Annotated in this window: 48 protein-coding genes and 2 tRNA genes (1 of these 50 cut by a window edge); 32 read left to right on the plus strand and 18 right to left on the minus strand. The window is 41.2% G+C overall.

Translation table 11 applies throughout. The features are described from left to right. The first annotated feature begins 25 nt into the window (after positions 1-25). From MURRU_RS08365 to MURRU_RS08390, 6 genes are all read left to right on the plus strand, one after another. Positions 26-1,834 (plus strand): serine hydrolase domain-containing protein, encoded by a 1,809-nt coding sequence (locus MURRU_RS08365; RefSeq protein WP_014033026.1) that lies wholly within the window; start codon positions 26-28, stop codon positions 1,832-1,834. Positions 1,835-1,989: 155 nt separating this feature from the next. After that, positions 1,990-3,018 (plus strand): C45 family autoproteolytic acyltransferase/hydolase, encoded by a 1,029-nt coding sequence (locus MURRU_RS08370; RefSeq protein WP_014033027.1) that lies wholly within the window; start codon positions 1,990-1,992, stop codon positions 3,016-3,018. Positions 3,019-3,023: 5 nt separating this feature from the next. Continuing rightward, the gene (locus MURRU_RS08375; RefSeq protein ID WP_014033028.1) at positions 3,024-3,953 is read left to right on the plus strand and encodes a polysaccharide deacetylase family protein; all 930 of its coding nucleotides are present in this window, start codon (positions 3,024-3,026) and stop codon (positions 3,951-3,953) included. A gap of 62 nt (positions 3,954-4,015) precedes the next feature. Continuing rightward, on the plus strand, positions 4,016-5,719 hold the full coding sequence (locus MURRU_RS08380; protein WP_014033029.1) for a serine hydrolase domain-containing protein: 1,704 nt from the start codon (positions 4,016-4,018) through the stop codon (positions 5,717-5,719). A 36-nt stretch (positions 5,720-5,755) separates the two neighbouring features. Then, positions 5,756-6,457 (plus strand): hypothetical protein, encoded by a 702-nt coding sequence (locus MURRU_RS08385; protein WP_014033030.1) that lies wholly within the window; start codon positions 5,756-5,758, stop codon positions 6,455-6,457. Between the two features lie 104 nt (positions 6,458-6,561). Next, positions 6,562-7,686 (plus strand): FG-GAP repeat domain-containing protein, encoded by a 1,125-nt coding sequence (locus MURRU_RS08390; protein ID WP_187289882.1) that lies wholly within the window; start codon positions 6,562-6,564, stop codon positions 7,684-7,686. Positions 7,687-8,063: 377 nt separating this feature from the next. Here MURRU_RS08390 and MURRU_RS08395 read toward each other — a convergent pair whose 3' ends face one another. From MURRU_RS08395 to MURRU_RS08420, 6 genes are all read right to left on the minus strand, one after another. Then, on the minus strand, positions 8,064-11,291 hold the full coding sequence (locus MURRU_RS08395; RefSeq protein WP_014033032.1) for a type ISP restriction/modification enzyme: 3,228 nt from the start codon (positions 11,289-11,291) through the stop codon (positions 8,064-8,066). Between the two features lie 313 nt (positions 11,292-11,604). After that, positions 11,605-11,678, minus strand: a tRNA-Asp gene (locus MURRU_RS08400). A 125-nt stretch (positions 11,679-11,803) separates the two neighbouring features. After that, a complete protein-coding gene (locus MURRU_RS08405) occupies positions 11,804-12,733 on the minus strand; it encodes a DUF58 domain-containing protein (protein WP_014033033.1) in 930 nt (309 codons plus the stop codon). A gap of 211 nt (positions 12,734-12,944) precedes the next feature. Next, positions 12,945-13,262, minus strand: a complete 318-nt coding sequence (gene trxA / locus MURRU_RS08410; protein WP_014033034.1) for a thioredoxin — start codon at positions 13,260-13,262, stop codon at positions 12,945-12,947. Between the two features lie 102 nt (positions 13,263-13,364). After that, positions 13,365-17,750 carry a DNA polymerase III subunit alpha gene (gene dnaE / locus MURRU_RS08415; RefSeq protein ID WP_014033035.1) on the minus strand — a complete coding sequence of 1,462 codons (4,386 nt, stop codon included), beginning with the start codon at positions 17,748-17,750 and terminating at the stop codon, positions 13,365-13,367. Between the two features lie 145 nt (positions 17,751-17,895). Then, positions 17,896-18,351, minus strand: a complete 456-nt coding sequence (locus MURRU_RS08420) for a ferritin-like domain-containing protein (protein ID WP_014033036.1) — start codon at positions 18,349-18,351, stop codon at positions 17,896-17,898. Positions 18,352-18,615: 264 nt separating this feature from the next. On the opposite strand from MURRU_RS08420, the gene MURRU_RS08425 reads away from it, so the two are divergent. Continuing rightward, positions 18,616-19,197 (plus strand): 30S ribosomal protein S16, encoded by a 582-nt coding sequence (locus MURRU_RS08425; RefSeq protein WP_014033037.1) that lies wholly within the window; start codon positions 18,616-18,618, stop codon positions 19,195-19,197. 12 nt (positions 19,198-19,209) lie between these two features. Next, positions 19,210-19,737 (plus strand): ribosome maturation factor RimM, encoded by a 528-nt coding sequence (rimM, locus tag MURRU_RS08430; RefSeq protein ID WP_014033038.1) that lies wholly within the window; start codon positions 19,210-19,212, stop codon positions 19,735-19,737. A gap of 145 nt (positions 19,738-19,882) precedes the next feature. On the opposite strand, the gene MURRU_RS08435 is transcribed toward rimM, so the two are convergent. Continuing rightward, a complete protein-coding gene (locus MURRU_RS08435) occupies positions 19,883-20,386 on the minus strand; it encodes a hypothetical protein (RefSeq protein ID WP_014033039.1) in 504 nt (167 codons plus the stop codon). Positions 20,387-20,576: 190 nt separating this feature from the next. Between MURRU_RS08435 and MURRU_RS08440 the strand changes: the two genes are divergently transcribed. Beyond that, the gene (locus tag MURRU_RS08440; protein ID WP_148261494.1) at positions 20,577-21,287 is read left to right on the plus strand and encodes a tRNA1(Val) (adenine(37)-N6)-methyltransferase; all 711 of its coding nucleotides are present in this window, start codon (positions 20,577-20,579) and stop codon (positions 21,285-21,287) included. A 155-nt stretch (positions 21,288-21,442) separates the two neighbouring features. Then, positions 21,443-22,621, plus strand: coding sequence for an acyl-CoA dehydrogenase family protein (locus MURRU_RS08445; RefSeq protein ID WP_014033041.1), 1,179 nt, complete (start codon positions 21,443-21,445; stop codon positions 22,619-22,621). 13 nt (positions 22,622-22,634) lie between these two features. On the opposite strand, the gene MURRU_RS08450 is transcribed toward MURRU_RS08445, so the two are convergent. Then, positions 22,635-24,935 (minus strand): FdhF/YdeP family oxidoreductase, encoded by a 2,301-nt coding sequence (locus tag MURRU_RS08450; protein WP_014033042.1) that lies wholly within the window; start codon positions 24,933-24,935, stop codon positions 22,635-22,637. Positions 24,936-25,078: 143 nt separating this feature from the next. Here MURRU_RS08450 and MURRU_RS08455 point away from each other — a divergent pair, with 143 nt between their 5' ends. Together MURRU_RS08455 and MURRU_RS08460 are read left to right on the plus strand one after the other, a co-directional pair. Then, positions 25,079-26,338 carry a Y-family DNA polymerase gene (locus MURRU_RS08455; RefSeq protein ID WP_014033043.1) on the plus strand — a complete coding sequence of 420 codons (1,260 nt, stop codon included), beginning with the start codon at positions 25,079-25,081 and terminating at the stop codon, positions 26,336-26,338. Further along, the gene (locus tag MURRU_RS08460; protein WP_014033044.1) at positions 26,335-26,784 is read left to right on the plus strand and encodes a LexA family protein; all 450 of its coding nucleotides are present in this window, start codon (positions 26,335-26,337) and stop codon (positions 26,782-26,784) included. Before MURRU_RS08455 ends, MURRU_RS08460 begins: the two co-directional genes overlap by 4 nt. Positions 26,785-27,580: 796 nt before the next feature. Here MURRU_RS08460 and hutG read toward each other — a convergent pair. The 4 genes from hutG to hutH are packed head-to-tail and all read right to left on the minus strand — an operon-like array spanning position 27,581 to position 33,377. Beyond that, positions 27,581-28,552, minus strand: a complete 972-nt coding sequence (hutG, locus tag MURRU_RS08465) for a formimidoylglutamase (RefSeq protein ID WP_014033045.1) — start codon at positions 28,550-28,552, stop codon at positions 27,581-27,583. Between the two features lie 4 nt (positions 28,553-28,556). Further along, entirely contained in the window at positions 28,557-30,560 is a 2,004-nt protein-coding gene (locus MURRU_RS08470) for a urocanate hydratase (protein WP_014033046.1), read from the minus strand. Between the two features lie 11 nt (positions 30,561-30,571). After that, complete coding sequence (gene hutI / locus MURRU_RS08475) at positions 30,572-31,798, minus strand: imidazolonepropionase (protein ID WP_014033047.1); 1,227 nt, start codon at positions 31,796-31,798, stop codon at positions 30,572-30,574. A gap of 1 nt (position 31,799) precedes the next feature. Beyond that, positions 31,800-33,377, minus strand: a complete 1,578-nt coding sequence (hutH, locus tag MURRU_RS08480) for a histidine ammonia-lyase (protein WP_014033048.1) — start codon at positions 33,375-33,377, stop codon at positions 31,800-31,802. A 74-nt stretch (positions 33,378-33,451) separates the two neighbouring features. On the opposite strand from hutH, the gene MURRU_RS08485 reads away from it, so the two are divergent. After that, the gene (locus tag MURRU_RS08485) at positions 33,452-34,339 is read left to right on the plus strand and encodes a LysR family transcriptional regulator (protein WP_014033049.1); all 888 of its coding nucleotides are present in this window, start codon (positions 33,452-33,454) and stop codon (positions 34,337-34,339) included. Between the two features lie 189 nt (positions 34,340-34,528). Beyond that, on the plus strand, positions 34,529-35,083 hold the full coding sequence (locus MURRU_RS08490) for a nitroreductase family protein (RefSeq protein ID WP_014033050.1): 555 nt from the start codon (positions 34,529-34,531) through the stop codon (positions 35,081-35,083). Here MURRU_RS08490 and MURRU_RS08495 read toward each other — a convergent pair. Next, positions 35,080-35,592, minus strand: coding sequence for a DUF456 domain-containing protein (locus tag MURRU_RS08495; protein ID WP_014033051.1), 513 nt, complete (start codon positions 35,590-35,592; stop codon positions 35,080-35,082). The two genes, MURRU_RS08490 and MURRU_RS08495, sit on opposite strands and share 4 nt — an antisense overlap. 114 nt (positions 35,593-35,706) lie before the next feature. On the opposite strand from MURRU_RS08495, the gene MURRU_RS08500 reads away from it, so the two are divergent. From MURRU_RS08500 to MURRU_RS08565, 14 genes are all read left to right on the plus strand, one after another. Next, positions 35,707-36,147: a hypothetical protein gene (locus MURRU_RS08500; RefSeq protein WP_014033052.1), complete on the plus strand. Its 441-nt coding sequence runs from the start codon at positions 35,707-35,709 to the stop codon at positions 36,145-36,147. Between the two features lie 174 nt (positions 36,148-36,321). Beyond that, a complete protein-coding gene (locus MURRU_RS08505) occupies positions 36,322-38,547 on the plus strand; it encodes a TonB-dependent receptor (protein WP_014033053.1) in 2,226 nt (741 codons plus the stop codon). 310 nt (positions 38,548-38,857) lie between these two features. Further along, positions 38,858-39,220, plus strand: a complete 363-nt coding sequence (locus MURRU_RS08510) for a BlaI/MecI/CopY family transcriptional regulator (protein WP_014033054.1) — start codon at positions 38,858-38,860, stop codon at positions 39,218-39,220. Then, complete coding sequence (locus MURRU_RS08515; protein WP_014033055.1) at positions 39,217-41,145, plus strand: M56 family metallopeptidase; 1,929 nt, start codon at positions 39,217-39,219, stop codon at positions 41,143-41,145. Before MURRU_RS08510 ends, MURRU_RS08515 begins: the two co-directional genes overlap by 4 nt. A 57-nt stretch (positions 41,146-41,202) precedes the next feature. After that, the gene (locus tag MURRU_RS08520) at positions 41,203-42,312 is read left to right on the plus strand and encodes a tetratricopeptide repeat protein (protein WP_187289883.1); all 1,110 of its coding nucleotides are present in this window, start codon (positions 41,203-41,205) and stop codon (positions 42,310-42,312) included. Positions 42,313-42,356: 44 nt separating this feature from the next. After that, positions 42,357-42,836 carry a hypothetical protein gene (locus tag MURRU_RS08525; RefSeq protein WP_014033057.1) on the plus strand — a complete coding sequence of 160 codons (480 nt, stop codon included), beginning with the start codon at positions 42,357-42,359 and terminating at the stop codon, positions 42,834-42,836. A 1-nt stretch (position 42,837) separates the two neighbouring features. Further along, positions 42,838-43,389, plus strand: coding sequence for a crossover junction endodeoxyribonuclease RuvC (gene ruvC, locus MURRU_RS08530; RefSeq protein WP_014033058.1), 552 nt, complete (start codon positions 42,838-42,840; stop codon positions 43,387-43,389). Between the two features lie 97 nt (positions 43,390-43,486). Then, entirely contained in the window at positions 43,487-44,635 is a 1,149-nt protein-coding gene (hemW, locus tag MURRU_RS08535) for a radical SAM family heme chaperone HemW (RefSeq protein WP_014033059.1), read from the plus strand. A gap of 83 nt (positions 44,636-44,718) precedes the next feature. Continuing rightward, positions 44,719-45,471, plus strand: coding sequence for a cyclase family protein (locus MURRU_RS08540; protein ID WP_014033060.1), 753 nt, complete (start codon positions 44,719-44,721; stop codon positions 45,469-45,471). Further along, entirely contained in the window at positions 45,472-45,831 is a 360-nt protein-coding gene (locus MURRU_RS08545; RefSeq protein ID WP_014033061.1) for a DUF4260 domain-containing protein, read from the plus strand. Then, entirely contained in the window at positions 45,824-46,447 is a 624-nt protein-coding gene (locus tag MURRU_RS08550) for a DUF4230 domain-containing protein (protein WP_014033062.1), read from the plus strand. The genes MURRU_RS08545 and MURRU_RS08550 overlap by 8 nt, the downstream gene beginning before the upstream one ends. Positions 46,448-46,449: 2 nt before the next feature. Beyond that, the gene (locus tag MURRU_RS08555) at positions 46,450-46,851 is read left to right on the plus strand and encodes a Dabb family protein (protein WP_014033063.1); all 402 of its coding nucleotides are present in this window, start codon (positions 46,450-46,452) and stop codon (positions 46,849-46,851) included. Further along, positions 46,848-47,207: an MmcQ/YjbR family DNA-binding protein gene (locus MURRU_RS08560; RefSeq protein ID WP_014033064.1), complete on the plus strand. Its 360-nt coding sequence runs from the start codon at positions 46,848-46,850 to the stop codon at positions 47,205-47,207. The genes MURRU_RS08555 and MURRU_RS08560 overlap by 4 nt, the downstream gene beginning before the upstream one ends. Before the next feature lie 7 nt (positions 47,208-47,214). Continuing rightward, a complete protein-coding gene (locus MURRU_RS08565) occupies positions 47,215-48,984 on the plus strand; it encodes a MutS-related protein (RefSeq protein WP_014033065.1) in 1,770 nt (589 codons plus the stop codon). Here MURRU_RS08565 and MURRU_RS08570 read toward each other — a convergent pair. From MURRU_RS08570 to MURRU_RS08580, 3 genes are all read right to left on the minus strand, one after another. Next, on the minus strand, positions 48,981-50,081 hold the full coding sequence (locus MURRU_RS08570) for a DUF4407 domain-containing protein (RefSeq protein WP_014033066.1): 1,101 nt from the start codon (positions 50,079-50,081) through the stop codon (positions 48,981-48,983). The genes MURRU_RS08565 and MURRU_RS08570 overlap by 4 nt on opposite strands. A 103-nt stretch (positions 50,082-50,184) precedes the next feature. Further along, the gene (locus tag MURRU_RS17360; RefSeq protein WP_014033067.1) at positions 50,185-52,227 is read right to left on the minus strand and encodes a M56 family metallopeptidase; all 2,043 of its coding nucleotides are present in this window, start codon (positions 52,225-52,227) and stop codon (positions 50,185-50,187) included. Between the two features lie 2 nt (positions 52,228-52,229). Beyond that, positions 52,230-52,595: a BlaI/MecI/CopY family transcriptional regulator gene (locus tag MURRU_RS08580; RefSeq protein WP_014033068.1), complete on the minus strand. Its 366-nt coding sequence runs from the start codon at positions 52,593-52,595 to the stop codon at positions 52,230-52,232. Between the two features lie 136 nt (positions 52,596-52,731). Between MURRU_RS08580 and MURRU_RS08585 the strand changes: the two genes are divergently transcribed. Then, complete coding sequence (locus tag MURRU_RS08585) at positions 52,732-53,310, plus strand: PhnA domain-containing protein (RefSeq protein WP_041801902.1); 579 nt, start codon at positions 52,732-52,734, stop codon at positions 53,308-53,310. On the opposite strand, the gene MURRU_RS08590 is transcribed toward MURRU_RS08585, so the two are convergent. After that, entirely contained in the window at positions 53,307-54,695 is a 1,389-nt protein-coding gene (locus MURRU_RS08590; protein ID WP_014033070.1) for a dipeptidase, read from the minus strand. The two genes, MURRU_RS08585 and MURRU_RS08590, sit on opposite strands and share 4 nt — an antisense overlap. Positions 54,696-54,867: 172 nt before the next feature. Here MURRU_RS08590 and MURRU_RS08595 point away from each other — a divergent pair. Further along, positions 54,868-54,949: transfer RNA gene (locus MURRU_RS08595), tRNA-Leu, on the plus strand. Positions 54,950-55,191: 242 nt separating this feature from the next. Here the strand turns inward: MURRU_RS08595 and MURRU_RS08600 are convergent. Beyond that, positions 55,192-56,346 (minus strand): hypothetical protein, encoded by a 1,155-nt coding sequence (locus MURRU_RS08600; protein WP_014033071.1) that lies wholly within the window; start codon positions 56,344-56,346, stop codon positions 55,192-55,194. 126 nt (positions 56,347-56,472) lie between these two features. On the opposite strand from MURRU_RS08600, the gene MURRU_RS08605 reads away from it, so the two are divergent. Continuing rightward, a complete protein-coding gene (locus tag MURRU_RS08605) occupies positions 56,473-57,474 on the plus strand; it encodes a helix-turn-helix transcriptional regulator (RefSeq protein WP_014033072.1) in 1,002 nt (333 codons plus the stop codon). A 62-nt stretch (positions 57,475-57,536) separates the two neighbouring features. After that, on the plus strand, positions 57,537-57,671 hold the 5' portion of the coding sequence (locus tag MURRU_RS08610; protein WP_187289884.1) for an N-6 DNA methylase. Its footprint extends 2,361 nt past the window's final position; the window shows 135 of its 2,496 coding nt (coding positions 1-135); the start codon lies at positions 57,537-57,539; its stop codon lies off the right edge, out of view.

Raw genomic sequence — 57,671 nt, forward strand, 5'->3', positions numbered from 1 at the left:
TACACGAACTTAAACAGCATAAAAAATGAAAAGAATTATTCAAATAGTTATTTATGTGGGAATTCTGTTCTTTGCAAGCTATAACTGTAATGCCCAAACACATCCTTTAGACAAGAAAATTGATACTATTCTTGAGAAATACCAAGTACCGGGTGCAGCGATCGCTTTGGTGAATAAAGATACTGTTGTTTATAGCGGCTATTTTGGAAAGTCAGATATTAAAACTGGAAAAAGTGTTAATGAGAGAACCCAGTTTACAATTGGTTCCATTTCCAAAACATTTTTAGCCTTGGGTACAATGAAAGCACAAGAACAAGGGAAATTGAACATTTCAAAACCTTTAAAAGAAGTCATTCCGTCATTTAATTTTACAAATGAATATAATGAGAATCAACCCTTAAAATTGATTCATCTCCTGGAACATACTTCGGGTTTTGACGAAGCCCATTTTGATATTTTTGCCCGGACAGATTCCAATACCCCATTGCATACTGTACTCGCGCAAAGTCAAAGCGCTTTAACCACACGGTGGGCACCGGGAAGCTATTACAGCTATAATACGCTTAATTATATTGCGGCTGCCTATATTTTGGAGGAGAGCGTAAAGGGTTCTTTTGAAACCTTTATGACTAAACATATTCTCAACCCTTTAAAAATGGATGTTGCTACGTATCATCCTGCCGAAAATACCCACAGGGCCAAAGGATATGCTTCTTCTTTGGAAGAGCCTTTTCCCAATTTGCCGCAATGGCCCGCCGGGAGCCTGACCACTAATTTAAAAGGGATGCAAAACTTTACCCAACTTTTTCTCAATGAAGGGACTTTTAAGGGAAATCGACTGGTTGAGGCCACATCGATTCAAGCTATGGAAACCCCGGAGTCCTCGCAACTCGCAAGAAATGGGGTTGATTTTGGTTACGGCAAAGGGTTGATGCAAGAGTTTGTAGGAAACGACATTTTTTATGGTCATAATGGGAGTTATGGCGGTTTTCTCTCAGAGTTTGGGTATTCAAAAAAACAGGACATTGGTTATATCATTCTTCTCAATGACAGAGACGCATCAAAAGCGATCAAAGAAATAAAGAAAGAATTACTGGCATCCTATAAAGTTAAGCCGGAGCCAGAGCCTGCAATAGCACCTCTAAATCTCGAAAAATTTGAAGGAGCCTATCAGCCCATAACGTTTAACGTAGAAGTGCTCTATCCATTTATGCGTTTAATCGATTTACAAATAATGAATGCTGAAGGAAGTCACCTGATACAAACAAGTATGATGGGAGGTGCTGTTCAATGGATGCCGGTAGCGGATGGAATATTCAAAAAAGACAACGAACCCCAAGCCACCACACTTTTTGTTGATGACAATGAAAGTACTATATGGTTGGGCGAAACTAGCTATCATAAAATTTCAAGAATGGGTGCTTACATTCAGTTCTATCTCGCTTTGCTGTGCGTTTTAATTGTAATTGTTTCGTTTTTCACCTTGGGGATTTTGTTGATACGAAAACTCATATTAAAAAGGACGATTACCAAAGGTATTCTTGTCAATTTTTCAGCAATACTTTTTTTGGTGATTGCTATTTCAGGCTTACTGTTTCTATATGATCCGGAAAAGCTCTATAGCTCGGGAGCGATAATATATTATTTGGGCAGCTGGCTATTCTTAATTGTTTCAGTATGGTCTTTTTACTACTTTATCAGCATCCTGTTAAAAAAAGCACGCTCGGGCAAGTTGATGCGTTTTCATACAGGAATTAGCAGTATCTCATGTATGATCATAGCATCGTATCTCCTGTATTGGGGGCTAATAGGTTTAAAGTTGTGGAACTATTAAAATAGTGTAACAAAAGCTAAATAAATCACTCCTTTTGATAAAAGGTGCCACACTATCCATTTCCTAAAACTATGCAATCTAAACTTCAACTGTTCTTTCTTTTATTTTGGTCAGAAGCCAAAAAAAGGGGAGCTTTAATTAAAACAGTATAGATTATGTACCACCCAAGACTTTATGGAGACTTCTATGATATGGGACTTAAATATGGAAGCCTTCTTTTGGATAAAGCTAATTTTACGTTACCAAAAATAAGTAAGGGAAAATATGACTTTGGATTAGAGTCGTATAAAGAGTTGCAAAATTTTTATCCAGAAGTAATTGAAGAAATAAAAGGCTTCGCTAAAGGAATAAAAGATAAGCCAGAACATGTAGGCGCTTTTTTATTAAGCCTAGGTGTATTCAATACTACAGGACAATGCAGTGTATTTGCATTTAAGAACAACAGTTCGGTTGTTTTTGGAAGAAATTATGACATGCTCTATGCGTTTAAAAAGTTTACAGAAAGTAACTTAATTGCCCCTAAAGACAAATATGCGTATATCGGTCAATCAGATGTCTTCATTGGTCGTTCCGATGGTATAAATGAAAAAGGATTAACCATTGCGATGTCCTTTGTAAATGGCAACAAAGTTCAACCAGGCATCAGTTTTCATTTTATGATAAGGAAAGTTTTGGAAGATTGTAATTCCACAAAACAAGCGATTGAATTAATTCAAAACACAAAGGTTTCTTCAGCAAATAACTTTTTAATTGCCGATAGAACAGGAGATATTGCAGTTGTAGAATCATGTCCACAAATGAGCCTAGTTAGAAAACCAAACACCAACGAAAACTTTATCAGCATAACCAACCAATTCCAATTAGCTGAAATGAAGAAATACGAAAAAGGAGGCGTTGCATGGAGCAAAAGTTTAGAACGTTACGAAGGTTTGGAAAAGCAATTAAGTAACATTACAAAAATAGACCTTACTAAAGCTAAAGAAATTTTATCCAATAAATGTGTGTGTTTGAATTTAAAGAAGCAGGGCTTTGGCACTATTTGGTCTGTTGTGTCCGACCTTAATGAATTAACGATCGAAAGAGCTGAGACCAAACCGAAAGTAACAAATTATAAAGCTGACACAAGGCTCAATTGGTGGTTGAGAAAGAGAGATGGTAAAATATTAAATACCCAAGAAAAATAGAGTAAATGAAAAAGCAGCTTTTTATAATAATATTGTCTTTTTGTCTGTATTTAGGCTCTGCCCAGCAAAAATCCATTTCCATAACCATTGACGATGTACCCAATACCACAAAGTACCAAAAGCACGGTTATCGCTCGCTGTTATTGAATTTGTTGGATTCCCTGGATGTTCCATTTACCATTTTCATCAACGAGGATAAGATTTTCAAAACAGATGCGGTAAACCGTAACAAAGCACTGTTGGAATCTTGGATCAAAAGAGATAGGGCACTGATCGGAAACCACACCTATAGTCATCCCAGATATTCAGATGTCGGCCTGAACAGTTTTATTCAGGATGTTGAAAAAGGGGAAATCTTGACCAAGCAGTATATAGCAAAGTATGGCAAAGACCTTGCATATTTTCGGTTTCCCTTTAACGATTTGGGCAAAGATTCCATCCAACATACACAAATTAGGGAGTATTTAAAATTAAAGAATTACATAATAGCCCCTTTCACCGTAGAAAGCTCCGATTGGATGTTCGATTTTGTTTACCAGCATTATTTGGACAATGGGGAAATTGAGAAAGCCAAGGCAATAGGGAAACAATATGTTGAAAAGACCTTGGCCATGGTCGGATTTTTTGATGAAATGGCAAGAAGTTTATACGGACGTCCCGTAAAACATATCTATTTGTGCCACGATAATGCCATTAATGCCGATTACTTGAGGGAAATTATTGCCCAACTCAAACAGGACGATTATAAAGTTGTGAGTTTTAAGGAATCGCTCACCGACCCAATTTATGATCAAGAGAACAGCTATTATAAAAAATGGGGCATCAGTTGGCTGTACCGATGGATGGATACACAGGGAGAACGTGTAAGATGGATGAAACAAGAACCTGATTTATCTGAAATACAGGGCACGTATCAACAAATACTTGAAAATTAACTCCTATTTGGATCATGGTGTGATTTTTACCAAAAGCTAAACTCGACTATCAAGCATTTATTATGACCAAAAAACTTTTTATAGTACCATTATTGGCAATACTGTTCTCTTTTTGCTCCCCAAAAAAGTCAAAATTTGAAACGGATGAACTCATCGGGGTATGGTCCGGATTATTATTTCAAACTGAATCAAAATACGATTCCTTGGTCCTGTCACCTGCAAATGACCCCATCGAAGCCCGTTTGTACTCGAAGGGCAAGGAAACCGTTCACCATATCATCAAAAAAGGAACAGATTTAAATTTCAAGGATTCCTCAGGTTTCCGTTTTGATGCTTTTCTGTCCCATAATGAAAAAACTTTGCATGGAGTGCTTACCCATGACCTATGGGCACAAAGCCTCGATTTTGAAAATTTGGGGAACCAATGGGTCACCAAAATCCATAAACCGGAAATGATTGACACTGATTATATTGTCTATTTGGAATTCCACCAAGATTCTACCGGTAAGGTGCAGGCCAATATCCAAAGCAATAAGGAAAATAGGGAGCTGCATTTTACAATCGATGAGGTTTTGATCGAAGGAAACCATATCGATTTCAAGATTACGAATGACCGTTTCGGGATTTCGGCCGTGTACGACCCAGAGAAAAAGAATATAGCCCTTACGTATGGCAATACAGGTGGAAGAAGAGAAATACAGTTGAAAAAGCTCAACGATGATGAATTGGAAGGCTATTTGCCAAAATCGCCCCATGAAAACTACGTATACAACATTCCAGAAGCCCCCGATTCCACTATGCAAACGGCTTCTTTGGAAGATGTAGGTATCGATAGGTCGCTTTTGGACCTTATGGACCCGAAGAACAACAAAAACCTGGAACACATCCATAGTATTCTGATCACCAAGGACGGAAAACTTGTACTTGAAGAATATTTTCACGGATATCACAGGGAATACATCCATGATGTTCGGTCCGCATTTAAATCCATGGCGTCCTTGGCGATGGGCAGGGCCATGATGAAAAACGATGAGCTAAACGTTGAAAATGCCATTTTGGACTACTATCCTGAATATAACATTGATGATGTCCAGAAGAAAAACATCACCGTTCATCACTCCTTGACCATGAGTACGGGCATACAGTTGGAGGATGAAGATAAGATGCAATGGGAGCACGATGACTGGGTGGGGCACAAACTCAACCTCCCCATGGCACATGAGCCCGGGGATGTTTACGAATACTCCTCTGGGGGCAGCAACCTATTGACCGGGGTCATTCAAAAATCGGTTGACACCTATCTTCCCCTTTTTATTTATGAGGAACTATTGTTGCCCATGGAAATCCATAAATTTCAAATGCTTACATCGCCACAGGGGAGGGGATATTTGGCCGGCTCATTTTATATGCGCCCCATTGACTTTGCCAAGTTTGGATTATTGGTGCTCAACAAGGGAAAATGGAACGGGGAACCGTTGATTTCGGAATCATGGATAGAGAAGTCCGTCACACCCCATATAAAAGGCAGTTGGCCCAAAAACGCTGATTATGGGTATTTGTGGAGGCTACTGGAACGTGAAATAGACGGAAAACAGATGAAAACCATTGAGGCTTGGGGCAATGGAGGCCAATTTCTCATCATAATTCCTGAAATTGAAATGACCATTACTATTACAGGGGGCAACTATAATTTATTCCCGGACATGGAAGACCGTCCTTTTTCAATTTTAAACGAATACATATTACCTGCTGTTCAATTAAAATAGGCGCTTACATCATCAAATCAAAAATGATATAAAAAAATGAAAAAACAGCTTCCAATAATCAACTTCACCTTTCTGATTGTTTTGACTTGCTTTTTCTTTTATGACAGACAGGTCAATAACATTGAAACATTCAAAGAAATTCAGGCAGAAAGACTCAGCATAATTGATTCAGAGGAAAACTTATACATTTCAATTAGCAACCCCGAAAAACAAGCATTGGCCACTACCCATGGTATTCCACACAACCCAGGTTCCAAAAGAGACTTGCCTGGAATCATATTTTTTAATCGTGTCGGAGATGAAGTCGGAGGTATCTATTATGATGGAACTGATGAAGAGAATTTTGCAGGCATCACTTTTGACCAGCAAAAAAATGACCAAATAATGGCCATTATGAAAGATGAGTACCTGGAAGGAGGCGAGTGGAAAAGGTGGTATGGCATGTTCTTTAGGGAACGGTCCGATTCAATTCGGGTGGAAAAATTGTACGAGCAATTTCTTGAACGGACAAAATCAATGACAAAACCAGAAAAAGATGCTGAATATTTGAAATTTAAAAAACACATGGACTCCGAAATCAATGTGTACAGAATGTTCCTAGGTCGTGAAGAAAACAAGAATACAGGTTTGTTTATTTATGATTCAAAAGGAAATGAACGGATTAAAATTTATGTAGATGAATTGGACAATACCCAGTTTGAGATTATTGACAAAAATGGAAATAATACAACCTACTAAAAAACTCTTCGGCAATGGCAATAATTTTAGTTCATCGGGTCGTGCTCAGAGAATTATTGAATTTTTGGAAGATGACTGGTTTTACGTGTAAAAAAAATAAGCTGATGAAGTTAAATAAAATACTTAAAAACATGTTATTGGCCGTTTTTGGGGCCATTTCAATGACCACATTTTCACAGAACGTGTCTTTCCAAAATGCAGACGGTTTCTTTTCCATAGGCACCCAATCCAACCGAACTGCATCCATAACCTTGGTCGATGTGGACAAAGATGGTGATCTGGACGCCCTTGTTGCCAATGGACGACATTGGGCGGAACAAAATTACATCTACTACAATGATGGAAAAGGCGGTTTTAAAATGGCACGGCCCATCGGTAATTTTCTGGACGCCTCATATGCCATCAAGTCGGCCGATTTCAACAATGACGGTTTCATGGATATTGCCGTTGCCAACGACAATATTCCAAACACCCTGTATTTCGGTACTGAAAACAATCGCTTCACGGAGCGAACGTCCTTTGGGACCATATCACCATCACGGAACCTTGAAATCGCCGATGTGGACAATGATGGGGATATGGATTTGGTCATATCGAACAGAAAGGCCAAAAACGAGATTTGCTTGAACGACGGTCAAGGTAACTTTACAACTGTTCTCCATTTTGGTGATGGGTCGGACCAAACCATCCAAACATTGGTGACCGACATCAACAATGATGGTCGCCAGGACCTGATAACCGCCGAGAGACAGGGCAAGAACAAAATCTACCTCGGTGATGAAAAGCTGTCATTCACCCAGGTTCTGGAATTTGGCAATGAAAATGTTGAAACGCGTTCCATAGGCATTGCCGACATGAACAAGGATGGCTTTCAGGACATAGTTACTGGAAATTTGGAGGCAAAAAACACCATTTATTTGGGCAATGAAAGGTTGAACTTTGACAAAACCCTTGAATTGGGAAGTGAACGTTCCACCTATTCCATACAAGTTGCCGATCTGGACCAAGATGGCCACATGGATATTGTTGAAGGGAATTCCGAGGGGAGGAATTATGTGTTTTTGGGTAAGGAAGATATGGATTTTCAAGAAATTGGTCTCAGGGAAGACCTCGAAGATGATACCTATCATATTGCCATTGGAGATTTGAACAATGATGGACTACCAGACATTGTGGAAGCAAATTCGGGAGCTTGGAATTTGTATTACAGAACCTTAAAAAGCAGATGAAGTAAACCCGTGAATGGAACCCCTGGAGTTTGGCCGATCAAACAATAGAACAAAAACCCCAGCAATCTTAAGTAAAGAAATTATAAGTCAGGGTATTTGCTGCGAATTGGTTGTCAGCATTTTAATTTGCACAATAGTCTGTTTTTTCTTGCCTTAAAATCAACTTTCTAAGGTCGAACTCACCTTATACTAAAAATAGTATCTGTTTAGATTGCCGCAACAACAAAAAAGCTCCGATTTCTCAGAGCTTTTTTCGGGGTCTGGACGGGAACAATCTTTTGAAGTTTCTAGGCACTTGTAGAAGTTGAACTTAAATTGTTACCAGTAAATCTTCAAATAAGGGTAGACTTAACTTGGTCTAAAGATATTAGAGACCATCAGCTATTTTCAAAATCTATCCTATCAATTTCTTTCATCAACCTATCGGTTTCAGAAAGCGCAACTATTATTTTTTGATAGTGTAAAATATCCTCAAAGGACAAAGCTCTCCCTTTTCGGTCTTTGAGCCATTTTTGAGCGGGTTGGTAACCACCAATATAAAATTCCCAAGCGACCAAAGGAACATTGTCGAAATATTGCTCATCATTGATGTAAACCTTGCCGTGGGTTTCCGTATCGGTTACATAACCTGGACTATTTTTGGTTATTTTTCTGGTAATCACATTATCACCGTCTTTGGGGTATTGCGTAATGTATTGTTCTACAACAGGGCTTTCCAATAAATGAAGCTGCCTTAACTCCCCTCCAAGTTTTACCAACTTCCAAAAGGTTGCTGTGTCTGTGGGGTAAGGTACCCGTGGAAAATCTATCTTTAAAAACTCTTTGTATTTCTCTCGGTAGGATGGGGAGTGCAATACCGCATAGATATAATCCAAAATGTCTATTGGGGCGAAAACTTGTTTGTAGGCATCCTGTAACTCCTCATTTTGGTTGGCAAAGCATAGATTGTTCTGTTCTCTTTCAGAGGTAAATTGTAAGCCTAATTTTTTTGATAGTTTTTCAACTATTTCTGAGTTAAGGTTTGGAGTTCTTTTTATTGTTTTCTCAATAGTTTGCTGGTCATTACTTTCTGGGTAGAGATAAAGAGGGAATACGTAGCTAACCTCTCCTGTTTGTAACGAGACAGAACACCTTTCGGTTGCTAATGTGCTTACAAATGTATGTTGAAAATCAAAAGATGTTTGCCTTTTGCAACATAACAAGCCTATATTTTCTTCCAATAGATGCCTGACTGTTTCAAAGCGTGGACGGAACATTACTCCCTTACTATTTTTAGATATTAATGTATATCTATTGTCAAATGGTCTATAAAGCGTATTTATAACATATGAGTTTTCGATGTCATTTTTAACTTCATTTGCTTTTGATAATTTGAGGTTATAGCTTTTTGCAATTTCATCAGAAGTCAGTCTTTTAATATCTTCTTTTAATGATATTAGATCTGACTTGTTGAACTTAATTATAAAACTATCTTTTGCCGTTTCAAATCCAGAATTGTTAAATGAAAAAAGATTATCTAGCTTAATACCCAAATTGTAACTTTTCGAACTTTTAAAATTTTTTGGAACAAAAAAGTAATATGGAGGACTGTAATCTACTTCTTCATATTTAACCGATGAAAACTCTTCATTTACTAATGTATGGTACTTTCTATTACGTTTACCATACAAGTCACAATGGAAAACTTTACCTAAACTATTTTTCTTTTTCCTCCCTGTTTTTACAAAAAGATTAATTGAAACACCCGCCATAATATCGAAGACATTTTGGTCAACCGAACCATCTGGGCTGGTTTCTAATTTACGAGAGTTTCCGTGCAAGTCTAAAATGTAAATCTTGTCGAAACTTTCTAGCAAATGTTTCCGCATTTGTCTATGTGTAATTCCATCTAAGAAGCTGTTATTTGAAATGTAAGCCAAAACACCACTTCCGTTTTTGTCGATATAATGTTGACCGTATCGAATAAATTTGATATAGTCATCATCTAAATTAATTTTTCGTTCATTCAAGTTCTTTTTGTAATCAGCAATTAGGTTTTGAATCCACTCTCCTTTATTGGTGCTACTAACAGCATAAGGTGGATTGCCGATAACACACATCACGGGTGTGTCCCTTTTTATATGATTAGCTTCGTTGGCTTCGGTGCTTAACCAATTAGAAAATAAAGTTCCCGTATCTGGGTGGTGTTCTTCCAAACTATTGGTCAAATACACCCGCAACCTCTGGTTGCCTTGTCCTTTATAACCCGTTTCACGAAGCAGTAAATCAAGTTTTAAATGTGCCATTGCGTAACTGGCCATTAGTATTTCAAAGCCATTTAGCCGTGGCAAAAGATGTTTTTCCACATAGTTGCCCCAAATGCCTTGTTGCCCCTCAAACTTTTTATAAATATGCTTTACAACCTCTGATAAGAATGTTCCCGTTCCCGTTGCTGGGTCTAATATTTGCACCTTGTGAACTTCCTGTTCCACTTGTTTGTAACCCGTGGAAGAACGTTTGTCAACAGTTTGCGTATTCAGTTTTATTTTGGTCTTGCTAGTATCGGCAAGTCCTTGTGGCAAACCAAACTCCTTTTTTAAAATATCATCCACGGCACGCACGATAAAGTTAACCACGGGTGCGGGGGTGTACCAAACTCCACGTGACTTCCTCAGTTTTGGGTCGTACTCGCTCAAAAAAGTTTCGTAGAAATGGATAATGGGGTCTTCCATTTTGGTGGATTTCCCATAATTCTTTAAAATCTCCTCGACATTGCTGTGCAAGAAAATGTCCACCAAACTATCCACTATCCAAACCAAATTATCGTCTAGGTCATACCCTGCAATAAATTGAAACAGTTTTCGCAAAAAGGGGTTGGACTTCGGGATGAGTTCTGCAGCTTCGTGCCTGCTGAATGTTTTAATGGTAGGGTCGTGCAATCGGGCAGCGAACAATCCGTAGGTAATTGTTTGAGCATAAATATCCGCAAACCCTTTTGTGCTTACATCGTGTATTAGATAGTCTTTAAAAGCGTCAAATTGTTGTTCTAAAGCGGTCTTGGGGTTTAAATTATCGTCCAAGTCTCGTTTCAACGTCTTTTCGATTACATCGGCCAGTAAACGGGCTTTTCCAGCCATCATTTTAGCCAATCTTTCGGGACTTTTTATGGTTTGCCCTACTTGAACGACAAAATCTTTTAATAAGTTCTCAAATGAAGCAAAGTTCTCAGGAAGTGGCATAATAGAACCATCCTCAATTGTACCAATGGCAATTTCAGTGACCAACTCTCCTTCTCGGTATAGCACAAAGCGTAGGTAATCCGTAAAAATCAGATTGTCCAAAGAGGCTTTATAACGGTCAAATTGTTCTTTGTGTCCCGATTTTTTCTTGCCTGTCAAATCATTGTCACCAATGTCCTTTGCTTCAATAAAACCAACGGGAACCTCATCTTTTGTTAAGATGTAATCGGGTGCTCCACAATCTTGTCGTTTTGGTTCGTTGGTAGCTTTTACTTCTGGAATAAGGCTTTCAATCAATTGTTGTAAATCACCTCGGAAAGTATGCTCTGTGGAATTGTCTAATTTATATCTATGGTTAAGGCTGGTTATATATTCTGATGTGGTCATTAAAATCCCAATGTTTGGTTAGAGTATGACCATAAATATACCCATAGCTTTTATAAACCATAGAAAAATTAAAAATTATCAGATAGGGAAGTAAGGAAATAAACCAAGGTCTAATTAATAACCATACAAAAAGAGGATTTTAAAATTATGGCTGAATGTATTGAATGTGGTAGTTATACAAAATATGTAGGTGGGCTTTGCTACAAATGTTATTAACGGCCATAAGAACAAATTTATTACACCCCTGATAACGCAGCTAAAACTAAAAAAGCCCTGTAAACAATTGTTTACAAGGCTTTTGCTTTAACTTAAGCGGTCTGGACGGGACTCGAACCCGCGACCCCCTGCGTGACAGGCAGGTATTCTAACCAACTGAACTACCAGACCAATGATTTTATCTTTGTAAGACTCCGACAACAGTCAGATTCAAATCTTGTTCATTGCTTTTTTAAAGCGAGTGCAAATATACACTCTCATTTCGGATTCGGCAAAACATTTTTTTAAAAAAGTGATCAAACAAATTTTTGCCGCTCGATCATAAAGGAATTCAGTACTTGGGAGAAATCAGACCTAATGTCGATCCCCACATATTTTATATTGTACTGGCCGCATTTTAGTTTCAGGTCATTTTGATATTGAGACACTTTCTCTGAATATGCCTTTTTTATGGAATCGGCATACAAATCTATTTGCTCGCCCGTTTCCACATCAACAAAACGTTTGGGGGCATTGTCAAAATCAAAGTTGAGTTCGTGTTCCTTGTCCAACAGGTGAAATAGCACCACCGAATGTTTGTTGTATTTAAGGTGCCGCAGCGCTTCAAAAAGTTTTTCCTCTTCGGTCTCTGTTTGGAACATGTCCGTAAACAGAAAAATTAAGCTTCGTCGGTGTATTTTCTCCGCAATTTGATGCAGAAAAGTGTATGTTTTGGTCTCTTTTGTATCTGTTTTGTTTGCCGCGACTTCGTTCAGTTTGGAATACAGCATTTGAAAATGGCGTTCACTGTTTTTTTCCGAAGCGTGGAAATCGTAGGTGTCCGAATAGATGCTCAAGCCAACGGCATCCCGTTGTTTCTTCAAAACCTGCATCAATGCCGCAATGGAAAGTACACCAAAACCAATTTTGTTGAGGTTGTCCAAGGAATACTCTTTCACTTCCGGATAGTACATCGAACTGGAGTTGTCCAAGATCATATGGCATCTAAGGTTGGTCTCGTCCTCAAAGCGTTTGGTATATAAGCGGTCTGTTCGTGCAAAGAGTTTCCAATCAATATGTCTGGTACTTTGCCCTGGGTTATAAATTTTATGTTCTGCAAACTCAGCGGAGAACCCGTGGAACGGACTTTTATGGATTCCACTGATAAACCCTTCCACAATTTGGTGGGCCAAAAGCTCTAAATTTTGGAAAAGGGTCGCTTTGCTAAGTTCCGATCGTACGTCCATATTTATTTGACCTGATTTCAAGTTAGTTTTAAAGATGTCAGGTCGAGCGCAGTCGAGACCTCATTCGAGACTAAAATATCCAAGACCTCTCGACTGCACTTGAGATGACAATAGCTGAAAATCGCCCTTTTATTATTTCTGCAGACAAGATAAAATAAAAAAGGTTTGGCATTTGCCAAACCTTTTTTAAAATCCTTTATCTAAATAGTTTTTACAGGACTGCATCAATCGCATCTGTATACGTTTTTTTAGGAGATACACCTACTTGACGGTTAACAACCTCACCATCTTTAAAAACCAAAACAGTTGGGATGTTACGTACACCATATTTGGCGGCAAACTGTTGGTTTGCATCAACATCTACCTTACCAACAACAGCTTTACCGTCGTATTCTTGTCCTACTTCTTCAATGATCGGGCCTACCATTCTACAAGGCCCGCACCATGCTGCCCAAAAATCTACTAGGACAGGTTTGTCGCTTTTTAAAACTACTTCGTCAAAAGTTGCATCTGTTATTTCTAGTGCCATCTTATTTATTTTAATATTATGCAAAGTTAGTCAAATAATGCCCATGTAACTTACATAGGGCGTATTCGTTTTAATTATTGCACCATTGACAATAATTATGGTCTAATTCAACTTGTAGTGAATTTCGTGGGCTTCCAGTTCAGAAAGCAACTCGCTGTTTATCTTAACCTTCTGTTTTCGGCTCGATAGTTTGAGCTTGATTTCCTCCTGCATCTCATAAATTACAAAACTTATCGGATGATCTCCTTTATGCAATGTTAGGGTATCCTTCAAGGTTTGGATCCGTTGCTCTTGCAAACGATCTATGTTCAGTTTGATGGTCAGTTTCTTTGCAAAAGCATCCATAACATCCTGAAGCTGTTTAAAATCGTTGAACTGAAGCCTTGGGTCTCCTTTTTTGCCCGTATCACGGTTTACCCAACCCTCTCGCACATAAGCTCTAACGTGAACAAAGGAATTGATCATTAAAAAATGACGGAACTTTAAATACTCCTCGCCAAAAATCCGCAATTCGTAGGATTCATTGTAATCTTCAAGGGTAAATAGCCCCCAACCTTTACCATTTTTGGAAACCCGATGCTGTACATCGGTAATTACCCCCGCAACCGTGAGTTCCCGGTTCACATGCTCTTCCAATCGGGAGAAATCGCTTACCGTGTTCTTGCAGAATGCCTTGATTTCCTTTTTGAAATCATCCAACGGGTGCCCCGAAATATAAATACCGACTACTTCTTTTTCGCGGCGTAGTTTTTCCATGGTTCCCCATTCTTCACAGGGAGGAACAATAGGTTCTGGAATTTGAACCTCACTCGCTTCACCAAAAAGACTCACTTGTGATGAATTTTGATTCTCTTGAAATTTGGAACCATATTTCACTGCCTTTTCCAAAAACGTGATGCCATCACCCTCGTCATGGAAATACTGCGCCCTGTGGGTGTCTCCGAAGGAGTCAAATCCTCCGGCTAGTGCCAAGTTTTCGAATGCTTTTTTATTGGCGGCCCGTAAATCGACCCGTTTGGCCAGGTCAAAAATGGATTTGTAGTGCCCGTCGTCTTTTCGGTTTTCCACAATCGTTTCCACTGCGGAACGTCCCACACCTTTAATGGCACCCATGCCAAATCGAACCGCATTGTCCTTGTTCACGGCAAATTTGTAATAGGATTCGTTGACGTCTGGCCCCAGAACTTCCAGCCCCATACGTTTACATTCCTCCATAAAGAAGGTTACCTGCTTAATGTCGTTCATGTTGTTGGACAACACAGCCGCCATATATTCGGCAGGATAGTGAGCCTTTAAATAGGCCGTTTGGTAGGCGATATAAGCATAACAGGTGGAGTGACTCTTGTTGAAGGCGTAAGACGCAAATGCTTCCCAGTCCTTCCAGATTTTTTCCAGCACATCACGTGGGTGACCATTTTTCTCCCCGCCGTCCAGAAATTGTGGTTTTAGCTTTTCTAGAAGGGCAAAAATCTTTTTACCCATAGCTTTCCGGAGTACGTCCGCATCACCTTTCGAGAACCCGGCCAGTTTTTGTGAGAGCAACATCACCTGCTCCTGGTACACGGTGATTCCGTAAGTTTCTTGCAGGTACTCTTCCATTTCGGGGAGGTCGTAGCTAATCTCCTCTTCACCGTGTTTACGTGCAATAAAACTTGGGATGTATTCCATGGGCCCGGGTCTGTACAGGGCGTTCATGGCAATAAGATCATCAAAAACCGTTGGTTTTAGGTTTTTCATGTGCTTTTGCATTCCCGGGGATTCATATTGAAATATCCCTACGGTGTCTCCTCGTTGAAAAAGCTCGTATGTTTTTTCATCATCCAGCGGAAAATCATCTGGAACCAAATCTATTCCCGTTCTGGCCTTCACGATTTTTACTGTATCCTTGATCAAGGTCAAGGTCTTCAATCCCAAGAAATCCATTTTTAACAGCCCGGCACTTTCTACTACGGAGTTGTCGAACTGGGTAACGTAAAGGTCAGAGTCCTTGGCAACAGATACAGGTACAAAATTGGTAATGTCATCCGGAGTAATGATGACCCCACAGGCGTGTATCCCCGTGTTTCGCAACGACCCTTCAAGAACACGGGCCATTTTAAGGGTTTGCCCTTCCAAATCATCGGTTTCGGCAATGTTTAGAAGTTCATGCACCTTTTCCAAGTCATCGGAACGGAACTTTTTCTTCAAATCGGCTTCGTCCACTCCAAAAATCTTATTGAGCTTGGACATGTTCGGTATCAACTTGGCGATACGGTCGGCATCGCCCAAGGGTAAATCCAATACACGGGCAGTATCCCTAATGGATGATTTAGCCGCCATGGTTCCATAAGTGATAATTTGCGCCACTTGGTTGGCACCGTATTTATTGATGACGTAGTCCATAACGCGGCTACGACCTTCGTCATCAAAATCGATATCGATATCGGGCATGGATACCCTGTCTGGATTTAGGAACCGCTCAAAAAGTAGGTCGTACTTCAGAGGGTCGATGTTGGTAATCGTCAAACAGTATGCCACTACCGAACCTGCCGCGGAACCCCTTCCTGGGCCCACGGAAACATCCATATTTCGAGCTTCGCGGATAAAGTCTTCCACAATCAAAAAGTATCCCGGATAGCCTGAGTTTTTGATAATTTCCAACTCAAAATCTATCCGCTCCCTGACTTCCTCCGTAAGTTCTCCGTACCGCTTTTCGGCTCCTTTGTAAGTGATATGCCTCAAGTAGGCATTCTCGCCGCGATTGCCTCCATCAACTTCATCTTCAGGGTCCTTAAACTCTTCTGGAATACTGAATTTTGGCAGCAAAATATCACTAGCGAGGTCAAAGGGCTCAATTTTGTCCACAATTTCCTTGATGTTCAGAATGGCTTCAGGCAAATCCTTGAAGAGTTCTTTCATTTCGTCCGAAGACTTAAAGTAATACTCTTGGTTGGGAAGGCCGTAGCGGTAACCTCTACCTCGCCCGATTGGGGTGGATTGTTTTTCCCCATCCTTTACGCACAGCAAAATATCGTGTGCCTCGGCATCCGTTTTATCGCAATAATAAGTGTTGTTGGTAGCGACCAGTTTTACATTGTGGTCTTTAGCCATTCGTACCAAAACCTGATTGACCCGGTCCTCATCTTCTTGCCCGTGGCGCATGATCTCAATGTAAAAATCGTCCCCGAATTGGTCTTTCCACCATAACAGAGCCTCTTCAGCCTGTTTTTCCCCAACATTCAAGATTTTGTTGGGTACCTCACCGTACAAGTTTCCCGTAAGGGCAATGATATCTTCCTTGTATTGCTCAACAACTTTTTTGTCGATTCTGGGCACGTAGTAAAAACCATCGGTGTAGGCAATCGAAGACATTTTGGCCAGATTGTGATACCCCTTTTTGTTTTTGGCCAAGAGCACAATTTGATGCCCGTAGTCCTTTACATTTTTATTGGTGTGGTCTTCGCAAACAAAAAACTCGCAACCAACAATGGGGGTGATTTCTTTTTCCGTAGGTTGCTCACCTTTGGCGATAAGCTCTTCATTTTTTGCCTTTACCGCTTTATTGTGCCCCATCACCTCTTTCACAAAGTGAAAGGCGCCCATCATATTGGCGTGGTCGGTAAGAGCTACGGCTGGCATACCGTGATTGGCAGTGGCCTTTACCAAATCTTTTATGTTGATGGTGGATTGAAGCACGGAGAATTGGGAGTGGTTGTGCAAGTGGACAAAAGGTTCTTCCTCCAAGGTCTCCACATTTTCTTGGATTTCCTCCTCAGAAACACCTCCCGTATCTTGTGTCCAAAGAGTATCGGCAATTTCTTTTGATGCCGCCTTTAGATTGATGTGTTTTAAACCGATTAACTCTATCTCCTTTGGATTGGCTTCGGAAAAACGTTCAAAATAGTCAGGTTGAACGTCTAGTTCTTGGTAGGAGTATTGTTTTTTACGAATCAATTCCAAAAAACAGCGGGTGGTCGCCTCAACATCTGCCGTAGCGTTATGCGCTTCAGCAAAGGGTTCCCCGAACAAAAATTCGTGGAGTTCGGTCAGGGTAGGCAATTTGAATTTACCCCCACGCCCCCCTGGAATTTTACAAAGTTCCGCGGTATGTTCGGTACAGGTGTCCAGTACGGGGAGTTCGATCATTGGGCTTTCCACACCTTCACGGTGGAACTCACACCCCATAATATTGATGTCGAAGCCCACATTTTGACCCACTACAAATTTAGTCTGCTTTAAAGCCTTATTGAAAGCCTCCAAAACTTCATTCAATGGTACGCCTTTTTCTTCGGCCAATGCCGTGGATATGCCGTGTATCTGTTCCGCTTCGTAGGGTACGTTAAACCCTTCGGGTTTTACCAAAAAATCTTGTTGCGCTATCAGGTTTCCGAGTTCATCGTGCAACTGCCATGCTATCTGAACGCATCTTGGCCAGTTATCGGTGTCGGTGATTGGGGCATCCCAACGTTTGGGTAAACCTGTGGTTTCCGTATCAAAAATCAAATACATAGGCTATCTGTCTCGGTCAAAAAAAAGAATAGATAAAAGTACGGAAGAAGATAGGTTTGATAAAAAAGAGTTGTGATGAGTTATCAACTAAAAAAGCCGGGAGAATATCCCAGCTTTTCTTGTTGTTATCTATTGACTTTTGGAATTACGATACTGCTGTTTCAAATATGTTTGCGGTCTCCAAGGTTTCCCTGATGGCGTTTCTATGCTTCATCAATAGGCTCTCTGTGGATGGTGGCAACACAAAATCCTTGTCATGCAATATATCGTTGTAAGTGGCGATAGCTTCTTTTTCGCCTCGATGCACTTCTTCAAGCATAGCTTCTTCATTGTTTGATGTAAACAGCGATTTAAAATCTATCCACGATCTGTGCAGTGTTCCTTTAGCGCTTCCTCCTTCATTTGGGGCTTGTCCAAAGGACATAATCTCTGCTTTTAGTTCCTGACCAAAATTGTACCGCTGTTTTGCGCTATTTAGGAAAAAATCTTTAATCGTTTTATTATCAACTTTTTCCGCTGCTTGCTTAAAACCCTTTTCCGCATCATAGGTTCTTTCCAAAAGTTCGTTTAATTTGTCCGACATTTCTACGGTGTACTTCATAATATCATCTTCATTTTGGGTTATTGGCCGTCGGCTCTCGACGACATCTGTATATTAAGCTATGGATATTTGGCACAATACCAAATTGTTGAGGTGGTTTATCATAGGTTTAACGTGATGAGCTTCAGTTGTTAAGGTCCATTAACTTTTTTTGTTTTAATAGCTGTGCAATAAACAAATAAATGTATATTTGCACCCGCTTAACAGATAAGCGATTTAAAAGAATTAATAATCAGGGTCGGGCACCCTACAAATTAATGTGATATGCCAGTTAAAATTAGACTTCAGAGACACGGTAAAAAAGGTAAACCATTCTATTGGGTAGTCGCTGCAGATGTAAGAGCGAAAAGAGATGGTAAATATTTGGAGAAATTGGGAACCTATAACCCAAATACCAATCCAGCTACAATCAATCTTGATATAGACGGTTCTGTAAAATGGTTGCAGAACGGTGCGCAGCCAACGGATACAGCTAGAGCTATTCTTTCTTATTCAGGCGTAATGATGAAGCACCACTTGGCAGGAGGTGTTCGTAAAGGAGCAATGACCGAAGAGCAAGCTGAAGAAAAGTTCAAAGCTTGGTTGGAAGAGAAAGAACAAAAAATCCAAGACAAGAAAGATGGTTTGAGCAAAGCTGAATCTGAAGCTAGAGCCAAAGCATTGGAAGCTGAAAAAGAAGTTAGCGCCAAGAGAGCTGCTGCTGCATTGCCAGAAGAGGAAGTAGCCGAAGAGGCGGCTGAGGAAACTGCTGAAGTTGCAACCGAGGAAGCTACTGCTGAAACTGAAGCACCAGCAGAAGAAGAGGCTCCTGCCGCCGAAGAAGAAGCTGACAAAAAAGAAGAATAGAAACGTAAGACGATGCGCAAGGAAGACTGCTTCTACCTGGGCAAAGTCGTTTCAAAATATAGTTTTAAGGGCGAGGTGTTGATTAAACTGGACACCGATGAGCCCGATATCTATGAAAACATGGAATCAGTACTTGTTTCATTGGGAAACAATCTGGTTCCATTTTTTATTGATAAATGCCGATTGCACAAATCCAACCTGCTACGCATCGATTTTGAAGAAGTAAAGGACGAACCTACTGCGGATAAGCTTATTGGTTCCGAATTATACCTTCCTCTGACCATGCTCCCTCCACTAACAGGCAACAAGTTTTATTTTCACGAGGTAATCGGTTTTACCCTAATGGATGAGGTTCACGGAGATATTGGTGTTGTGGAATCCATTAACGATAGTACTTCACAAGATTTATTTGAAGTTAAAAAAGGAGACAGGGAATTGTTGATTCCGGTTAGCGATGAAATAATCAAAAAGGTTGACCGTAAGGACAAGACAATTTTTGTGAAGACCCCCGAAGGTTTGGTGGATTTATATCTAGGTTAAAAATAAAAAGGAGGCAAATTAATGCCTCCCTATTGGCTCAATAAAACTAGACGAAACACTATTTTTTCCACTTGCCACCACCAAGGTAGAAACCTAGTGATATGCCTAAGTAGGAGTTTTTATTTTTCTAACTTGATGAATGTCATTAAAAATGAAAAGCAAATCCAATCAATCCTTGAAAAGCACTATCGGCCTTATCTTCATCTAAAGTCATATTGTATCGTATTGTTGGCTCAATACTTACATTGTTTGCGACAAACCAAGCATAACCCCCTTGAACACCAACCCAACTGGCACCATTTCCATTAGAACTTGCCCCAGTATAATCTAGTCCTAAAGGTATCTGGTTTATAATATAGTATTTAACTCCAACCTTATAATTAAATGTACCATCCATATCATCCCCGCCAGAATAACCTAAACCTACTTTTAAAGCTAAATTGTCGGCTACAAAGTAACCTCCCTCAGCTCCAACAGAATACAGGGTGAATCCATTAGTGGAGACTAGAGAAAATGCTGTGCTACCAGTAGTCCAAGAACCTGTATTGGCCTCGATAATCCAGCTACCTTGACTCAAGGAGTTTGAGTCATTTTGTGCATAAGTTGTTATTCCAACTAAAAGGAACATCGCAAAAACGATTTTTTTCATAATGAATAAAGTTTAGATAATTTGGTAATGATTTTATCAGGGACTTTCCCCGAAAATTGCTAGCGAAATAACCATATTCAGCTGAGTTATCACCCTGCGAATTAACGAATGGCCTGTATGAACTGACGGATACCTTATTTCAATTGATGGTTGTAAATTGTTTACAATGCTTTGCATTACCTTTGATTCAATGAAGCCGTTCAAATTCAAGGAATTTACCGTTTATCAAAATCAATGTGCCATGAAGGTGGGGACCGATGGGGTGCTGTTGGGTGCTTGGGCATCATTGGACAAGCTACCAGAATCAATTTTGGATATAGGCGCGGGAACTGGACTGATTGCCTTGCAAATGGCCCAACGCTCATCAGCAGAGGTTATTGATGCCATTGAGTTGGATGATGGTGCCTACGAACAATGTGTCACCAATTTTGAAGCATCACCATGGGGAGATAGATTGTTCTGTTACCATGCAGGTTTTGATGAGTTTGTTGATGAAATGGATGATAAGTACGACTTAATCGTTTCCAATCCACCATTCTATTCCGAAGATGTAGCTAGTGGGAACGAACCACGGGACAAGGCAAGGCAAAATATTTCATTGCCTTTTGGGGAATTAGTTGAGGGAGCAGCAAAACTTTTGACGGAGGATGGAATTTTTGCCGTCATTATTCCCTTTAAAGAAGAATCCAATTTTATAGCGCTTGCAAAGAACTCTGGGTTGTTCCCTGTGCGAATTACAAGGGTAAAGGGAAATCCCGAGACTGATTTTAAAAGATGCCTGATGGAATTTTGTTTTAATGAGGTCAAACCAAACATCAATAATTTGGTAATAGAGGTGGGCCGGCACCAATACACCAAAGAATACATTGAATTGACCCAAGCATTTTATTTAAAAATATAACAATGAACCAATGAAATGTTATATTTCGTCATTATATTTGATGGCACACCTTTAAGGGTGAACTGTTATTCCGCACGGCTGCTGAGCGCCCGCCTGCCGGACGGGCAGGAAGTCGAAGCAAGGTGCGGAATCAATTACAAATAAAATTATTCTGAATGAAACCCGATTTATTTGAAGCCCCAGATTACTATAATCTCGATGATTTGCTTTCCGAGGAACATAAACTCGTTCGTGATGCAGCCCGTCAATGGGTGAAGCGAGATATTTCACCCATTATTGAGGAATATGCCCAAAAGGCAGAATTCCCCAAACAGATTATCGGTGGATTGGCCGAAATCGGTGCTTTTGGACCCTACATTCCCGAAGAATATGGCGGGGCTGGCTTAGATCAGATCAGCTATGGATTGATCATGCAAGAAATTGAGCGGGGAGATAGCGGTGTACGTTCTACGGCTTCTGTGCAATCATCATTGGTGATGTATCCCATATTTGCTTACGGCTCCGAAGAACAGCGAAAAAAGTATCTGCCCAAGTTGGCGACCGGTGAGTGGATGGGTTGTTTTGGGCTTACCGAACCCAATCACGGATCCAATCCCGGTGGAATGGAAACCAAATTCAAAGATGCAGGCGATCATTATGTGTTGAACGGTGCCAAACTTTGGATTTCCAATTCGCCATTTGCCGACGTGGCCATAGTTTGGGCCAAAAATGAGGAAGGCAGGATTCACGGGCTTATCGTGGAACGTGGAATGGAAGGTTTTTCCACACCTGAGACCCATAACAAATGGTCGTTGCGTGCGTCTGCTACGGGCGAACTTATTTTTGATAATGTAAAAGTGCCCAAAGAAAACCTGTTGCCGGGTAAAAACGGACTTGGGGCACCACTCGGTTGTTTGGACTCCGCCCGTTACGGAATTGCTTGGGGTGCCATTGGTGCTGCCATGGATTGTTACGATACGGCACTCCGATATGCCAAGGAACGCGTTCAATTCGGGAAACCCATTGCCGCATACCAGCTTCAGCAAAAAAAATTGGCCGAAATGATCACCGAAATCACAAAGGCCCAGTTACTGGCTTTCCGTTTGGGACAGTTAAAAAATGAAGGGAAGGCCACTACGGCACAAATTTCCATGGCCAAACGGAACAATGTGGACATGGCCATAAAAATTGCCCGCGAAGCAAGACAGATATTGGGTGGGATGGGGATTACCGGCGAATACAGCATTATGCGCCACATGATGAACCTTGAAAGTGTGATCACTTACGAAGGTACCCACGATATCCACTTGTTGATTACCGGAGCAGATATTACCGGAATCCAGGCATTTAAATAATCAAGGTCAAGGGTCAAGAAACTTTCTCCACAGTTACCTTAATGGATTTACTAATGGGTGTCTGGCTTTTATCAGCAAAATGATTATGGGGAACCAACATATTGGTTTCTGGAAAATAAGCGGCCATGTTCCCTTTCGGGATTTCATAGGGCACAACTATAAATTTTTCCGCGGTGCGTTGAATTCCGTCATAATTACTATGCAGATGAACCACATCCAGTTTGGTCAGGTGTTTCTCCACCATATCTTCTTCATTCATAAAAACTACGCGGCGCTCGTTGTGGATGCCACGGTAACGATCGTTCAATCCATAAATGGTAGTGTTGAACTGGTCATGGGACCGTATGGTCATCAAAAGGAATTCATCAGGATTGAGGTTATGGTCGGGCAAAGAGGTAATGGATAACTGTGCCCTACCATTCGGCAACATTCTAAAATCACGTTCACGAACATTGTTCGGTAGGTAATATCCAAATCCTTTGGACTGTTCGTTTGTATTTTTAAACCCTTTTACAGTCTTATCGATAAGATTTCGGATAAGGCTGTAATCTTGTCCCAATGAAAACCAATCCATGGAATGATTGCCCCTAAAATAGGTGTGGGCCAAGAGCGCAATAATCTCCGGTTCGCTTTTGATATGTTCCGAAGCAGGTTTCAACAATCCTTTGCTTTGGCGTACCTTGCCCGTACTGCTTTCCATGGTCAAAAATTGAAGCGCTCCATTTTTCTCATCCTTTTCGGAACGCCCAAAAGTGGGGAGTAAAAGTGCGGTTTTGCCTGTGACCAAATGACTCCGGTTCAGTTTAGTGCTTATCTGAACCGTTAAATCACAATTTTGTAGGGCTTCTGCAGTAAATCTGGTATCCGATGCCGCCATCACAAAATTGCCGCCCAAACAAATAAAGACCTTTGCCTTTTTTTCGTGCATGGCCTTAATGGCTTCCACAGTATCATAACCCTGTTCGGTAGGTGGGTCAAAATTGAGGTGCTCCTGGATTTTCTGGTTCAATCCTTTGCTCACGTAGTGCATAATACCAACAGAACGATCCCCTTGTACATTGCTATGGCCCCGAACGGGACAAGTACCGGCAAAGGGTTTGCCCACGGCACCTTTGAGCAACAAAATGTTCACATATTCCTTGATACTCTCCACCGCATTTTTATGCTGGGTGATCCCCATGGCCCAGCAGACCACAATTTTGGAGTTTTCCGCCAACAATTCGACCACCTTGTCTATTTTTCGCATGTAGACCCCAGCTCGTTTCTGAAGGCTTTCCATATCGTAACGGTCTAAATCTTTTAATAGATCATCATAGCCGTCAACATACTCCACAATAAATTCATGGTCAAGAACATTGGAGTTCTTGGCATCGAGGGCAACCAATTTTTTTAAGATGAGTTTGGCCAATGGAATGTCCTCATTGATTTTTACAGCTAAGTGTACGTCGGCAATAGGCTGTCCGTTCCCCAGCATACCAGAAATGCTTTGGGGGTTTTTAAAATTGACCAGCCCCGTCTCAGCCAATGGGTTTATGCTGATAATCTTGCCACCATTCTTTTTGCACTTTTCCAGTGCCGATAACATTCTCGGATGATTGGTCCCTGGATTTTGGCCCACGACCAGAATAACTTCCGCCCCATATAAATCATCTAGTTTAACGGAACCTTTCCCAATACCCAATGTTTCGGAAAGCGCTACCCCCGATGATTCGTGGCACATATTGGAGCAATCCGGCAGATTGTTTGTGCCAAAAGCACGGGCAAACATACCGTAGAGATAAGCAGCTTCGTTGCTGGACCTGCCCGAAGTATAAAAAATGGCCTCATTGGGTTTTTTTAGCTTATGCAATTCCTCCGAGATTAGCTCAAAAGCATCTTGCCAAGTAATGGGTTCGTAGTGAACACTGTTTGGTTTAAGAACCATTGGTTCAATGATCCTACCTAATTTGTTCAGTTCAAAATCGCTTAGTCGGGATAGTTCTTCTACGGAATGTTTTGCAAAAAAATCACCTCCAATATGTTCCCTTGTGGCTTCATCTGCCAAGGCCTTTGCCCCGTTTTCGCAGTACTCCGCAATTTTAGATGGATGTTCGGGAACGGGCCATGCACAACTGGGGCAACGGAAACCGTCCTCTTGGTTCATTTCCAACAAGCTCCGCATGGAACGTAAAATGCCCATTTCCTTAAAAGTGTGCCGTAACGTTTCCCGTACCCCTAAAAGACCTGCTGAGGTTTGCATGGGCCCTTTTAGGCGCAGTCCCGTGAATTTGATATCCCCGGTGAGGGAAACATTGCGCTTTATCTCTTTTTCCATGCCCTAATATAGGAGTTTTGGGGTTGGATAATTATTTATCATCACTTTGACTGATCCTAATATCGAAAGGAATTACCTTTAATTTGAATTTGTATTACAACGTATTTCCTATGTAATTTAGCAAAAATCGAGTACTTTAAAGCATGTTTGCCCTTGTAGATTGCAATAACTTCTATGCCTCGTGTGAACGGGTTTTTCAGCCACAGTTCAACAATGTTCCTGTGGCCATTCTGTCCAATAATGATGGTTGTTTCATCTCGCGCAGCGATGAAGCAAAGACACTTGGGCTGCCCATGGGAGCCCCAGAATTTAAGTATAGGAAGTTTTGCGAGGACAACAAGATAAAGGTGTTTTCATCCAATTACCCCCTGTACGGAGATATGAGCACTAGGGTGATGAATATTCTTGGAACGTTCACCCCCGATATTGAAGTATATAGTATTGACGAGGCCTTTTTAAAGTTTGATGGTTTCCAGCACTACAATTTTGAATCTTACGGAAGGGAAATTCAAAGAAACGTCCAAAAATGTACAGGAATCCCCATCAGTATAGGAATTGCGCCGACAAAGGGTCTGGCCAAAGTAGCCAATAAAATTGCCAAAAAGCTGAAAACAAAAACAGGGGGTGTATATGTAATTCAATCCGAAGAAAGACGGGTAAAAGCATTAAAATGGACCAAGATTGAAAGTGTTTGGGGGGTAGGACGTGGAAACCTGAAACGACTTCAGGCCAGAAACATAAAAACGGCTTATGACTTCACCCAATTATCAGATGAATGGGTACGGAAACAAATGGCTATAATCGGTCTTAGACTGAAGAAGGACCTTCAAGGCATTCCAACATTGGACTTGGATGATGACACCCGCGATAAAAAGGCCATAGCCACCACAAGAAGTTTTGAAGGCACGTATTCCGATATGGAAAATATTAAAGAAAGAATATCCACTTTCGCAACCAGTTGTGCCGAAAAATTGCGGAGCCAAGGAAGTAGTTGCAACTATCTCGTTGTTCTTTTAAGAAGCGATAGGCATAAAAAGGATGAGCCCCAGGATAGAAGCAGTCTTATTATTACCATGCCCTATGCTACGGATTCTAGCCTAACCATAAGCAACTACGCAGTTAAGGCGGCGGTTGCCCTATTCAAACCTGGAATCAAATACAAAAGGGCAGGAGTGATCGTATCGGGGCTAGTGCCCACCAATGAAAGGCAATTGGATCTGTTCCTGTCCGAAAATCCCAAGCATCATAAGCTTATGCAGGTGATGGACAACATCAACAATAAATATAATGGGCACAAAATGAAGATTGCCAATCAAGACCTGAAAAGGACCTGGAAAATGCGACAAGAACACCTTTCCCCTAAATATACAACGAACATCAATGAAATCATTGTAGTAAAATGATCCCCAAGAAATCCCAGAATACCGATGCACTCACTTTTTTTGTTCCAGATAAAGAACAAAATGTGACCATTCCAATATCAAACAATACTGTTTCCGCAGGATTTCCTTCACCGGCCGATGACTTCAAACAAAAGCGCATTAGCCTGGATAATACATTGATCAAAAACAAAGAAGCCACATTCTATGCAAGGGTAAGTGGACAATCCATGATCGGAGCGGGACTGGATGATGGAGATCTATTGGTCATAGATAGAAGTTTGGAAGCGGAGCATGGCAAAATAGCCGTTTGTTTTTTGGATGGGGAATTCACCGTAAAACGGTTGAGCATCGAAAAGGACACTATTACATTGATGCCCGAGAATAAAAATTACAAACCCATTAAGGTTTCCAAGGACAGTGACCTATTGATTTGGGGAGTGGTCACCTATGTCATCAAGGCGGTGTAAGAGATAGATTTCTCAATCGTCACTATGTTCCTCATTTCGAAATGACAGGTTGCCCTTTTTTATTGATGATGTCATTTCGAACCGACCAGAGGGAGTGTGAGAAATCTTGAGTCTATCTGTCCTAAACTTGGGTCTCGACTGCGCTCGACCTGACACCAACTAGTTTTCAATTATTAGTGAAAATTCGTGTGATTCGTGTCAAACCATTAACCTTTCACCCTTTATTCTTTTCCATACAGATTCTTTACTCCGTTTAGAATGACAAATAGATTTCTCAATCGTCACTACGTTCCTCATTTCGAAATGACAGGTTGCCCTTTTTTATTGATGATGTCATTTCGAACCGAACCTCGATGGTTGTCGGGAGAGCGTGAGAAATCTTATAACGATAAATAAGCCTATTTTGATGGAACTTAACCTGATTTTTCTTGAAAAGACGGCAAGTTCAAAAAGCTTTGCTATCTTTGCAACGTTGTGTTGGATTCCAGTCGCGATGATTGGAATCAGGTTGAAGCATCAAACCGATGCTCGCCAATGAAAGGCTTTCCATTTGGAAGGCTTTTTTTGTTTGTGAGACCGATAGGTCGAACAAATTCCGCTGCAGAGCGGAATCTTCTTTTCTAAGAGTCTCGACTGCACTCGACTTGACATCCAGCCAGTGTTTTAATGATAAGGTGTTAGTGAAAATTAGTGCAATTTGTGTCAAACCTTTTATCCAGTTGACTCTACAATAGATTCTTCGCAAAGTTTGTCTTGAGCGTAGTCGAAAGGCTCAGGATGACAAATGCAAGTACCATCAACTTCCCGAAACAGCATGTGCCACATAGTGCACTAATGAAGCGGCCAATTTGGCCGTTTGCCCATCAATATCATATTTGGGGTTCATCTCGGCAATATCCAAGCTGATCAGTTTTCCCGAGCCAATAATGGTCTTCAAACATTCAAGGACAATGTGCGGGGTAAAACCCATGGGTGATGCTGCACTCACTCCTGGGGCATAGGCCGATGAAAACCCGTCCAAATCAATGGTGACATACACATAATCCACATTTTTAGCGAAGGCATTGATCCAAGTGGTAATTTCTTCCAACAGAGGAATTTGAAAAGTATCGTTCATTACATAGATGACATCCAAATCTCTGGCTCTTTGGAAAAGGTTTCTGTCATTGGCATCATTTCGAATGCCGAGGCAGAGGTAATTAAAATCAATGTCCTCTTTTTCACAGCCTTTGGCAATCTGATAAAACGGAGTGCCGGAATTACTTTGTTCTGTGTTTTTTCGAAGGTCAAAATGCGCATCAAAATTGATGATACCGATGGTTTGCCCTTCTTTTTTGGTATCCAAATAGGTTTTGATACCATTGTAGTGTCCGTAAGCCATATCGTGACCGCCACCCAATACTATGGGGAATTGTTTTTTCTCCAAAAGGACCTTGACCACTTCGGCAAGTGTTTTTTGCGAGGTTTCCATATCACCATCTGGGCAAGTAATTGAGCCTACATCGTGCAAAAGCACATTGCTTCCCAAGTGATTGGGCATTTTTCCAAAACTACTTTTTATTACATCAGGTCCAGTAACAGCTCCGACCCGTCCTTGATTTCGTCGAACACCTTCATCACAGGCGTAGCCCAACAGGGCAATGGATTTTTTTTGGGCCTTGGGAATTTCGTTCAAAGGGGTAAAGTGCACCTTTTCATGAAGGTACAACCATTTATTGGACACTCTTCCGGTCCAAAGGTTTTGATTTGGGATTTGGTAATGTTTCATAGTATTAAAATAGGTCGTCCAGAATATCCGGTTCCACCAGATGAGGTAAAGTTACTTTTAAATTTGGAGAGCGTTTCATTTCCCGTTCAATGGCGAACCTTGCTTCTTTGTTCCGAGCCCAACTTCTGCGGGAAATTCCATTGTTCACATCAAAAAACAACATTTTTTTCAATCGGTTGGATGCTTCTTCGGATCCATCCAATACCATACCAAAACCGCCATTGATGACTTCTCCCCAGCCAACGCCACCACCATTGTGAATGGAAACCCAAGTGGCGCCTCTAAAACTGTCGCCAATCACATTTTGGATGGCCATATCGGCGGTGAATTTGCTGCCGTCGTAAATATTGCTGGTCTCTCTAAAGGGAGAGTCCGTGCCGCTTACATCGTGATGGTCACGTCCCAACACCACGGGAGCGCTAATTTCTCCCTTGGCAATGGCGGTGTTGAAGGCATCGGCAATTTTGCTTCGCCCCTCAGCATCGGCGTACAAAATCCGGGCTTGTGAGCCTACCACCAATTTGTTCTGTTCCGCTTCCGAAATCCATTTAATGTTGTCCTGCATCTGTTGTTGGATTTCTTCAGGTGCTTCGGATTTTATCTTTTTCATCACCTCAAGGGCAATGGCGTCGGTTTTTTGAAGGTCTTTGGGGTCACCTGAGGTGCAGACCCATCGGAATGGACCAAAACCGTAGTCAAAACACATGGGACCCAAAATATCCTGCACGTAGGATGGATACCTGAAATCGATGTTGTTTTCGGCCATCACATCGCCGCCCGCGCGGGAAACTTCCAGCAAAAAGGCATTGCCGTAATCAAAAAAGTAGGTGCCTTTTGCCGTATGTTTATTAATAGCAGTGATTTGTCTTCGCAGCGATTCCTGCACTTTTTCCTTGAATGCTTCGGGATTTTCCACCATCATGGCATTGGATGCTTCAAAAGAAAGCCCCACGGGATAATACCCCCCTGCCCAAGGGTTGTGCAAAGAGGTTTGATCTGATCCCAAATGAATAAAAACATCTTCTTCAAAAAATCGTTCCCAAACATCAACCACATTGCCGATGTATGCCAAGGAAACCACTTCTTTGTTTTCCACTGCCTCTTTGGTGCGCACGACCAATAGATCTAAATCCACCAAAAGTTCATCCACCCAACCTTGATTGTGACGTTTTTTGGCAGCTTCGGGGTTGACTTCTGCACAAATGGTAATGCCCCCCGCAATGTTTCCTGCCTTTGGCTGTGCGCCACTCATGCCTCCCAATCCAGCGGTCAAGAAAATCTTGCCTTCGGGCGATTCATTTTTCTGTAATACTTTGCGAAAGGCATTCATGACCGTAATGGCCGTTCCGTGGACAATACCCTGGGGGCCAATGTACATATAGGAGCCAGCCGTCATCTGTCCGTATTGGGTGACGCCAAGTGCGTTATTTTTTTCCCAATCATCGGGTTTGGAGTAGTTGGGAATCATCATCCCATTGGTAACCACCACTCTTGGCGCTTCTTTGGATGATGGAAAAAGCCCCATTGGATGCCCAGAATACATATTGAGTGTCTGCTCCTCGGTCATTTCCGTCAAATATTTCATGGTGAGCAGGTATTGTGCCCAGTTTTGAAAAACCGCTCCGTTGCCTCCGTAGGTAATCAGTTCTTCGGGATGCTGTGCCACGGCTGGATCCAAATTGTTCTGGATCATGAGCATAATGGCCGCAGCCTGATGCGTTTTGGCAGGATATTCCGAAATAGGCCGCGCATACATTTCATAATCGGGCTTAAACCGATGCATGTAGATGCGACCATAGGTTTTGAGTTCTTCAGCAAATTCTTGTGCTAACGCTTTATGCCAAGCCTTCGGAAAATAACGTAGCGCATTTTGTACGGCCAGTTTTTTTTCTTCCTTGGAGAGAACGTCCTTCCGTTTTGGAGCTGGGTTACCATTTTTTGGGCAACTTTTTTTGGGAGGAAGTTGCTCGGGTATGCCTTGTAATATCTGTTGCTGAAATTCGGTCATGATTCAAACTTTTAGTGGATAGGAACTCCTTTTTTCCATACTTCATTGGGCTTCATTTGCCCTTGGTGATAGGTTATTTCTTGATAGTTGTCCGTAGGGAAAATAACAAAATCGGCCTGTACCCCTGCTTCCAATTTCCCACGGTCGGTTAAACGTAAGGCAGCTGCGGCTCTAGAGGTAATACCTGCCAAAACTTCGGTGTTGGACAGTTTTTCAAAGGTTCCCAAAATACTCGCTTGGGTCAACAGATCGCCCATGGGGGCAGACCCTGGGTTGTGGTCGCTGGCAATGGACAAAGCGCCACCAGCATCTAAAATTTTCCGTGCTGGGGTGTAGGCGCATCCCAAACCAATGGATGCACCGGGCAAAGCGGTCGCAATAGTGTTACTTTTTGCCAATAATTCTATTTCTTTTTCGGTGCTGGCTTCCAAATGGTCGGCACTTACCGCATCAAAATCCACGGCAACTTGACTGCCGCCTGTGGTAAATTGGTCGGCATGTACCGTGATATCAAATCCCATTGCTTTGGCTTTTTGGAAATAGGGTTTGATTTCTTCAGGAGAAAAAGCACTTTCCTCCACAAAGGCATCCACACGATGGGCCAAGTTTTCCTCTTTTATGATGGGAAACAATTCCTTGATAATCACATCGAGATATTCCTTGTCCTGATTCCAATCTTTGGGCTTCATGTGGGCTGCCAAACAAGTTGGAATCAATGACGCATTCGAAGTTTCATTGGCCTGTTTGATGGCGCGTAGCATTTTCAATTCTTCATCTACAGAAAGACCATAACCACTTTTCACCTCAATAGTGGTGACACCGTTTTTGAGATGTTTTTTACTTCTGGAAATAATGCCTTCAACCAATTGTTCTTGTGATGCTTTTCGGGTTTGGGTCACCGTGTCCCAGATACCACCGCCAGCTTTGGCGATTTCCAAATAGGTTTTTCCTGCATTTCTGTAAGCGTAGTCCCTGGCACGGGTGCCTCCAAAACAGATGTGGGTATGCGAGTCCACAAAACCGGGAAGGCAAATATTTTGCCCCTCGATATGATGGATGTCGACATCATCGGATTTTAAATCCTTAAAAACACCGACTTTGAGAATTTTTCCTTCGGAAACCAAAATACCCCCATTTTCAATGATGGGCAGTTGCTCATCTTTTAAGGCTCCTTTTAATGGAAGCCCCGTCATGGGAAGTAATTGGGTAAATGGTCCTATTAATAGTGGTTTGTTCATTTTAATATGTTTCAAATGCTTCAAGATGTGGGGTGTTCCATTTCAGTTGTTTCTCATCCATTACACGATCTACCAAATCGATGATGTCTCCGTTTTGGATGATGTCGATTCCTTTCTCGATATCGTCTGCAAAAACACGGTCGTTTTCTGCAAAAGCGACTTTGGTTCTGAGGAAAGTATGGATTTCATCCAACACAATGCCCGATTTTAATGGTTTTCTGTATTCGAATGCCTGCGCTGAGGTCAACAGTTCAATAGCGAGGATTTTCTCCACATTGTTAATAATGTTTAGTGCTTTTCTACCGCTGATGGAGCCCATGCTCACATGATCTTCCTGTCCCAAAGAGGTTGGGATGCTATCGGCACTAGCTGGAAAACACAGACTTTTGTTCTCACTTGCCAATGCTGCTGAGGTATATTGCAAGATCATATAGCCCGAATTGATGCCCGTATTGTTCATCAATAATTTGGGAACACCAGGACTGTTGCCTTCTAGGGCCAGATAGATGCGACGGTCGGAAATGTTGCCCAGTTCGGAGGCAGCAAGAGCGGCATAATCCAAGGCCATGGCCAAGGGTTGTCCATGGAAGTTGCCTCCGCTGATGGTGAGTTCATCATTTATGATGATGGGATTGTCCGTGACCGAGTTGAGTTCTATTTCCAAGAGTTCTTTCAGGTGGAGCCAAGCATTTCGGGATGCCCCGTGCACTTGCGGCATACAGCGAAGGGAGTAGGGATCCTGTACCCGTTCACAATCTATATGGTCTTCCAAAATCTCGGAACCTTGAAGTAATGTTCTAATTCTTCCCGCTACGTGTTGGTTGCCTTTGAATGGGCGCAATTCATGCAATTCTTCAAAAAAGGGTTTCATGGAACCTTGTAGGCCTTCGAGCATCATCGCCCCGATAATATCCGCATGTCGCAGGCAATGCTGTAATTTGTGAACGACCATTACCCCATGTGCGGCGATAAATTGGGTGCCGTTGATCAAGGCAAGCCCTTCTTTGGGGCCCAGTTCCAAAGGAGCTAACCCATTCTGATGAAAAAGTTCTTGTGTTGAAATGGTTTTTCCTTGGTATTCCACTTTGCCCAAACCTATTAAAGGCAGGAACAAATGCGAGAGTGGCGCTAAATCACCGGATGCGCCTACCGAACCTTGACTTGGGACAATGGGAATGGCATCGTTCTCCAAATGCCAGAGCATACGTTGCAAGGTAGCTTCAGCAATGCCAGAGTACCCTTTGGCCAAGGCGTGTATTTTAAGAATCAGCATAATTTTTGCCAATTCGTTGGAGATGGGTTCGCCCACACCCACGCTATGGCTCTGCAATATATTGGATTGAAGAATTTTGGTGTCTTCTTTGGATATCTTGGTGTTGCACAAGGGGCCAAAGCCCGTGTTGATGCCATAAACCGTATCGCCTTTTTCCACGATGCGTTGCACACGTTGGTAACTGACATTTACATTTTTTAGGCATTCATCGGAAAAAATACCCTTTATGGTGCCATGGGCCATACCCAAAGCTATGCTTGCGGTTAAATGGTCTTCGCCAAATTGAAATGTTCGGTCTAACGCCATGTTTTTTCTTTTGAATAAAATTACGAGTTAGGTTTAATAATTACCAATACTTATTTTTGTAACAATCAATAAGTATGAATTATCAAATAGAGCTTCGACATTTCATCTATTTTTTGGCCGTGGCCGAAGAACTCCATTATAGAAAAGCGGCAGAAAAACTATTTATTTCCCAACCTGGACTGAGTACACAGATCAAACAGATGGAAGAGATACTGGGCACCCAACTTTTTGTGAGAGACAAGAAAAAGGTGAGTTTGACCCCTGCAGGGGAATTTTTGAAAAAGGAGGTGGAATTTATTTTGAACCATTTGGAACAGACCAAAAAGCAGGTCAAACTTATCGGGGATGGACAATTAGGGGAGGTGCGTATCGGTTTTTTGGGCTCGGCCATGCAAAATGTGGTTCCTAATTTATTGTTGGGATTAAAAGAAAAATATCCAACCGTCCACACCACTTTGGAAGAACTCTCCAACCGTGCGCAGATCAATGCGATATTGGCCGACCGTTTGGATCTGGGCTTTGTACGATTGTCACGCGTGCCAAAAGGGCTGGATGTAAAGCCCGTTTTTGAGGATACCTTTTCCTTGGTATTGCCAGCAGCGCATCCTTTGGATGAAAAGAACTTTAAGAACATCAATCAAGTGGCGAACGAGGATTTTATTCTTTTTTCCCAAGATTATAGTCCCATGTATTACGATACGGTGCTCAGCATTTGCGAGGATAGTGGGTTTGTGCCCAATGTTTCACATAAATCGGTGCATGCCCAGACCATATTTAAGTTGGTGGAGAACAAATTGGGCATTGCCATTGTACCGACCACGCTTCAACATGGGTTTCAAATGAAGGTGAAGTTCATCGAAATGAAAAACATAAAACAACGTGCCGTATTGAGTATGGTCTGGAAAACAGACAATCGAAACCCTGCACTTCAAAAATGTATGGATTTGCTCATGAAATTATGACGGCAACTTTTTGGGGAGTACCTTTGGGATTGTCAATTCGATTTTTGGAGTGAAACGACGAAAATTTTATCGAGAATTTAAATAAAAGAAACTTTGTTCTCGAAACTTTTTCCAAAGGAAAAAACTCGAACTGACGTTTCTTTTGTTATCCGAATAAAAATAGAAGAAAATTCAACTTAATAGACGATTATGATTTTTGATTTGATCAAGGAAAGAAGAAGCATTTTCCCCCCGCAATATATAGATAAACCGATTCCCAAAGAAACCATTGAAAAGATTTTGGAAGCGGCAAATTGGGCCCCTACCCATAAGAAAACAGAACCTTGGCGCTTTAAGGTGTTGACGGGAGACAAGAAACAGGAGCTGGGCATTTTTCTTTCCAATAAATATGAAGAGGTTGACCCCAGGCCCAAGCAGATGAAAATCAAAAAACTGCAATTTAACCCATCAAATTCGGGTGCTGTAATCGCCATTTGCATGCAAAGGGACCCGAAAGAAAGTTTGCCAGAGTGGGAGGAAATTGCTTCTGTGGCCATGGCGGTTCAGAATATGTGGCTATGTTGCACCGAACTCGGTATCGGAAGTTATTGGTCTTCCCCTGGACTCATAAATTACATGGATGAATTCTTTGATTTGAAAGCGGGTGAGAAATGTCTGGGCTTTTTCTATCTGGGTTATTTTGATGGGGAGGTAATCCCATCCGCCAGAACCCCTATTTCCGAAAAAGTGGAATGGCTGGATTAACTAAAGGTAAACAGGTCACCCGCATATTTGATGGAAATGTACACGTAGAAGATGGCATATACAACGGTGACCAACAATTTCATAAAGGTACCGGTCAAAAAACCCAAAAACGAACCAAAAGCCGCCTTCATGGCGGTTTCTTTGTTGGCCTTGTTCAGCAATTCGCCGACCAAGGCCCCAATAAAGGGCCAAATAATAATTCCGAATGGGCCAAAAATAGGAACAAAGATAGCCACAAGTAATCCTATAATGGTGCCCCACATTCCTGCTTTGCTGCCACCAAACCGTTTGGTGCCCATGGCGGGAATCACATAATCCAAAACGGTTATGGTTATGGCTATCACAAAGGTAACCCCCAAGACCCACCAATTGTCGGGTACGGCTTTGGTCAAGTATAGTAACAGCAGTCCAACCCAACTTATAGGCGGACCGGGCAATACGGGCAAAAAACTCCCAAGTATCCCGACGAGCATCAGGAGAAACCCTAAAATAAGCAATGCAATGTCCATGGTTGTGTTTTACTGTTAGACAAATGTAGGAGACAATTGTTACAAACAAAATCAAAATAAAACCCTACCCCTAAAAATTTCGTAGGTAAATTTGAAACCAATTACGAAACTGTCGTGAAAACGAATAAAAAATATACAAAACCAAGGTTCATTCAAACAGGGTGCGCCCTTACGGTAATGTTTTATTTGCTCGGACTTTTTAATGGTTTGGTGTTGGAAACCCTTCATGAAGTATCGCATGTGATGGCCCCAAAAACACACCAACATAACTTTGCCTCGGACCACGAAGCTATCGATTATTCTTCTTTGGAGGCAATGGCAGGTCACTCGCACGAAGCGTTGGAAGCCTTAAAGGATTTATTGGAGGCCAATCAACCAGACGAGCAAGAATCCAAGGGTGATTTCAGCCTTAAATTGGATAAGCACTTCATTGAAGAAACCCATATTACACCCGAAATCAGTACTTCAATATTTAGTAAAAGTGATTGGTCATACCAAAACATAACTTCTTTTTGGTGCCAAGATGTAATCACTCCCCCTCCCCAGCATAGCTGAATTTAATTTATCGGAAAAGTTCTGAATTCGTCACCCTGAACTTGTTTCAGGGTCAGACCATTGAACAGAACATTGGTTGTGAGATGCTGAAACGAGTTCAGCATGACATTTCATGTGCTTTTTTGATGTACAAGAGGGATAAGTTTTTACATAAATCAAATTAAAGACAACGACATGAAATATTTTATGGCGGCATTGTCCATACTCTTTATGGGTACAATTGCTGCACAAAACGTAAAGGGAAAACTGGTGGACGAAGCTGGTTCCCCGATAGAGGATGCTGGAATTTTTAACAAGACCAGCGGCCAACACAGCCATTCCGATGGTACAGGGCATTTTGTTCTGGATAGGACCTCGGTCAACGATACCATTTATTTTTCCAGATTGGGATATGCCACACAGACCCGAGTGGTAAATCAGGCTGATTTACAGAATCCCATTACCATTATTCTTGTGGAAAGCTCCATTTCTTTAGATCAAGTGGTTTTGGTGTCCGAAGTGGATGCATTGAGCAGGGTGGTGGATGTGGATGTAAAAACCAATCCCGTAAAATCATCGCAAGAAATTTTAAGAAAGGTACCGGGATTGATTATCGGACAGCACGCGGGCGGAGGAAAGGCCGAGCAGCTATTTTTGCGCGGCTTTGATGTGGACCACGGAACCGATGTGGCCATTAATGTGGATGGCATGCCGGTAAATATGGTATCCCACGCCCACGGGCAGGGATATGCAGACCTTCATTTTGTGATACCGGAAACCATTGAGAATGTAAATTTTGGAAAAGGACCTTATTATGCCGATCAAGGAAATTTCAATACAGCGGGTTATGTAAACTTGAAGTTGAGAAAAAGCTTGGACAAAAGCATGTTGTCCACTGAAGTAGGACAATTTGGAACTCGAAGATTCATGGGGATGCTTAATGTTTTGGATAACGAAAACAGCAATGCTTATTTAGCTTCCGAACTGTATTTAACTGATGGACCGTTCGAGTCACCACAGAATTTTAATCGCATCAACATTTTGGGAAGATACCGATATGCATTGCCAGGTGATCAGGAGTTACTATTGACGGCTTCACACTTTTCAAGCAAGTGGGATGCATCGGGCCAAATACCACAACGGGCCGTGGACCAGGGTTTAATCAGTCGTTTTGGCGCCATTGACGATACCGAGGGCGGACAGACGAGCAGAACCAACTTCGTTTTGAACCATAATAAAAATTTGGGTACAGGAAAATCGCTCAATACCATGGCATTTGTATCTCATTATGATTTTGAACTGTACTCCAACTTTACCTTTTTCTTGGAAGATCCCGTGAACGGAGATCAGATCAGACAATTTGAAGACCGATTGTTGGCAGGGGCCAAGACCGTTTTTCGGAACAATTCCGCCTCTTTGGGAGATATGGAGTTCAAATACAATGCAGGGATTGGTTTTCGGTACGATAATGTGGACGATAACCAATTATCGCGTACGTTGAATCGTCAAGAATTGTTGGAGCGTTTGGCTTATGGCGATGTGGATGAAGTGAACAGCTACGCTTTTGCGGGAGCGGCTTTCAAATCGGGTAAATTTACTTTTGAGCCGGCCGTTCGTTTGGATTATTTTAGGTTCGATTACATCAACAAGATGAGTGAACTGTACGATAGCCGTAGTGAAGAAAAAGTGGCTTTTAGTCCTAAATTCAATACTATTTACAGTCCAACCGAAAACACCCAGTTTTTCTTGAAAACGGGCATTGGTTTTCACTCCAACGACACTAGGGTAGTGGTGGCGAACGGTGGTGAGGAGATTTTACCTGCCGCCTACGGTGTTGATTTGGGAACCATCATAAAACCAGCGGATAAACTGGTCTTGAACGCCACATTATGGACCTTGTTCCTGGATCAAGAATTTGTTTACGTGGGAGATGCTGCCATTGTGGAACCCAGTGGAAAAACACGACGGATGGGAATTGAAGTAGGGGCAAGGTACCAACCATTGGATTGGCTTTACCTGTATACTGATGCCAATTACACGCAAGCTCGAAGTACCGAAGCCGCCGATGGAGAAGACTACATCCCTTTGGCACCCGACTTTACCATGGCAGGAGGAATAACCTTGGGAGGCAATCAAGGCTTTTCGGGTGGGATTAACTATCGGTATATTGACGATAGGCCCGCCAATGAAGATAATTCCATCGTAGCCGAAGGGTATTTTGTAACCGATGCCAATCTGAATTATAGTGTCAGCAATTGGACCTTTGGACTGATTGTGGAGAACTTGTTCGACACCGAATGGAACGAAACACAGTTCGCAACCGAGAGTCGTTTGTTGAACGAACCCAATTCTTTTGAAGAGATTCATTTTACCCCGGGGACACCTTTTTATCTAAGAGGTAAGGTAACCGTAACTTTCTAAACAACTATCCGCCAGAAAACCACACTGGCGGATTTTTTTTATTCATTTTTAAACTAAAAAATTAGTTTAAACTAAATATTTAGTTATATTAGCAGTGTCATTTCGAACTGAGCGTAGCGGCTGTGAGAAATCTCACAACATTTTTTGGTTTATGAGTTGCAATTCCACAACTCATTTTCAAATTGTCAGACTGAGCACAGTCGAAGTCAAGATGAGAAATCTGAACTAATTTTCAAGGATTCCAGCTCAGATTTTAAAGAATATTAATTGGATTCCCGATTTCTCGGGAATGACAACTAAAACGTATCAAATGAAACAACTCACCAAGGCAGAGGAGGAGGTAATGCAGCTCCTTTGGAAAATTAAAAAAGGCAACGTAGCCTCAATTTTGGAGGAATTGCCTGAACCCAAACCGGCATACAATACGGTTTCCACGATTGTGAGGATTTTGGAAGATAAAGGTTTCGTATCCCACGAAAAAGTGGGCAAGGGACACGTGTACTTTCCTTTGATGAAAAAAGAAGAGTATAGCAATCAAAGCCTTAACAAGTTGATGGATGGATATTTCCAAGGATCGTTTACAAGTATGGTATCCTTTTTTATGAAGAAGAACGACATCAGCTTGAAGGAGCTCGAAGAGATTATGAAGAACATTAAAGACAAGGAACAATGATTACCTATATTCTAGAAAGCTTAGTGTTTCAACTGGTCTTTTTGTTGACCTATGACCTCTTTCTGAAAAAAGAAACTTTTTTTCAATGGAACCGAGTGTATCTCTTGGGTACGTTTGCACTTTCTATCCTATTGCCTTGGGTAAAGATTGAGGCGCTACAAGCCTCCATGCCGCAAGAATTGGGGGGTGTCACAATTTTCCTGACACAATTGGATGGCGTGGTACTTGGGCCAGGAACAGAGGAAACCAGTTTCTTGGCAAATATCCCTTGGCCGTATTGGGTTCTGGGAGTCGGGAGTGTTTTGGCGGCCATTTGGTTTGCCTACAAGTTGATTCAAATAAGACAACTTCGTAATAAAGGTTCAGTGCGCCATTACCGAGACTTTACAAAAGTTACGGTTCCTAAAAGTGCGACCGCCTTTTCGTTCTTTAGGAACATTTTTTTGGGAGAGGACATCAAAAAGGACAAGGAGCCCAATATTTTGGCCCACGAATTGGTGCATGTAAAGCAATGGCACACCTTGGACCTGCTCTTTTTTGAGTTGGCCCGAATCGTCTTTTGGTTCAATCCATTGGTGTATATCTACCAGAACAGAGTTGCCGAGCTTCATGAATTTATTGCCGATGAAAAGGCGGTAAAACAGAATAAGGCAGCACATTTTGAAATGCTGCTGTCCGAAGCGTTCCATACGCAGAATATCAGTTTTGTCAATCAATTTTTTACTAAATCATTAATCAAAAAACGAATAGTCATGTTACAAAAAAAGAAATCCAAAGCCGTATGGCAATTAAAGTATGTATTGTTGTTGCCCCTTGTTTTGGGGATGTTGGTCTACACCTCTTGCGAGACGAACAAAGAAGATAATGAGTTGGAACTGGGTGGGGGAGTATCCTTGGTCGCAGCAAATGAAATCCCATTCGGTGCCATTGATGAAGTGCCGATTTTTCCAGGATGTGAAGATGCGGTAGACAAAAAAGCTTGTTTTCAGGAGAAAATGCAAGCACATATTCGTAAAAATTTTCATTATCCCGAAGCAGCGCAGGAACAAGGAATACAAGGAAGGGTAAGTGCTATTTTTATAATGGATAAAGAAGGGAATGTGGTCGATATCAATATGAGGGGCCCACATGAGCTTTTGGAAAAGGAAACTGAAAGGATTTTATTAAAGTTACCACAAATGCAACCAGGAAAGCATGAAGGTGAAGTGGTAAATGTTCCTTTTTCCATTCCCATAACTTTCAGACTTCAAGGGAATGATGAAGAGAAAGTCAGTAAACAAAGAGGGGAGGGACTTGGGGTTCCGTTCGCGAGCGTTGATGAGGTTCCAATCTTTCCGGGATGCGAAGATGCTGATGATAAAAGAGCTTGCTTCAATGAACAGGTTGTGAAGCACATTAAAAAACATTTTAATTACCCTAAAAAAGCTCAAGAACTGGGTGTTCAAGGTAGGGTGAGTGTGATTTTTGTGATTGGGAAAGATGGAATAATTACAGACATAGGGAAACGTGGCCCACACGAGTTGTTGGAAAATGAAGCTGTCAGAATCATAGAACGTTTGCCCAAGATGCAGCCAGGAAAGCATGAAGGGAAAGAGGTAAAAGTTCCTTTCGCTATACCAATAACCTTTAGGTTAAAAAGTCAGACTAAGCAAGAATCTCAACCTGATTATTCTCAGAATGGGGGGATGAAAGTAGGGGGTATTTTGGCCGATAGAAACAATGTGTCCTACTTCATCGGCAAAGTAACGGACGAAGCATCTATGGCATTGCCAGGGGTAAATATTTCCATTGAAGGTAAAGAGGAAGGTGTTGTTTCAAACTTTGATGGGAACTTTAAAATTGCTGTTAATGAGGGTGAGATGTTGAAATTCCAATATATAGGTCTTCCCAACAAGTTGGTCAGAGTAGAAAAAAGACTTTTCTAATGGATATAATGATAACAGTAAATGCTGAAACTAAGGGCTAGCTATATACTAATAATTATGTTCTCTTTAAAAGCCGGTGCACAATCATCGGCTTTGGCCATTGCCGATAGTTTATATGCTCTGGGCAATTACACCTCGGCCATCAACGCCTATGCAAAGGTTGGGGACAAAAAATCAAATCTTCAGATAGCAAGGGCCTATAATGCCATCGGAAATTACGACAAGTCGATTGCACAATACACTGCTCTTCTGGATAAGAACCCTGGGTTTGAGTTGGCGAGATTCGAACTGGGCAAGCTGTTGTTGAAAACCAAAAATTTCGGACCCGCATTGGAGGCGTTCAATGCCTTGGTGTCTTCAAAACAAGAAAACCCCGAGTATTTCTACTACTTGGGCAGAACCTATGAATCTTTCAAAGAAACGGACAAAGCGAACAAAGCATTCAAAACCGCTGTGGAAATGGATAGCACCCATTTACGTAGTTTATATTCTTTGGGCAAATATTACGTAGGCCAAGAAATAAAGGATTCCGCACTGGTTTATATTGATCAGGGCCTTCGGTTTTATGAGAACGATGTGGCGATGATCAATTTAAAGGCTATGGCTTTCTTTAACAACGGACAGTTTCAATTGGCCATTCCCCATTTTGAGCGATTGTTGGAGTTGGGCGAGGAAGAACCCTTTGTTTACGAGAAATTGGCCTTTTGTTACTTCCGAAACTGGGAGCCGGAAAAGGCACTGGAAGCCTATCACAAATTGAGCAAGTTTCCCGATAAACTGGCAGCTGCCTATTCAGGATTGGGCGAAGTGCATTTTGAAGAAAAGCAATTGGATAGTGCGCAATACTATATCGAAAAATCCATTGAGGAGCGAATGGCTACCTTCCCGCAGGAATATGCAAGCCTTGGTCGTATTGCCCGCCTGAAGGGGCAGACCAAAAAATCCATGGATTACTACGTAAAGGCTTGGGAGGAAAACAAAGACAACTTCTACAATTACTATCAAGTCTGTGTTTTGGCAGATGAGTATTACAAAGACCCGGAAACACGCCTGGGCTATTACGAAAAGTTGTTGGAGATGTACCCAGAAATGGTTTCCTTTCTTAAGGAACGGGCCAAAAACCGCATTACCGAGATAAAAGAGGAAATCCACTTTGCCAGCAACTGATTTCTTTAAAATATCGTAATTTCAGCCAAATTATCAGGGCTGTCATGCAGAAGTATGTTTTATGGATCATTTTTATGGGTTTGCTCGTATCCTGCGAGCTGTTCGAGTCCAAAGAGGACAAGACCCAAAAACTGGTCAATGAGGAGCTTATGGCCATCGACTGGAACGATGTGGATCAATACCCCCTTTTTGAGGATTGTGATGAAACCGCCCCAAAAGATGCCCAGCAAGAGTGCTTCCAAAATGTGATAACCGAGTATTTTTCCGAAGCCTTGGCAGGACTCAAATTTCAGGTTCGCAACGATATGAACGACACGGTTTATATCGATTTTTTGATTGATGAACACGGTTTTATCTCCGTGTTGGGCGTCGAAGAAAAGACCTCCGTGCTCAACGAGATATCCGATTTCAACACCAAAATATCGGAACGATTGAACGATTTGACCACCGTGGCGCCCGCATTAAAAAGAGGAAACCCTGTAAGCCTGCGCTTTAGGCTCCCACTGGTACTAAACACCTACTAATTTGGCAACAGAAAAAATCATATTGGGAATAGACCCTGGAACCACGATCATGGGTTTCGGAATCATAAAGGTCATCAACAAACAAATGCACTTTGTGCAAATGAACGAGTTGATGCTGCGAAAATATGATGACCCCTATGTTAAACTCAAACTTATTTTTGAGCGTACCCTGGAGCTCATCGATACCTATCATCCCGATGAAATAGCCATTGAAGCCCCTTTTTATGGTAAAAATGTACAGTCGATGTTAAAATTGGGCCGTGCCCAAGGGGTGGCCATGGCCGCTGGACTTTCCAGAGAAGTTCCGATAACGGAATATATGCCCAAAAAGATAAAAATGGCCATTACTGGCAACGGAAACGCCAGCAAAGAACAAGTAGCTAGAATGCTTCAAAGCGTCCTGAAATTGAAATCTTTACCTAAAAATCTGGATAGCACGGATGGTTTGGCCGCTGCCGTTTGTCATTTCTACAACGAGGGCAGGGTAGAAATCGGAAAAAGCTATACCGGTTGGGAGGCTTTCATCAAACAGAACCCAGATAAGATCAAATAACAATGTTCAATAAACAATTTGTACATCCGTAATTGTACCAGTGGCCTTGAAGGTTTGTGCCGATGCTTTGTTTTTGTCCTCGCTAAATGATCATTGAATGAGCGGAATTTACATTCACATTCCATTTTGCAAGCAAGCTTGCCATTATTGCGATTTCCATTTTTCCACACAATTGGGAAAAAAGGAGGTCATGGTCAATGCCATTGCCAAAGAGCTTGTTTTACGAAAATCGGAGGTGGATGATGCCGTCGAGACCATCTATTTTGGAGGAGGAACACCATCGGTTCTTACTGCCGAGGAAATCGAGCAACTTATTAAAGCCGTTTACGACAATTACAAAGTAATTGACCATCCAGAAATCACCTTGGAAGCTAATCCAGATGACTTGGTGTCATCTCGGGTAGAGTCGAGTGACCTCTTTTCAGAATACAAAAATGCAGGAATCAACCGCCTCAGCATCGGCATTCAATCTTTTTTTGATGAAGATTTAAAGCTGATGAACCGTGCCCATGATGCTGGAGAAGCTGAACAATGTATCAAAGAAGCAACGGAGCATTTCGACAACATCACCATTGATTTGATTTACGGAATCCCAGGGATGGACAACGAGCGCTGGAAAGCCAACATCCAAAAAGCATTGGATTTTGGCCTGCCCCATATCTCCAGCTATGCGTTGACCGTGGAGCCCCGAACGGCTCTTAAAAAATTCATTGAAAAAGGAGTTGTGCCCGATGTGGATGATGAGCAGGCACAAGAGCAGTTCCATATTTTGATGGATATGTTGGAAGCTCATGGTTTTGTGAATTATGAGATTTCCAATTTTGGGAAACCTGGTTTTTTCTCCAAGAACAATACAGCGTACTGGTTGGGGAAGAAATATCTGGGGGTAGGTCCATCGGCCCATTCGTTTGATGGACAACACAGAAGCTGGAACATTAGGAACAACACGACCTACATAAAAAAAATAAACCAAGGTGAATTGCCCTCGGAAATTGAAACACTTTCCACAACGGACAGGTATAACGAATTTGTAATGACAGGCCTGCGCACCATTTGGGGCGTGGATTTGGATAGGATTGCATCGGAATTTGGGTCAAACTATTTAAAATATCTCAATCAACAGGCAGCTAAATTTTTGGAGCAGGGTTTACTTGTTTTGGAAGATGGGAAATTGCTCACGACCAAAAAAGGCAAGTTTTTGGCCGATGGAATTGCCGCAGACCTTTTTATGCTTAACTTAAAATAGTAAATTGTCATTCCTGCGAAAGCAGGAATCCATGAAGTAGAATTGATTCCCAATCAAGTTGGGAATGACAAAACGATTACAATTTGATTGCAACCATAAAACACAACTCCCGAAACTACAAAATAGACCTGACCAAACCGCTTGATATTTCCATACCGCTCAAAGGTGGCGACAACAATGTGAATGCGTGGTATTTGGACCCACCAAAAATTACCCCCCACGAACAAGATGGCTTTGTGGGCAAGGTGAGCGAGGGAGCTTCCACCAATTTCAACGATATTTGGTTCAATCCACATTCGCATGTAACCCATACCGAATGTTTGGGGCATATTTCCGAGGAGTTCAACTCCATCAACAAAAAGCTGAAGAAGTTTTTCTTTTTGGCCGAGTTGATCACCGTGGCACCCGAACAAATGGGCGATGATTTTGTTATCTCCGAAAAGCAAATAAAATATGCTTTGGGCAACAAAAAAAGACAGGCCGTGGTCATCAGGACCATACCTAATTTGGGGTACAAACGATCTAAAAAGTACTCCGATACCAATCCCACCTATTTAACCGAGGAAGCCGCCAAGTGTTTGGTGAAAAAAGGAGTGGAACATTTGTTAATTGACCTGCCTTCGGTGGACAAGGAAAGGGACGGCGGAGACCTTTTGGCACACAAGGCCTTTTGGAACATGAACGGTAAGCCCCGCACAAAAGCGACGATTACTGAGTTTGTTTATGTGCCCAACCCCGTGGAGGACGGCACCTATTTTTTAAACCTTCAAGTGGCACCTTTTGAGAACGATGCCAGCCCTAGCAGGCCCGTACTTTATAAAATTGAAAACAAATAGATGAAAACAATGCTTAAATTGGAAGAGTTGATGATGTTCGTGCTGGGCATCTATCTTTTCGGTTTATTGGATTATGCCTGGTGGTGGTTTTTGGCACTTATTTTAACGCCAGATATTGGAATGATCGGGTATCTTTTCGGAAACAAAGCAGGAGCCTTTTCCTATAATTTGTTTCATCATAAAGGAGTGGCCATACTAATTTATCTTGCTGGTGTCTACTTTTCAATACCTTTATGCCAGCTGATTGGTGTAATTTTGTTCGCGCATTCTGCTTTGGACAGAATGTTGGGTTACGGATTAAAATATAACAAAGGGTTCAAGTTTACCCATTTGGGTGAAATAGGTAATAATAATGGGTGAAGCAATAGACATAATTCTGGGGTTGATTTTAGGCGCAATATTGATGTATTGGGTCTTTTCCCTGTTCCGAAAAAAGAAGAACAAGGAGATTACGGAGCATCAATCCACGGTAATCTTGAACAAGATACGCAGCGTGTGCAAACTGGTTTCCGTTGAAGGTGATTTTGCCGAAATCTATCACTATGAGAATACCAAGGACAGTTTTATGAGCTTGTTCCGAAGCAAGAAAAAGGCACTGATCATTATCAAGGCCAAGGCCCACATCGGATATGACCTGAACAAACTTGATATGCGGGCAGATAATGATAAGAAGAAAATCATATTGAGTCACTTTCCAGAACCAGAAGTGCTGTCCATAGAGCCCGACTTGCAGTTTTACGATATTAAAAATGGTATTTTTAACAGCTTTTCGCCCACGGATCTAACGAATTTAAACCAAGAGGCCAAGGAGCACATCAAACAGAAAATTCCAGAAAGTGGACTCATGGAAACCGCAAAAAATGAAGCCTTACAGGCCGTTTTGGTCGTAGAGAAAATAGTAGAGACCATCGGGTGGACATTGGACTATTCCGCCTTGGAAATATCAAACCAAGAAAAACAATTTATAAAAGAGTGAATATGAAAACCAAAATTTTGACCCTACTTCTTGTAGGAACAATATCAGTTATGAGCAACGCACAAGAATCCGACAAAACTACTTTTGACCACACGTTTGCACATGTGGTTTATTTCTGGTTTAAAAACCCAGATAACCAAGCCGACAGAGCCACTTTTGAAGCATCCTTGACCAAGTTTTTGAACAAATCCAAGTATGCCAAAACCAAATTTATAGGTAAACCACCAAAGGCGATTCGCGATGTGGTAGATGATTCTTTCACCTATTCTTTGATTCTATCCTTTGAATCGGCAGAAGATCAGGCTGCTTACCAGGAAGAGCCACCACATATGGTGTTTATTGAAGAGTGCGAGGACCTCTGGGAAAAGGTAATTGTTTACGACTCGCAGGGAATCGAGCAATGAATGTAGAGGAACTTAGGGAGCTTTGCGTATCCAAGAAAGGGGTAACTGAAGAATTTCCGTTTGATGAAAGCACTTTGGTGTTCAAGGTAATGGGCAAAATGTTTGCCTTGGTTCCCTTGGAACGTCTTCCTGCGCAGTGCAACCTAAAGTGCGACCCGGAAAGAGCAGAGGAACTCCGTGAAGAATATGACGGAAACATTACACCGGGCTATCACATGAGCAAAACCCATTGGAACACCTTGTTTTTGGAACAACTCCCTCCCCAATTGATCAAAGACCTTATAGATCATTCGTATAATTTGGTTGTGGAAAGTCTTACAAAGAAACTACGGCAGGAGCTTAAATCGTTGGATTGATTTTTAGATGACGAAATTAAAGGAGTTTTATACCAATCAAAAGAGTGCCTATCAAACTGAGCAACAGCGTGAGAAGAAAAAACTATCTCTTTTAGCAACGCTTCGACTCACGATTTTTGTGACGATTTGGTTTACGATCTACTTATTTTGGGACACTACCGTATTAGTTGTGGTATTGCCCCTTTTGATTGTATCATTCCTTTATTTGGTAGTGAGATTCAGTAATGTAAAACGTCATAAAAAGTATTTGGAAAGACTTATTGATATCAACAATAAGGAATTGCAAATTTTGAATCGTCGTTTCCACGATTTTCCCGATGGGAGCGAGTTTTTGGAACTTGGCCATCCATACGCACAGGATCTTGATCTTTTTGGAAGAGGTTCGTTCTATCAGTATGCAAACCGAACCACATTACAGCAGGGGCGAGAAGTGTTTTCGAATCTTTTGTTGGATGGATATCCAAAGGATATAGCTAAAAAACAAGAGGCCATTCAAGAGTTGGTCAAGTTGCCCGAGTGGCGACAACATTTTTCGGCACTGGCCGGGGAAACCCAACCCAAAATATCGCCTGAGGTAGTATCCGATTGGATGAAAAACCACAAATCCTTTATGCCCAAATGGGCGGGAGTTGTCCCTCCGATTTTTGCTTTGTTGTCCATTTTGGCAATCACTTTGGCTGCTATGGGCATAGTGCCAGAAAGTTTGGTCTTGTTTTGGTACTTTTTGGGTGTGGGTGTCGTTGGTCGATATGCCAAGAATATTGTTGGATTTACCACCAAGGTATCAGAGGCACAGGAAACTATTCAGCAGCACCAACGATTGATTTCCGAACTGGAGGAACACACTTTAAACTCGGAATTGCTACAGGAACTTCAAAAAAAATTAGTGGTCAAGGGCGAGAAGACATCAAAAATATTGAAACGCTTCTCCCAAAGTATGACCATGTTGGAACAACAATTCAACTTGATCGTGTCATTTTTTGGTCAAGGTCTGGGGTTGTACAGTCTATTTTATGCCTATCAAGTTGAATCTTGGATAGCAAAATACGGTACGGAGGTGGAAAGTTGGTTTTCCGCCATTGCTCAATTTGATGCGTACATCACATTGGGAACTTATGCTTTTAACCATCCTGATCATACCTATCCAAATTTAGTGCAAGGTGAAACGGTGTTGAAAGCAAAAGAAGTGGGGCACCCCTTGGTAGACCCCGAAAAGAACGTTTTGAACGATTTTGAAATCGGAAAAGGGCGTTTTTGTATCGTCACAGGGGCCAATATGGCGGGGAAAAGTACTTTTTTGCGAGCCATTGCTTTGCAAATAGTGATGGCTAACATGGGTTTGCCGGTTTTAGGAAAAGATGTAAAATATGCTCCAGTTCGTTTATTGACCAGTATGCGTTCTTCGGATTCTTTGGCGGATGAGACCTCCTATTTTTATGCAGAGCTCAAACGTCTAAAATATATTGTTGAAGAATTGGAAAAAGATGATTGTTTTGTGGTCTTGGATGAGATTTTGAAGGGTACCAACAGCGTGGACAAAGCCGAAGGCTCCAAAAAATTTGTGGAGCGTTTAGTACGGAATGGGTCCACGGGAATGGTGGCCACGCACGATTTAAGCTTGTGTACCCTCGCAGACCAACTTCCAGAGGTGGAAAACCGCTATTTTGACGCCCAAATTGTAAACGGAGAACTGTTCTTCGATTACAGGTTCAAAGAAGGCGTTTGCCAAAACATGAATGCATCTTTCCTATTAAAAAATATGGGTATTGTAGATTAAAGTCCTTTTACCTGTACATTATGAAAACTATCGGCTTGCAAGCGAAGCAATTCCTCTGCTTTTTGCTTTTTGTAGCGGTATAGCTCTTCCTCGTTTTTGATATCGGTATAGATTTGCTGGTTGATTTCCCCATCGGTGGACAACAATAATTTACGCTGTTCCACTTTTTGGGTCACCCAGGTAGCGACGACACTTTCCTGTTCTTCAAACTTGTAATCGTACTCACCTTTAGGAGCCAATAACTTGGCAATAATAGGAGCCGTTTCAATGGCCAAAAACAACAAAAAGATAAAAAAGGATGGAAACCAGGGTAATTTACCCAATGCATTGATGCGGGCCATCAATCCATCAAACCCATCAATAATGGGTTGGGAATCGGCAACGGCAATGTTGTAATCGGATTGCAAAGCTGCTATTTGTGCTTCGATGTTTTCAATTTTGTCTCCATTCGTTTCTTTTAAGGCATTGAGCTCAGCGAGTGCTGCGTCGTGCTTTTCACGTTTTTCCTCATAAACTGGGCCTTTTCCCAACAAACCTGTACCAGCGGTGCCTTCAGCCTCGGAGATGTAAGTGTCGTAAAGGGCGTTGGTTTCTGTCTCTTTGGTCGCTACTTCACCTTTCAGGTTGGCAATGTCTTGATTAAGGCTTTCAATCTTTGGGGTGTATTGGAGCGCCAATTGTTCCTTGTTGTCCAAGGTCATGGCATTTTTCTCTTCCAAGAGCACTTGGTTGATTTCCTTTTCAAAAATCTTCATCTCCAAAGGTTTGGAAATCACTACGGCAATGATCAATGCCAAAACAATCCGTGGTGCGGCTTGGAGCAATTCGCCTTTAAAATTGTCCCTCTTTTTAATGGTGGAAACGATGTATCTGTCCAAATTGAATATGAGCAAGCCCCAAATCAAACCAAAGAAAATGGCGGTGTAGATATTGTCGAAAACGGTGTAAAGGGCATATCCGGAAGCGATAAAAGCCATTACAGCGGTAAAGAATACGGTGGCACCAATGCCTGCATATTTGTTGCGTTCCCCATTGGAACAAGTGTCTAAAATTTCGGTATCCGCTCCTGAGCAGAAGATAAAAAAGCGTTGTAACATAGTGTGTTCTCTTTGATTGATAGATTATTAGAACGCAGTTTAGGTGGATTTGTTACATAAAAAGCCCCAATTAAGGGGCTTTTAACATTGTATGGAGTAGGGGCTAGTTTTCTATTTCAATTGGATTTACCGATAGTTTTACTATTGGCTTTTTATCCTTGGAACCCCTGGTGTCTATGTTTATTTTGTCATTGTTTCTAATGACTTGGATTGCTTTTTTAGCGGTTATTTCCTTGCCGTTGAACATAAAAGTAGCTCCCTTGTCCGCCATTTCCTTGATGTGCTCCAAAGGTGATTTTGGTGCAGGGGGCATAGGGGGCGCCAAAGGTTTTGTTTCTTTTATGTTTGTAATGGCTGAAGGAGGCATTGGAGGTTTTGCAGTTCCCGGAGCCGGTGGGGCTGGAGGTGGCTTTGGAAAATCAGGAAAGGGTTCTGCATCTGCCCGTTGCTTTTTGGACATTTTGCCATAAATGTTTTTTAATCGCATAACCTCTTTCTTTTTGATCACCATATGGTTTCGGTCCATATCATTGTACTTTTTGGCCAGGGTATTGTACTCTTTCATTTCTTCTCGGGTAGCACTACTCTGATAAATCATTTTTGGACCAACAATATTAATGGTGGCAGAGCCATACTCGGCGAGAATTTGATCTACCCGATCAATAATGTTTTTTGGTGTGTTTTTGTCAACCTCTATTACCGAGCGCAGTGTTTTTTTACGCTCATCAAAAGAGAGATGGTCGTTTGTTTTTAAAAGGGTTTCTTTTAAATCATTTAAGGGCACCAAATCTTTCTGAAACAATATCTGACCATTCTTATTGATTTTTATATTGATTGGGTTGATGGTTTTTTGGGCAGCATTTTGAGGCAAGGACGTTGGAGAAGACGCAGCAAATTCTTCTTGACCCTTGTCCGTTCCAACCACTGTCATTTGCTTTGCATTCAAAAGTGTTGTGCTTGGTGTGATCGGAACATTTTCTTTGAACTGGCTCTCTTCCATAATAACCTCATGGGCAAACACTTCAACTAAATTAATGCCTGTCGTTCTTATTTCCTTGGATAAATTGGTTATGGTGTTGTAATGTACTGGTTGAATAGCGTTGATTGCAACCTTGATTTTTTTGGCATCATGTATTTTCAGGTAGTCTTGCTTTAGAATTTTCGGGATTTCATTAAAATGAAAACTCTCATTTTCCAATCGTACATTGCCGTTATCAAGAAGGTTCATTCTAATGATTTGATCAAAAGAACTTTCCCTTTCAATTTGACGCGTTTCTGTAAATCCAAATAGCAATAGGGCCGTTAGGGGTAGAAGCAATAGGCTTCTCAATACAAATGATTTTTTTGATGTGTTTGTTTTCATGACTGTAAAACGTTTTTTGATTGATGAATAATTAATGGCATTTGCAATGCCGGTCGACTGATGTGTATTAAAACTATTGTGTGATAAGTATAATAGAATAGTGTTTTGATAATGCGAACGATCGTTGTTCTTGTCGATAACGGCCCTATCCGCCAAAAATTCATGGTTCAGCTTAATGGATGATTTAAATAGGTAGATAATGGGGTTGAACCAAAATAACACTTGGGCCAGTTCAACAATTAGAATATCCAGACTATGCCGTTGCTTGGCATGGGTTTCCTCATGTAAAAGTACTTCCTGTGGAATGTTTTTTTTCTCAAATTGTTGTTGGTTCAAAAAAATATAGTTGAAAAAAGTATGGGGTGGAAGTGATTGTCGTAAAAGGACCTTAGTGACGAAATTCTCCTTGAACTTGGGGTGTTTTTTGATGCGTAAACCTATTCGCAAAAGATTAGCAATAAAGCGGAGTCCGAACCCAACAACACCCAATACATAGATAACCCACAACAAAAGTTGCCAATCAAAAATTGATGCTTGCGGAATAGGTTCCACGATAACGTAATCGGAAATATGATCTGTGATCGGAGAAATTGAGTTGGTGGTTGGCTCAATCGCATCAACATAATCCGTGAAGACCATATTTGGAATTATAAAAGAGGTGATAAGGGTCCCCAAAAGAAAAAACCGTTTAAAATGGTGAATGCTTTCCCTTTCCAGCAAAAGTTTGTAGAATACCAGAAAAATGGCGAGGCATGCAGTGGATTTTAATAGAAAGACCAACATAATTACTTCTTTTTTATTTCGTTGTCTATCAATTTTTTCAATTCTTCCAACTCGGTTTTGCTCAAGTTGGTCTCTTTGGCAAAGAAGGAAGCAAACTGACTTGCACTGTCGTTAAAGAAGTTTTTTATGAGCCCGTTCACATGCTTGGAAAAATAATCCTTCTTCTTTACCAAAGGATAGTACTCCCTGCTTCTTCCAATACTGTTGTATGCCAGAAAACCTTTGTCCGTCATACGTTTTAAAAGCGTTGCTACGGTGGTAGTGGCGGGTTTGGGTTCTGGGTAGGCACCCAATAGGTCTTTCATAAAGGCCTTTTTCAATTTCCAAACAATGTTCATTAACTCCTCTTCGGATTTTGACAACTGCATTTTCAATATTTTACAATTATTGCTCTACAAACATAGAACAAAAAATGTAATTCTACAAGTGTAGAACATTTTTTGTGCTGATAAGAAGTTAATATGATATCCTAAAATGTTAAGTTTGCCGTCAAATTTGAATATCATGGGATTATTAGAGGACTTACAAAACAGAAGCGGAAATACCTGCGAACTATGCGGGTCAACAGAAAACTTACAGGTGTATGAAGTTCCTCCGGTTTCCACAGGTGGTATGGACGGTAGTCTTTTAGGGTGTTCCATCTGCATTGGTCAGCTAGAAGACCCTGATACCATTGATTCCAATCATTGGCGTTGTTTGAACGATAGCATGTGGAGCGAGCACGATGCGGTTAAAGTTGTGGCTTGGCGCATGCTGAATCGGTTAAAATCCGAAGGATGGCCCCAAGATCTTTTGGACATGATGTATTTGGAAAATGAAACATTGGAGTGGGCCAAAGCTACGGGTGAAGGAGAAGAAGAAAGCGAAAAAATCATCCATAGGGATGTGAACGGTAATATTTTGGAGAATGGTGATAGCGTTGTGCTGGTAAAAGACCTAAAAGTGAAGGGTTCCAGCATGGTCGCAAAACAGGGAACCGCCGTGCGACGGATTTCCCTGGATCACGAAAATGCCGAATATATTGAAGGCAAGGTAGATGGTCAACAAATTGTGATCATCACCAAATATGTGAAAAAGATTTAAGCCTTCATCTCCGTATAATATTTATAAAAGTAAGGGATGGTCTCAATGCCCTTTAAAAAGTTCCAAACCCCAAAATGTTCGTTAGGGGAGTGAATGGCATCGCTGTCCAAGCCGAAGCCTAACAGAATGGTTTTGCTATCAAAAACGTTCTCAAAAAGGGCCACGATCGGAATACTTCCCCCGGTTCGTTGTGGCACAGGAGTTTTTCCAAAGGTTGTTTCCATGGCCTTGGAAGCAGCTTGGTAGCCAATACTATCAATTGGGGTAACATAAGCCTGACCTCCATGATGTGGTGTAACCTTTACTTTTACGCTCTTAGGCGCTAGGGATTTGAAATGCTTGGTGAACAGATTGGTGATCTCGTGCCAATCTTGATTGGGCACCAATCGCATGGAAATTTTGGCGTAGGCTTTACTGGCAATTACGGTTTTTGCACCTTCGCCTGTGTAACCGCCCCAAATACCGTTCACATCCAAGGTTGGTCGTATTCCAAAACGTTCGCCTGTGGAATATCCCTTTTCACCATGTACATCACCAATATCCAAGGATTTTTTATAAGCTTCCAAATCAAATGGGGCTTTGGCCATTTCTGCCCGCTCTTCATCGGATATGATCTCAACCTTGTCATAAAAACCGGGTATGGTGATGTGGTTGTTTTCATCGTGCAAAGCGGCAATCATTTTTGCCAAAGCATTGATGGGGTTCGGAGCGGCACCACCGTAAATTCCCGAATGCAAGTCCCTGTTCGCTCCGGTCACTTCCACTTCCACATAACTAAGTCCGCGTAGGCCTGTTGTTATGGATGGAGTATCGTTGGAAATCATTCCTGTATCGGAGATCAGGATGATATCGTTTTTGAATTTTTCACCGTTTTCCTTTAGGAAATCTTCCAAATTATCACTGCCTACTTCTTCCTCACCTTCAATCATGAACTTTACGTTGCAGGGCAAAGTATTGTTTTTGATCATAAACTCCACCGCCTTTACGTGCATAAAAAACTGGCCTTTGTCATCACAGGCCCCGCGGGCAAATATGGCACCATCGGGATGTAATTCTGTTTTCTTGATCACAGGTTCAAAAGGTGGAGAGTCCCACAAGTTCATGGGATCTGGGGGTTGCACATCGTAATGGCCGTAAACCAATACCGTTGGCAGGTTTGGGTCTATGATTTTGTCACCATACACCACGGGATAGCCATTGGTTTCGCAAATTTCGGTGTTTTCGCAACCTGCTTCGTCCAATGACTTTTTCACGGCTTTTGCCGCTTCCAAAACATCTTGGGAATATGCTTTATCGGCACTAATGGAGGGGATTTTTAAGAGGTCGATCAACTCGTTGATAAATCTGTCCTTGTTGGTACTGATGTAATTATGTATGTCTTTCATATAAGAATTAAAAAGGACCCTAAAAGTACAAAAAACAAGTTTTTAAAGGGAGTGCATTTGCAAATCGGAAAATTGATTTATATTTGCACTCCATTTCGCGGGTGTGGTGGAATTGGTAGACACGCTAGACTTAGGATCTAGTCAAGTCCAAGCTCTTAAAATATTGTTAAATGCGGGTATGGTGGAATTGGTAGACACGCCAGACTTAGGATCTGGTGCCGCAAGGCGTGGGGGTTCGACTCCCTTTACCCGCACTTTTAAGTTTTCTGAAACTTACGTTAAAAGCTCCTCAATTTTGAGGGGCTTTTTTTGTATTGGTACAACATAGGTAAAACATCGGCCCTTTTTTACTGCCGACACTAGATCTTTTTTCATACTAATTCAAAGGGCGTCAAATTTAATTTTAGCTCTTTTCTTTATCTTCTTTTAGTTGATTTTGATGATCTACTTTGACCAAGGCAATTTATTTTTCTAGAAACTTTTCTTTATAGTTGGTTCAGGGATAAAACAGACTTGACCTTTTTGTTTCGGTTTCCACAAAGGAATTTCGTTCGATATCTTCCAACAAAGGAACTTCCCTTTCGATCATAGGATCGAACCATTCGATCTTTTCATTGGCCCATTCCAACCAAAGCAATAAATCCTCTGTCAGCTCACCCTTGGATTCCTTGTGGCTTTTGAATTCTTGGACATAACTTCTCAGCCTTACGGTCATCTCATGTCTTTTCATGTCCTTGAAAAGCGATTTTAGGGATTGTAGTTCTTTGTCCTTCCGGTCTTGAAGTTCTTGCTTGATTTTTTGTTCTTCCTGAAATTTTTTGTGCCATTCCTCCCTTTCGATTCGTTCTTTTTTCAATTGCTTGGCCGTCAACTCCAGTTTGGTCAGTATTTTGGCGAGTTGTTCCTCCAAAAGTTCATTTTTACTGTCTGCCCAATCTTTTCTCAAGATGTAATCTGCTTCCATCTTTAATGTTAAAATATCGCTTGCGTGGTATTCATAATTTGTCCACCTATCACTTTTGACCATGACTCGTTTTGATTTTTCGCGACAGCGTATGTTGATTTTTTCGTCAAACACAACGGCATAGGTACTATACCCATCTATTTCAATGTCATGACCTCTTTTCCTAAGCAATTTGATCAGGGCATTCATAAACCTTAGTGCCCTAGGAACCATCTTTTTTGAAACTTCAATGTTTAAATTTCCTTTGGTTGTATGGATTATATCTTGATATTGATGGTTGGGTTGATAGTTTGAAGTAGCTAGGTCGGATTTTGCCTTTTGCACGAGAATGTCGGGTTTGTACACTTTTGTTGGAACGGAAAGGGGTAGGGAGGGATCGTTAACAATTTCGTTTTTCAAGGCACTATACTTGCTATTGAAATGTGCTTTTTTATCATTTTTCCCTATCCTCTCGTAAAGTTTGATGTCATTTAGTTTTTTCTCTGTTTTCATCAAGGGAGCTTTGGTAACTTTTTTGCCAAATTTCACCTTTGACCAGTGTCCGGCCTTGGGAAGCGGTATTTCATGTTTGATGCAAATTTTTCTCAGGCCGTTGTCCGAAATGTTATATTGTTTGGCCAACTGTGTCAATGGGGTCGTCCATACCAGTTCATAAAGTTCTTTTCTCGTTATTGTTTTGATTTCCATGGTTGATATTTTAATCTTGATACATCTGAATAAGGTAAATCAATACAATTTTCATTTCTAAAATTAACTGTGCAAATACATTGCATTATTTATCATATATTACCAAAAACTTAAAACTCTGCTGTTATGTCCAATAGCAAACATGCCCATTTACGATACAATATATTAGATGAATGCTTCCGTAAAAGGTCATATAGTTTTGATGAACTTCTGGATGTAGTGAATAATAAATTAGAAACTCTTTTGAATGAAAATATTTCTATTCGAACCTTAAGAGAAGATTTAAAGATTTTCAGAGACAAAAAAAATGGTTTTGGTGCACCCTTGCCAGAAAAGGCTCGAATACTTAAATATTCCGATCCTAATTTCTCTATTTCAAATAAACCTCTATTAGAGTACGAACAATATTTAATAGATGCAGCTCAACAGTTGTTAGAGCGATTTGAGAATCATCCCAAGTATGATAAATTAGCTGAGGCCTTAATAAAGTTTCAAGATGAGGAATACCAGCAAGAAAGTCAGTCAGCGCAAATATTATTTTATGACCATAATGATGAATATAAAGGAATAAACTTTTTAAAGCCAATGTATTTTGCTATTAAAAAGAAACAAGTGCTTGGAATCAAATTTCATGGGTTCATGGCGGATTCTTTTGAAAATTTTGAATTTCATCCACATATTTTAAAACAGTATAATAGGAGATGGTTTGTTTATGGATTAAATAAAACAAAGAATGTTTCAAATTGGAGTATCCCATTGGATGACAGACTAGTTGATTTTGAAATCTTGGATGATAAAAAGTATATTGAATCCAATACTGATTGGGACGCTTATTTTAGAACCATGGTCGGTATTAGAAGGCAACAAGATCAAGTACCTCAAAAAGTTGTTCTGCGTTTCTATAATGGAAGAGAAGATTATTTTAAGACAAAACCATTTATACCGGATTATGATGAATTTTTTGAAGAAGAGAAAGAGGATCAGGTTTGGTTTGAATCAATAATAAACCTAGAACTGGTCCAACAATTATTATCGTTTGGGCAAGATGTTGAAGTTTTGGAACCAAAGGAATTAAAAGAACAAATAAGATTGCATTCTAAAACAATGAACAAATATTATTCGCATTAATTGTGCGATTATATTGCATAAAATCAATCTACTTTTGTAAATCTCATATTGAAACAATGCAAATGAATAAGAGTGATTATTCAAGAAAAGAATTAATAGGTCGGATTGGAAACCACATTTGGCAGTGTGCAAGTGTGATAAGAAATACACGTTCTAACACGAACCTATATTTGTTACTTTATATTTTATCTGCTTAT

This window comes from Allomuricauda ruestringensis DSM 13258 (assembly GCF_000224085.1).
Taxonomy (GTDB): domain Bacteria; phylum Bacteroidota; class Bacteroidia; order Flavobacteriales; family Flavobacteriaceae; genus Flagellimonas; species Flagellimonas ruestringensis.

Coding starts and splice junctions, on each gene's coding strand:
- dnaE (WP_014033035.1), bottom strand. CDS start 17,750: ATGTATTTGATTTTTGATACGGAAACCACAGGTTTACCCAAACGTTGG.
- MURRU_RS08455 (WP_014033043.1), top strand. CDS start 25,079: ATGTTTGCCCTTGTAGATTGCAATAACTTCTATGCCTCGTGTGAACGG.
- MURRU_RS08495 (WP_014033051.1), bottom strand. CDS start 35,592: ATGGACATTGCATTGCTTATTTTAGGGTTTCTCCTGATGCTCGTCGGG.
- MURRU_RS08570 (WP_014033066.1), bottom strand. CDS start 50,081: ATGTTACAACGCTTTTTTATCTTCTGCTCAGGAGCGGATACCGAAATT.
- MURRU_RS08435 (WP_014033039.1), bottom strand. CDS start 20,386: ATGAAAAAAATCGTTTTTGCGATGTTCCTTTTAGTTGGAATAACAACT.
- MURRU_RS08470 (WP_014033046.1), bottom strand. CDS start 30,560: ATGACCGAATTTCAGCAACAGATATTACAAGGCATACCCGAGCAACTT.
- MURRU_RS08580 (WP_014033068.1), bottom strand. CDS start 52,595: ATGCAGTTGTCAAAATCCGAAGAGGAGTTAATGAACATTGTTTGGAAA.
- MURRU_RS08460 (WP_014033044.1), top strand. CDS start 26,335: ATGATCCCCAAGAAATCCCAGAATACCGATGCACTCACTTTTTTTGTT.
- MURRU_RS08560 (WP_014033064.1), top strand. CDS start 46,848: ATGAATGTAGAGGAACTTAGGGAGCTTTGCGTATCCAAGAAAGGGGTA.
- MURRU_RS08395 (WP_014033032.1), bottom strand. CDS start 11,291: ATGACCACATCAGAATATATAACCAGCCTTAACCATAGATATAAATTA.
- MURRU_RS08490 (WP_014033050.1), top strand. CDS start 34,529: ATGATTTTTGATTTGATCAAGGAAAGAAGAAGCATTTTCCCCCCGCAA.
- MURRU_RS08515 (WP_014033055.1), top strand. CDS start 39,217: ATGATTACCTATATTCTAGAAAGCTTAGTGTTTCAACTGGTCTTTTTG.
- MURRU_RS08510 (WP_014033054.1), top strand. CDS start 38,858: ATGAAACAACTCACCAAGGCAGAGGAGGAGGTAATGCAGCTCCTTTGG.
- MURRU_RS08405 (WP_014033033.1), bottom strand. CDS start 12,733: ATGGACGTACGATCGGAACTTAGCAAAGCGACCCTTTTCCAAAATTTA.
- MURRU_RS08555 (WP_014033063.1), top strand. CDS start 46,450: ATGAAAACCAAAATTTTGACCCTACTTCTTGTAGGAACAATATCAGTT.
- MURRU_RS08600 (WP_014033071.1), bottom strand. CDS start 56,346: ATGGAAATCAAAACAATAACGAGAAAAGAACTTTATGAACTGGTATGG.
- MURRU_RS08565 (WP_014033065.1), top strand. CDS start 47,215: ATGACGAAATTAAAGGAGTTTTATACCAATCAAAAGAGTGCCTATCAA.
- MURRU_RS08520 (WP_187289883.1), top strand. CDS start 41,203: ATGTTCTCTTTAAAAGCCGGTGCACAATCATCGGCTTTGGCCATTGCC.
- MURRU_RS08605 (WP_014033072.1), top strand. CDS start 56,473: ATGTCCAATAGCAAACATGCCCATTTACGATACAATATATTAGATGAA.
- rimM (WP_014033038.1), top strand. CDS start 19,210: ATGCGCAAGGAAGACTGCTTCTACCTGGGCAAAGTCGTTTCAAAATAT.
- MURRU_RS08525 (WP_014033057.1), top strand. CDS start 42,357: ATGCAGAAGTATGTTTTATGGATCATTTTTATGGGTTTGCTCGTATCC.
- MURRU_RS08385 (WP_014033030.1), top strand. CDS start 5,756: ATGAAAAAACAGCTTCCAATAATCAACTTCACCTTTCTGATTGTTTTG.
- hutH (WP_014033048.1), bottom strand. CDS start 33,377: ATGGCGTTAGACCGAACATTTCAATTTGGCGAAGACCATTTAACCGCA.
- MURRU_RS08425 (WP_014033037.1), top strand. CDS start 18,616: ATGCCAGTTAAAATTAGACTTCAGAGACACGGTAAAAAAGGTAAACCA.
- MURRU_RS08485 (WP_014033049.1), top strand. CDS start 33,452: ATGAATTATCAAATAGAGCTTCGACATTTCATCTATTTTTTGGCCGTG.
- MURRU_RS08440 (WP_148261494.1), top strand. CDS start 20,577: ATGAAGCCGTTCAAATTCAAGGAATTTACCGTTTATCAAAATCAATGT.
- MURRU_RS08585 (WP_041801902.1), top strand. CDS start 52,732: ATGGGATTATTAGAGGACTTACAAAACAGAAGCGGAAATACCTGCGAA.
- MURRU_RS08365 (WP_014033026.1), top strand. CDS start 26: ATGAAAAGAATTATTCAAATAGTTATTTATGTGGGAATTCTGTTCTTT.
- MURRU_RS08380 (WP_014033029.1), top strand. CDS start 4,016: ATGACCAAAAAACTTTTTATAGTACCATTATTGGCAATACTGTTCTCT.
- hutG (WP_014033045.1), bottom strand. CDS start 28,552: ATGAAACATTACCAAATCCCAAATCAAAACCTTTGGACCGGAAGAGTG.
- MURRU_RS08505 (WP_014033053.1), top strand. CDS start 36,322: ATGAAATATTTTATGGCGGCATTGTCCATACTCTTTATGGGTACAATT.
- hutI (WP_014033047.1), bottom strand. CDS start 31,798: ATGAACAAACCACTATTAATAGGACCATTTACCCAATTACTTCCCATG.
- MURRU_RS08450 (WP_014033042.1), bottom strand. CDS start 24,935: ATGGAAAAAGAGATAAAGCGCAATGTTTCCCTCACCGGGGATATCAAA.
- trxA (WP_014033034.1), bottom strand. CDS start 13,262: ATGGCACTAGAAATAACAGATGCAACTTTTGACGAAGTAGTTTTAAAA.
- MURRU_RS08420 (WP_014033036.1), bottom strand. CDS start 18,351: ATGAAGTACACCGTAGAAATGTCGGACAAATTAAACGAACTTTTGGAA.
- MURRU_RS08445 (WP_014033041.1), top strand. CDS start 21,443: ATGAAACCCGATTTATTTGAAGCCCCAGATTACTATAATCTCGATGAT.
- MURRU_RS17360 (WP_014033067.1), bottom strand. CDS start 52,227: ATGTTGGTCTTTCTATTAAAATCCACTGCATGCCTCGCCATTTTTCTG.
- MURRU_RS08390 (WP_187289882.1), top strand. CDS start 6,562: ATGAAGTTAAATAAAATACTTAAAAACATGTTATTGGCCGTTTTTGGG.
- hemW (WP_014033059.1), top strand. CDS start 43,487: ATGAGCGGAATTTACATTCACATTCCATTTTGCAAGCAAGCTTGCCAT.
- MURRU_RS08370 (WP_014033027.1), top strand. CDS start 1,990: ATGTACCACCCAAGACTTTATGGAGACTTCTATGATATGGGACTTAAA.
- MURRU_RS08550 (WP_014033062.1), top strand. CDS start 45,824: ATGGGTGAAGCAATAGACATAATTCTGGGGTTGATTTTAGGCGCAATA.
- MURRU_RS08545 (WP_014033061.1), top strand. CDS start 45,472: ATGAAAACAATGCTTAAATTGGAAGAGTTGATGATGTTCGTGCTGGGC.
- MURRU_RS08375 (WP_014033028.1), top strand. CDS start 3,024: ATGAAAAAGCAGCTTTTTATAATAATATTGTCTTTTTGTCTGTATTTA.
- MURRU_RS08590 (WP_014033070.1), bottom strand. CDS start 54,695: ATGAAAGACATACATAATTACATCAGTACCAACAAGGACAGATTTATC.